The 57064-nt window shown below is 70.7% G+C and carries 46 protein-coding genes and 11 pseudogenes (1 of these 57 cut by a window edge); 33 read left to right on the top strand and 24 right to left on the bottom strand.

Annotated elements, in window-relative coordinates:
* Window positions 1–690: 690 nt before the first annotated feature.
* Window positions 691–1596, bottom strand: a complete 906-nt coding sequence (locus tag ACIF8T_RS24760; protein ID WP_400038271.1) for an oxidoreductase — start codon at window positions 1594–1596, stop codon at window positions 691–693.
* A gap of 131 nt (window positions 1597–1727) precedes the next feature.
* Between ACIF8T_RS24760 and ACIF8T_RS24765 the strand changes: the two genes are divergently transcribed.
* The 4 genes from ACIF8T_RS24765 (at window position 1728) to ACIF8T_RS24780 (ending at window position 6935) form a co-directional block, all read left to right on the top strand.
* Window positions 1728–2627, top strand: coding sequence for a helix-turn-helix transcriptional regulator (locus tag ACIF8T_RS24765; RefSeq protein ID WP_400038272.1), 900 nt, complete (start codon window positions 1728–1730; stop codon window positions 2625–2627).
* A gap of 455 nt (window positions 2628–3082) precedes the next feature.
* The gene (locus ACIF8T_RS24770) at window positions 3083–3724 is read left to right on the top strand and encodes a (2Fe-2S)-binding protein (RefSeq protein ID WP_400038273.1); all 642 of its coding nucleotides are present in this window, start codon (window positions 3083–3085) and stop codon (window positions 3722–3724) included.
* 11 nt (window positions 3725–3735) lie between these two features.
* Entirely contained in the window at window positions 3736–4719 is a 984-nt protein-coding gene (locus ACIF8T_RS24775) for an FAD binding domain-containing protein (RefSeq protein ID WP_400038274.1), read from the top strand.
* On the top strand, window positions 4716–6935 hold the full coding sequence (locus ACIF8T_RS24780; protein ID WP_400038275.1) for a xanthine dehydrogenase family protein molybdopterin-binding subunit: 2220 nt from the start codon (window positions 4716–4718) through the stop codon (window positions 6933–6935). Before ACIF8T_RS24775 ends, ACIF8T_RS24780 begins: the two co-directional genes overlap by 4 nt.
* 299 nt (window positions 6936–7234) lie before the next feature.
* Here the strand turns inward: ACIF8T_RS24780 and ACIF8T_RS24785 are convergent, their stop codons facing one another.
* Complete coding sequence (locus tag ACIF8T_RS24785) at window positions 7235–7825, bottom strand: VanZ family protein (protein WP_400038276.1); 591 nt, start codon at window positions 7823–7825, stop codon at window positions 7235–7237.
* Between the two features lie 166 nt (window positions 7826–7991).
* A pseudogene (locus ACIF8T_RS24790) lies at window positions 7992–8336 on the bottom strand (helix-turn-helix domain-containing protein); the annotation flags it as partial.
* A 202-nt stretch (window positions 8337–8538) separates the two neighbouring features.
* On the opposite strand from ACIF8T_RS24790, the gene ACIF8T_RS24795 reads away from it, so the two are divergent.
* Window positions 8539–8742 carry an IS3 family transposase gene (locus ACIF8T_RS24795; protein WP_400038277.1) on the top strand — a complete coding sequence of 68 codons (204 nt, stop codon included), beginning with the start codon at window positions 8539–8541 and terminating at the stop codon, window positions 8740–8742.
* 146 nt (window positions 8743–8888) lie between these two features.
* Window positions 8889–9869, top strand: coding sequence for an LD-carboxypeptidase (locus tag ACIF8T_RS24800; RefSeq protein ID WP_400038278.1), 981 nt, complete (start codon window positions 8889–8891; stop codon window positions 9867–9869).
* Window positions 9870–9959: 90 nt separating this feature from the next.
* Here the strand turns inward: ACIF8T_RS24800 and ACIF8T_RS24805 are convergent.
* Window positions 9960–10508: pseudogene (locus ACIF8T_RS24805) on the bottom strand (transposase); the annotation flags it as partial.
* Window positions 10509–10586: 78 nt separating this feature from the next.
* Between ACIF8T_RS24805 and ACIF8T_RS24810 the strand changes: the two are divergent.
* Entirely contained in the window at window positions 10587–11306 is a 720-nt protein-coding gene (locus ACIF8T_RS24810; protein ID WP_400038279.1) for an IS6 family transposase, read from the top strand.
* Window positions 11307–11663: 357 nt separating this feature from the next.
* Here the strand turns inward: ACIF8T_RS24810 and ACIF8T_RS24815 are convergent, their stop codons facing one another.
* The 6 genes from ACIF8T_RS24815 to ACIF8T_RS24840 form a co-directional block, all read right to left on the bottom strand.
* A complete protein-coding gene (locus ACIF8T_RS24815; protein WP_400038280.1) occupies window positions 11664–12140 on the bottom strand; it encodes a hypothetical protein in 477 nt (158 codons plus the stop codon).
* Window positions 12141–12148: 8 nt separating this feature from the next.
* The gene (locus tag ACIF8T_RS24820) at window positions 12149–12553 is read right to left on the bottom strand and encodes a hypothetical protein (RefSeq protein WP_400038281.1); all 405 of its coding nucleotides are present in this window, start codon (window positions 12551–12553) and stop codon (window positions 12149–12151) included.
* Complete coding sequence (locus ACIF8T_RS24825; protein ID WP_400038282.1) at window positions 12553–13401, bottom strand: hypothetical protein; 849 nt, start codon at window positions 13399–13401, stop codon at window positions 12553–12555. Before ACIF8T_RS24825 ends, ACIF8T_RS24820 begins: the two co-directional genes overlap by 1 nt.
* Window positions 13298–13582, bottom strand: coding sequence for a transposase (locus ACIF8T_RS24830; protein WP_400038418.1), 285 nt, complete (start codon window positions 13580–13582; stop codon window positions 13298–13300). The genes ACIF8T_RS24825 and ACIF8T_RS24830 overlap by 104 nt, the downstream gene beginning before the upstream one ends.
* A 53-nt stretch (window positions 13583–13635) precedes the next feature.
* On the bottom strand, window positions 13636–14220 hold the full coding sequence (locus ACIF8T_RS24835; protein ID WP_400038283.1) for a DinB family protein: 585 nt from the start codon (window positions 14218–14220) through the stop codon (window positions 13636–13638).
* A gap of 149 nt (window positions 14221–14369) precedes the next feature.
* Window positions 14370–14924, bottom strand: a complete 555-nt coding sequence (locus ACIF8T_RS24840) for an SUKH-4 family immunity protein (RefSeq protein ID WP_400038284.1) — start codon at window positions 14922–14924, stop codon at window positions 14370–14372.
* Between the two features lie 196 nt (window positions 14925–15120).
* On the opposite strand from ACIF8T_RS24840, the gene ACIF8T_RS24845 reads away from it, so the two are divergent.
* Together ACIF8T_RS24845 and ACIF8T_RS24850 are read left to right on the top strand one after the other, a co-directional pair.
* Window positions 15121–15873 (top strand): transposase family protein, encoded by a 753-nt coding sequence (locus tag ACIF8T_RS24845; protein ID WP_400038285.1) that lies wholly within the window; start codon window positions 15121–15123, stop codon window positions 15871–15873.
* Between the two features lie 134 nt (window positions 15874–16007).
* Window positions 16008–16455 (top strand): annotated as a pseudogene (locus tag ACIF8T_RS24850) (IS30 family transposase); the annotation flags it as partial.
* A 102-nt stretch (window positions 16456–16557) separates the two neighbouring features.
* Here the strand turns inward: ACIF8T_RS24850 and ACIF8T_RS24855 are convergent.
* From ACIF8T_RS24855 to ACIF8T_RS24865, 3 genes and pseudogenes are all read right to left on the bottom strand, one after another.
* On the bottom strand, window positions 16558–16950 hold the full coding sequence (locus ACIF8T_RS24855; RefSeq protein ID WP_400038286.1) for a hypothetical protein: 393 nt from the start codon (window positions 16948–16950) through the stop codon (window positions 16558–16560).
* A 687-nt stretch (window positions 16951–17637) separates the two neighbouring features.
* On the bottom strand, window positions 17638–18822 hold the full coding sequence (locus tag ACIF8T_RS24860) for an IS701 family transposase (RefSeq protein ID WP_400038419.1): 1185 nt from the start codon (window positions 18820–18822) through the stop codon (window positions 17638–17640).
* Window positions 18823–18894: 72 nt separating this feature from the next.
* Window positions 18895–19712, bottom strand: a pseudogene (locus ACIF8T_RS24865) (IS5 family transposase).
* Window positions 19713–19979: 267 nt separating this feature from the next.
* Between ACIF8T_RS24865 and ACIF8T_RS24870 the strand changes: the two are divergent.
* The 3 genes and pseudogenes from ACIF8T_RS24870 to ACIF8T_RS24880 all read left to right on the top strand — a co-directional run bounded on the left by ACIF8T_RS24870 (window position 19980) and on the right by ACIF8T_RS24880 (window position 24809).
* Window positions 19980–23102: pseudogene (locus ACIF8T_RS24870) on the top strand (Tn3 family transposase).
* 136 nt (window positions 23103–23238) lie between these two features.
* Entirely contained in the window at window positions 23239–23973 is a 735-nt protein-coding gene (locus ACIF8T_RS24875; protein ID WP_400038287.1) for a MerR family transcriptional regulator, read from the top strand.
* Entirely contained in the window at window positions 23970–24809 is an 840-nt protein-coding gene (locus ACIF8T_RS24880; RefSeq protein ID WP_400038288.1) for a hypothetical protein, read from the top strand. The genes ACIF8T_RS24875 and ACIF8T_RS24880 overlap by 4 nt, the downstream gene beginning before the upstream one ends.
* 222 nt (window positions 24810–25031) lie before the next feature.
* On the opposite strand, the gene ACIF8T_RS24885 is transcribed toward ACIF8T_RS24880, so the two are convergent.
* Together ACIF8T_RS24885 and ACIF8T_RS24890 are read right to left on the bottom strand one after the other, a co-directional pair.
* Window positions 25032–26600, bottom strand: a complete 1569-nt coding sequence (locus ACIF8T_RS24885; protein WP_400038289.1) for a hypothetical protein — start codon at window positions 26598–26600, stop codon at window positions 25032–25034.
* Window positions 26600–27724 carry a hypothetical protein gene (locus ACIF8T_RS24890; RefSeq protein ID WP_400038290.1) on the bottom strand — a complete coding sequence of 375 codons (1125 nt, stop codon included), beginning with the start codon at window positions 27722–27724 and terminating at the stop codon, window positions 26600–26602. The genes ACIF8T_RS24885 and ACIF8T_RS24890 overlap by 1 nt, the downstream gene beginning before the upstream one ends.
* Before the next feature lie 133 nt (window positions 27725–27857).
* Between ACIF8T_RS24890 and ACIF8T_RS24895 the strand changes: the two genes are divergently transcribed.
* From ACIF8T_RS24895 to ACIF8T_RS24925, 7 genes and pseudogenes are all read left to right on the top strand, one after another.
* On the top strand, window positions 27858–28268 hold the full coding sequence (locus ACIF8T_RS24895) for a hypothetical protein (protein WP_400038291.1): 411 nt from the start codon (window positions 27858–27860) through the stop codon (window positions 28266–28268).
* The gene (locus tag ACIF8T_RS24900) at window positions 28265–28615 is read left to right on the top strand and encodes a hypothetical protein (protein ID WP_400038292.1); all 351 of its coding nucleotides are present in this window, start codon (window positions 28265–28267) and stop codon (window positions 28613–28615) included. Before ACIF8T_RS24895 ends, ACIF8T_RS24900 begins: the two co-directional genes overlap by 4 nt.
* Window positions 28612–28761 (top strand): annotated as a pseudogene (locus ACIF8T_RS24905) (ATP/GTP-binding protein); the annotation flags it as partial. The gene ACIF8T_RS24900 and the pseudogene ACIF8T_RS24905, both read left to right, overlap by 4 nt.
* A 212-nt stretch (window positions 28762–28973) precedes the next feature.
* The gene (locus ACIF8T_RS24910; RefSeq protein ID WP_400038293.1) at window positions 28974–29300 is read left to right on the top strand and encodes a PadR family transcriptional regulator; all 327 of its coding nucleotides are present in this window, start codon (window positions 28974–28976) and stop codon (window positions 29298–29300) included.
* The gene (locus ACIF8T_RS24915; protein ID WP_400038294.1) at window positions 29297–29653 is read left to right on the top strand and encodes a DUF1048 domain-containing protein; all 357 of its coding nucleotides are present in this window, start codon (window positions 29297–29299) and stop codon (window positions 29651–29653) included. The genes ACIF8T_RS24910 and ACIF8T_RS24915 overlap by 4 nt, the downstream gene beginning before the upstream one ends.
* 1 nt (window position 29654) lies before the next feature.
* Entirely contained in the window at window positions 29655–29981 is a 327-nt protein-coding gene (locus ACIF8T_RS24920; protein ID WP_400038295.1) for a DUF1048 domain-containing protein, read from the top strand.
* A 90-nt stretch (window positions 29982–30071) separates the two neighbouring features.
* A pseudogene (locus tag ACIF8T_RS24925) lies at window positions 30072–30482 on the top strand (ATP/GTP-binding protein); the annotation flags it as partial.
* A 126-nt stretch (window positions 30483–30608) separates the two neighbouring features.
* Here ACIF8T_RS24925 and ACIF8T_RS24930 read toward each other — a convergent pair.
* Window positions 30609–31295, bottom strand: coding sequence for a response regulator (locus tag ACIF8T_RS24930; RefSeq protein WP_400038296.1), 687 nt, complete (start codon window positions 31293–31295; stop codon window positions 30609–30611).
* Complete coding sequence (locus tag ACIF8T_RS24935) at window positions 31292–32590, bottom strand: sensor histidine kinase (RefSeq protein ID WP_400038297.1); 1299 nt, start codon at window positions 32588–32590, stop codon at window positions 31292–31294. The genes ACIF8T_RS24930 and ACIF8T_RS24935 overlap by 4 nt, the downstream gene beginning before the upstream one ends.
* Window positions 32591–32810: 220 nt before the next feature.
* On the opposite strand from ACIF8T_RS24935, the gene ACIF8T_RS24940 reads away from it, so the two are divergent.
* The 3 genes and pseudogenes from ACIF8T_RS24940 to ACIF8T_RS24950 all read left to right on the top strand — a co-directional run.
* Window positions 32811–33503 (top strand): ABC transporter ATP-binding protein, encoded by a 693-nt coding sequence (locus ACIF8T_RS24940; protein WP_400038298.1) that lies wholly within the window; start codon window positions 32811–32813, stop codon window positions 33501–33503.
* Window positions 33500–35920: an ABC transporter permease gene (locus ACIF8T_RS24945; protein ID WP_400038299.1), complete on the top strand. Its 2421-nt coding sequence runs from the start codon at window positions 33500–33502 to the stop codon at window positions 35918–35920. The genes ACIF8T_RS24940 and ACIF8T_RS24945 overlap by 4 nt, the downstream gene beginning before the upstream one ends.
* Before the next feature lie 101 nt (window positions 35921–36021).
* Window positions 36022–36596, top strand: a pseudogene (locus tag ACIF8T_RS24950) (IS5 family transposase); the annotation flags it as partial.
* A 12-nt stretch (window positions 36597–36608) separates the two neighbouring features.
* Here ACIF8T_RS24950 and ACIF8T_RS24955 read toward each other — a convergent pair.
* Together ACIF8T_RS24955 and ACIF8T_RS24960 are read right to left on the bottom strand one after the other, a co-directional pair.
* On the bottom strand, window positions 36609–37454 hold the full coding sequence (locus tag ACIF8T_RS24955; protein WP_400038420.1) for a PaaX family transcriptional regulator C-terminal domain-containing protein: 846 nt from the start codon (window positions 37452–37454) through the stop codon (window positions 36609–36611).
* A 35-nt stretch (window positions 37455–37489) separates the two neighbouring features.
* Window positions 37490–38125 (bottom strand): GNAT family N-acetyltransferase, encoded by a 636-nt coding sequence (locus ACIF8T_RS24960; protein ID WP_400038300.1) that lies wholly within the window; start codon window positions 38123–38125, stop codon window positions 37490–37492.
* A gap of 116 nt (window positions 38126–38241) precedes the next feature.
* On the opposite strand from ACIF8T_RS24960, the gene ACIF8T_RS24965 reads away from it, so the two are divergent.
* Window positions 38242–39306, top strand: a complete 1065-nt coding sequence (locus ACIF8T_RS24965) for an alpha/beta hydrolase family protein (protein ID WP_400038301.1) — start codon at window positions 38242–38244, stop codon at window positions 39304–39306.
* A 43-nt stretch (window positions 39307–39349) separates the two neighbouring features.
* Here the strand turns inward: ACIF8T_RS24965 and ACIF8T_RS24970 are convergent, their stop codons facing one another.
* The 3 genes and pseudogenes from ACIF8T_RS24970 to ACIF8T_RS24980 form a co-directional block, all read right to left on the bottom strand.
* Window positions 39350–39532 carry a hypothetical protein gene (locus tag ACIF8T_RS24970; protein WP_400038302.1) on the bottom strand — a complete coding sequence of 61 codons (183 nt, stop codon included), beginning with the start codon at window positions 39530–39532 and terminating at the stop codon, window positions 39350–39352.
* Window positions 39533–39685: 153 nt separating this feature from the next.
* A complete protein-coding gene (locus ACIF8T_RS24975; protein WP_400038303.1) occupies window positions 39686–40102 on the bottom strand; it encodes a nuclear transport factor 2 family protein in 417 nt (138 codons plus the stop codon).
* Between the two features lie 104 nt (window positions 40103–40206).
* Window positions 40207–40636, bottom strand: a pseudogene (locus tag ACIF8T_RS24980) (Rrf2 family transcriptional regulator).
* A 581-nt stretch (window positions 40637–41217) separates the two neighbouring features.
* Here ACIF8T_RS24980 and ACIF8T_RS24985 point away from each other — a divergent pair.
* The 5 genes from ACIF8T_RS24985 to ACIF8T_RS25005 all read left to right on the top strand — a co-directional run bounded on the left by ACIF8T_RS24985 (window position 41218) and on the right by ACIF8T_RS25005 (window position 47153).
* A complete protein-coding gene (locus tag ACIF8T_RS24985; protein WP_400038304.1) occupies window positions 41218–41373 on the top strand; it encodes a hypothetical protein in 156 nt (51 codons plus the stop codon).
* Window positions 41374–41914: 541 nt separating this feature from the next.
* Complete coding sequence (locus ACIF8T_RS24990; protein WP_400038305.1) at window positions 41915–43498, top strand: pentapeptide repeat-containing protein; 1584 nt, start codon at window positions 41915–41917, stop codon at window positions 43496–43498.
* Between the two features lie 422 nt (window positions 43499–43920).
* Window positions 43921–45813: an amidohydrolase gene (locus tag ACIF8T_RS24995; RefSeq protein WP_400038421.1), complete on the top strand. Its 1893-nt coding sequence runs from the start codon at window positions 43921–43923 to the stop codon at window positions 45811–45813.
* 70 nt (window positions 45814–45883) lie between these two features.
* Window positions 45884–46390: a DoxX family protein gene (locus tag ACIF8T_RS25000; RefSeq protein ID WP_400038306.1), complete on the top strand. Its 507-nt coding sequence runs from the start codon at window positions 45884–45886 to the stop codon at window positions 46388–46390.
* A 49-nt stretch (window positions 46391–46439) separates the two neighbouring features.
* Entirely contained in the window at window positions 46440–47153 is a 714-nt protein-coding gene (locus tag ACIF8T_RS25005; RefSeq protein ID WP_400038307.1) for a GPR1/FUN34/YaaH family transporter, read from the top strand.
* Window positions 47154–47178: 25 nt separating this feature from the next.
* Here the strand turns inward: ACIF8T_RS25005 and ACIF8T_RS25010 are convergent, their stop codons facing one another.
* The gene (locus ACIF8T_RS25010) at window positions 47179–49932 is read right to left on the bottom strand and encodes an ATP-binding protein (RefSeq protein ID WP_400038308.1); all 2754 of its coding nucleotides are present in this window, start codon (window positions 49930–49932) and stop codon (window positions 47179–47181) included.
* A 125-nt stretch (window positions 49933–50057) separates the two neighbouring features.
* Between ACIF8T_RS25010 and ACIF8T_RS25015 the strand changes: the two are divergent.
* From ACIF8T_RS25015 to ACIF8T_RS25035, 5 genes and pseudogenes are all read left to right on the top strand, one after another.
* Window positions 50058–51074 (top strand): annotated as a pseudogene (locus tag ACIF8T_RS25015) (helix-turn-helix domain-containing protein); the annotation flags it as partial.
* A gap of 153 nt (window positions 51075–51227) precedes the next feature.
* Window positions 51228–52198, top strand: a pseudogene (locus ACIF8T_RS25020) (alpha/beta hydrolase).
* Window positions 52199–52342: 144 nt separating this feature from the next.
* Entirely contained in the window at window positions 52343–53011 is a 669-nt protein-coding gene (locus ACIF8T_RS25025) for a hydrolase (protein WP_400038309.1), read from the top strand.
* Window positions 53012–53250: 239 nt separating this feature from the next.
* On the top strand, window positions 53251–56013 hold the full coding sequence (locus tag ACIF8T_RS25030; RefSeq protein ID WP_400038310.1) for an ATP-binding protein: 2763 nt from the start codon (window positions 53251–53253) through the stop codon (window positions 56011–56013).
* Window positions 56014–56095: 82 nt separating this feature from the next.
* The gene (locus ACIF8T_RS25035; RefSeq protein WP_400038311.1) at window positions 56096–57046 is read left to right on the top strand and encodes a helix-turn-helix transcriptional regulator; all 951 of its coding nucleotides are present in this window, start codon (window positions 56096–56098) and stop codon (window positions 57044–57046) included.
* On the opposite strand, the gene ACIF8T_RS25040 is transcribed toward ACIF8T_RS25035, so the two are convergent.
* A protein-coding gene (locus tag ACIF8T_RS25040) for a helix-turn-helix domain-containing protein (protein WP_400038312.1) crosses the window boundary here: on the bottom strand, window positions 56979–57064 show its end. It continues 874 nt past the right edge of the window; the window shows 86 of its 960 coding nt (coding positions 875–960); the start codon falls outside the window, past its right edge; it ends in the stop codon at window positions 56979–56981. The genes ACIF8T_RS25035 and ACIF8T_RS25040 overlap by 68 nt on opposite strands.

Raw genomic sequence — 57064 nt, forward strand, 5'->3', positions numbered from 1 at the left:
CCGGCCGCCGGGGGGGGGGCGGCCGGCGGGGGCGCCCGCGGGGGGGCGGCCGGGGGGGGCGGCCCCCCCCCCCCCCCCCCCCGCGACCGCACCTAGTACTGCAACGGTGTTTGCCGTGACTGATGGCCAGGTCGGTCGTTGGTGTGGTCATGGGTGAGGACCTTGCTGATGTCAGGTTGTGGGCGGGCGGCCTGACCGTCCTGCGAGCCCACGAGCTGGGTGCCGGGAAAGCAGAAACGGATCCTCCCAGCTCATCCACCTCAGCCTCGCCGAGATACGACGGCTGATCACCCGCCTCACCGACCGCCGACCCACACCCGTCGAGCACATCCTGCACTGGTCACACTGGCGCCGACGACGACAACAGCAGGCCCGCACCAGTCACTACAAACGACGCGGACACAGCCCTTGACCTGGCCATCAGTCACGGCAAACACCGTTGCAGTACTAGTGCACTCACACAGGTGACGCCACGGGCGAACCGCTGCTGCGCGCCGTTGCCCGTCTGCCCGTGGGCAGCAAGTCCTGCGAGGGCTGCAGCCGTGACCGCTTCCGCCACTGGAACGCCGGCGTCGGTCCGGCCGACGGCTGCGGTACCCGCGCCGAGGTCCTCCTGCCGAAGCGGTCGAGCCGCTGTTTCGAAAGCTCCGCCGGGGGCCGTGGGTGACCGGTTCATCGCCTGTTGCGGGGTCACAGACAGGTGACGCCGGTCAGTTCTTCGGCCGCCGCCCAAAGTCGCCTGCCGACGGCCGGATCGGCTGCCTCCCGGCCGAGCCGGGCCTCGGTGACCCGGCCCCGGGTCTCCCAGAGCCCGGACGGCCCGAAGAACTGGCCGCCCTGTGCACCGGGCTCGGTCGCGGCGTGCAACTGAGGCAGCGCGCCCTGCTCCACCGACTGGGTGACCAGCAGACCGAACCGCGCGATCAACCGCCCGAGTCGGCCGCGGTGCTCCCACGCACGCGGTGTCAGGTTGGTGCGGGTGAGACCGGGATGGGCCAGCACACTGACGACCGGCGATCCGACGGCGCGCAGGCGGCGGTCCAGCTCGATGCCGAAGACCGTGGTGGCGAGCTTTGACCGGCCGTAGGCGGAAGCGGCCCGGTAGCCGCGTTCGAACATCAGGTCATCGAAGTCGAGGTGCGCGTTCTTGTGGGTGATCGAGCTGAGACTGACCACGCGGGCCTGCCGCGCCGCGGCCAGGTTGTCCAGCAGCAGGCCGGTCAGCGCGAAGTGGCCCAGCATGTTGGTGACGAGGTGCAGCTCGAAGCCGTCGGCGGAGGTGCGGCGCGGGCCGAGCAGCACCAGGCCGGCGTTGTTGACCAGCAGGTGGATCACCGGGTGGTCGGCGGCCAGCTTCGCGGCGAACGCGCGTACCGAATCGAGGGAGGCCAGGTCCAGCTCGCGCACCTCGGTGTCGCCGCCGATCCGGTGGGCGGCCTCCCGTCCGGCGGCGGTGTCGCGGACGGCGAGCACGACACGGGCGCCGCGGCGGGCCAGTTCGGTGGCGGTGACCAGGCCGAGGCCCGAGTTCGCGCCGGTCACGACGGCGGTCCGGCCATGCTGGTCGGGGATGCGGTCGGCGGTCCATCCGGTCATCTGCTGCTCCTGGAGGTGTCGGTGGGGTGGACCGTCGACGCTAGGGGCAACGCGAGCCGGCTCGGTCGCTCTCGCCTGCCTGGGTCTGCGGGACCTACCTTGGGCACCCGGCCAGGCGGCACACTTGCGGCATGACCCATCCGTACGCCCGTGAACTCGGAGACTTCCTGCGTGCCCGGCGCAGTCGGCTGCACCCCCACGACGTCGGCCTGGAGCCAGGTGGCCGGCGCAAGGTCACCGGGCTGCGGCGCGAGGAACTGGCCCTGCTGGCCGGGCTGAGCACCGACTACTACCAGCGGATGGAGCAGGGCCGGGAGGTACGCCCGTCCGACGACGTCCTAGACGCGCTCGCCGGCGCGCTCGGCCTCAACGACGAGGAACGCCGGCACCTGTTCACCCTGGCCCGCGCCGCCCGCCGGCCTGTGCCGGCCCGTGTGGACCGCGCTCCCGAGAAGGTTCCGGACAGTACGCGCCGGCTGCTGTGGGTGATGGACACCCCGGCGGTCGTGCTCGGCCGCCACCTGGACCTGCTCGCCTGGAACCCGATGGCGGAGGCGCTGCTCGGCAGCCCGGACGCCCACCCGCCCCACCGGCTCAACATGCTCCTGCTGCTGTTCGACGACACGCTGACCGGCGAGCGGAGCTGCCCGGACTGGGAGCGGCAGGCTCTGGACTGCATCGGCATGATGCGCGCCGCCGTCGCCACCGACCCCACCCACCCGCGCGCCACCGCGGTCGTCGGCGAACTGAGCATCCGCAGCGCGGAGTTCCGGCGGCTGTGGGCCCGGCACGACGTACGGGCGTCGGTCAGCGGGACCAAGACCTTCCGGGTCCCCGGAATCGGCGACATCGTCCTGGACTGGGACACCTATCAACTGCCCGGCCAGCCCGGACCCTTCATGCTGGCCTACACCGCCGAACCGGGCAGCGTCGACGCGGACCGGCTGCGGCTCCTGGCATCGTTGCACGAGACCCGCTCGGCGCTCGCCGACGAGCACCTCCCCCAGGAGAACTCCGTCCGGCGACGATGATGGTCACGCGATCGCGGTCTCGGACGAGGCGTACCTGGGCGCTGCCGGTGCCGGCGTGCTCGGCCACATCGTTCAGGGCCTCCCGGACGATGCGGTAGACGGCGAGGCCCACTCCCGGCGGCAGCAGCCCGGCCATGCCCTCCTGGTACACCGACGCCCCCGGACCCGCCCGGTGGAAAGACCGAGGAACGCGGGAAGCCGGGACAGCCCGGGCGCCGGCCGGGCACCGGCACCGGGTCCGCCCGCAGCGAGGAGCGCCCGCAGGAGCCGGCCGCCCGATGACGCACACACACCACCGCCCTCAGGACCACGTCATGAAGGCGGCCCCAGCCGCGGACAACCCCGAACCGCCGGTCGGCTCACCGCCGAGGGGGAACGACGACGCGGACCCGGTCCGCGTGCGCGCCGCCCCGCACAGCCCGCCGTCACCCCACCACCGAGCAGAAGGCACACACATGCCCAACGAACCCACCGGGCCGGCCGCTCCTCTCCCTGCCGAGTCCCCGCCGCCGTCCCGGCGCACGTTCATCGCGACGACCACCGCGGTGGGCGGTGCCGCCGTCGCCGGCGGCCTGGCCGCGGGCACGCCCGCACTCGGTGCCGCACCGGCTGCCGCCGGCGGGCCGCCCGGCGGCCGTGTCTCGCTGACCGTCAACGGCGAGCGGCACGCCATCACGATCGACAACCGGACGTCGCTGCTGGACCTGCTGCGCGAGCGGCTCGGTCTGACCGGATCCAAGAAGGGCTGCGATGCCGGTGCCTGCGGGGCCTGCACGGTCCTGGTCGACGGACGCCGCGTCAACGCGTGTCTGACACTGGCGATACGCCTGGAAGGCGCCGAGGTCACCACCGTCGAGGGTCTGGCCCCGGGCGAGGGCGGCGAACTCCATCCGCTGCAGGAGGCGTTCATCGAGCAGGACGCCTTCCAGTGCGGCTTCTGCACGCCCGGCCAGATCATGTCCGGCATCGGGTGCATCCAGGAAGGCCACAGCGGCTCCGCGGAGGAGATCCGGGAGTGGATGAGCGGCAACATCTGCCGCTGCGGCTGCTACGTCGGGATCGTCAAGGCGGTCCACCGGACCGCACACGGGAAATGAGGTCGGCCACCATGTACCCCTTCTCCTACATCAGGGCCTCCGGCACCCGGGGCGCGCTGGCCGCCGGGCGGCGCGGTGGCCGGTACGTCGCCGGCGGCACCACCCTGGTCGACCTGATGCGCGAGACCGTCGAACGCCCCAGCACCCTGGTCGACATCAGCGGCCTGCCGCTGCGCGGGGTCACCCGCACCGAACGCGGGGGCCTGCGCATCGGCGCCCTGGTGCGGATGGCCGAGGCCGCCGCCCACCCCGAGGTGCGCACCGCCTACCCCGTGCTCTCGCAGGCACTGGAGCTCAGCGCCTCCCCGCAACTGCGGAACATGGCCACCATCGGCGGCAACCTCATGCAGCGCACCCGCTGCGCGTACTTCCGCGACGTGACCGCCGCCTGCAACAAGCGCGACCCGGGCGCGGGATGCGCGGCACGGGGCGGCTTCAACCGCACGCACGCCATCCTCGGCACCTCCGACCACTGCGTGGCCACCCACCCCTCCGACGCCGCTGTGGCCTTCGCGGCCCTGGAGGCAACCGTGCACCTGCTGGCCCCGGACGGGAGCGCACGCGGTGTGCGCCTGGCCGACTTCCTCCTGCGGCCCGGCCGCACCCCCCACCGCGAGCAGGCCCTGAAGCCGGGCGAGCTGATCACGGCAGTGGAGGTCCCGGTCCATCCGCGCCCGTTACGGTCGGGCTATCTGAAGGTGCGTGACCGGCAGTCGTACGAGTTCGCCCTCACCTCCGCGGCCGTCGCGCTGCACGTCCGCGGCGGGGTGATCCGGGAGGCGAGGGTAGCCGCCGGCGGCGTCGGCACCGTTCCGTGGCGGCTCCCCGGGGTCGAACGGCACCTCGTCGGCGAGCGGCCCTCGGACGCCCTGTGGGCCGAGGCCGCCGGGCGGGCGGCCGAGGGAGCCCGTCCGCTGGAGCACAACCGCTTCAAGGTCGACCTGCTCGAACGCACTGTCGAACGCCAGCTCCGCACCGTGGGGGGTGCCGGGTGAGTCCCCAGCCGCAGGCGGCCGTCGGGGCACCGCTCTCCCGGGTGGACGGGCGGCTGAAGGTCACCGGCACGGCCGACTACACCGCCGACCACGACGTCAGGGGCGCGGTCCACGCGGTCGTCGTCGGCAGCCGTATCGCCCTCGGCCGCATCACTGCCGTCGACACCCGTGCCGCCCTGGCCCAGCCCGGCGTCCTGAGGGTGATCAGCCACCTCGACGCGCCCCGGCTGGCGTACCGCGACAACCCCGGGGCGTTCATGGACCCACCGGTCGGCGAACGGCTGCGCGTCTTCCAGGACGACCGGGTCCGCTTCTTCGGGCAGCCCGTCGCCGTGGTCGTGGCCCGGACGCTGGAGGCCGCGCGGCACGCCGCGCACCTGGTGCGCGTCTCGTACCGTGCGGAACGGCCCTCCACAGACCTCACCGCCCCCGACCTCCCGGTCAACGACCCCCTGCCCCCACAGGACTACGAGCGCGGCACCCCGACGGAGGCACTGGCCGCCGCGGAGGTGCGGCTGGAGGCCGTCTACCGGCTCGCCCGCGTCCACCACAACGCCATGGAGCCGCACGCCACCATCGCCCGCTGGGACGGCGACAGGCTCACCGTCTGGGACAAGACCCAGTGGGTGCAGGGGGCGCAGAACGAACTCGCCGCCGTGTTCGGCATCCCGCCGGAGTCGGTGCGCGTCATCTCGCCCTTCGTCGGCGGCGCGTTCGGCAACGCCGCGCGGGTCTGGCCGCACTCCACCGTCGCGGCCCTGGCCGCCCGCGTGACCGGGCGCCCGGTGAAGCTCGTGCTGACCCGCGAGCAGCTCTACCACGGGGTCGGCTACCGGCCCGCCTATACGTACACGCTGCGCCTGGGCAGCGACCGGCGCGGGCGGCTGGCCGGGACGGTCCACGGCATCAGGGCCGAGACGTCCGCGTACGAGCACTTCCTGGAGGGCACGGTGACCCCGGGCCGGATGCTCTACGCCACCCCCCACGTCGGCCAGACGTACCGGACCGTGCCGCTGAACGTGAACACGCCGACCTACATGCGCGGCCCCGGCTACGCGACCGCCGCGTTCGCCATCGAGTCGGCCCTGGACGAACTCGCTCACGAACTGGGCATCGACCCGATCGAGCTGCGGCTGCGCAACGAGACGGCGCAGGACCCCTCCAACGGGCTGCCGTTCTCCACACGGCGGCTGCGCGAGTGCCTGCGGGTGGGCGCCGACGTCTTCCGCTGGGACCGGCGCGACCCCGCGCCGCGCGCCACCCGCGACGGCGACTGGCTGATCGGCACCGGCGTGGCCGTCGGCTGCTACGACACCCTGCGTCTCGGGGCCCAGGCCCGGGTCAGGCTGGACGCCGACGGCACGGCCCTGGTGGAGTCCGCGTCCAGTGACATGGGTCCCGGCACCTACACCTCGATGACCCAGCTCGCCGCGGACGCCCTCGGCCTGAACATACGGAAGGTGACCTTCCGGCTCGGCGACTCCCGCATGCCGGTGTCCCCGCCCCACGCCGGCTCCCTCACCATGGCCAGCGTCGGCTCCGCCGTCCAGGACGGATGCGACAGGCTGCGGCGGCAAGCGATCGGGCTGGCCGTCGGAGACGAGGGCTCCCCCCTGTACGGCGCCGAGGACGACGACGTCGTCGTCCTCGGCGGCCGGCTGCGCGTACGCGACGACCCTGCGCGCACGGAGACCTACGAGCGGCTCCTGGCCCGCAACCACCGCACCCACCTGGAGGTGCTCGGCTCCTTCACGCCGCCCTCGAAGCCGGAGCGGTCGTCGATGTACGCCTTCGGCGCGACGTTCGCCGAGGTCGCCGTCGACGCCCGGCTGGGCATGGTGCGGGTGCGGCGGATGCTCGGCGTGTACGACGCGGGCCGCATCGTCAGCCCCAAGCTCGCCGAGAGCCAGGCGCTGGGCGCCATGGTCGGCGGCATCGGTCAGGCGCTGCTGGAGCACACGGTCACCGACCACCGCGACGGCCGGATCGTCAACGCGAACCTGGCCGACTACCTCGTCCCCGTCAACGCCGACGTCCCCGAGCTGCGGGCGGTCTACCTGGACGGCGGCGCGGACCTCGACGCCGCCCCCATCGGCGTCAAGGGACTGGGCGAGGTCGTAGCCGTCGGCGTGGCACCCGCCGTCGCCAACGCCGTCTTCCACGCCACCGGCCGCCGCATCCGCGACCTGCCCATCACCGTCGAAGCCCTGCTCTGACCCCGGGGCGGCCCTTCACCGGACCGCCCCCGTAGCAGCAACCACAACCCCGCCCTGCACCCGCCACCCGGACATCCACACCACGATCCGCTGACGCCCCACCACTGTCACCCCACCGCCCGCTCACACCTCCGCCTGCTTCCTTCGGTCGGGGGCGTTCTCTGCGTGCGCGGCTCAGGATGAGCGCGGCGAGGTGAGCGGCGAGCACCCGGTCGTGCAGGTGCTCATCCGCAGCACCGGATCCGCCGCCGGAGAGCGCCGCTCCTGGAGAGGCGGACGCGGCCACCGGCGGCGCTCGATCAGGCGGCCGCCGCCGTCACGGCCGGACGGCCCGCGGCGGAGCGGGGCAGCGCGAACCGCCGCAGCAACTCGCGGGCCGGAGGCCTGGCGAGGACGAGGTGCACGAGGAGATAGCCGATCAGCCCGCCCAGGGTATTGGCGAGCAGGTCGTTGACATCGACGAAGCGGCCGTTGTGGAAGAGCACGTATGACAGCAGCTGCGTCGCCTCGATGCACAGGCTCGCCAGTGCGCTCACCCCGGCGGCCGGGGCCGTGCCGCTCACCCGTGTGAGGAGGGGCAGCAGCATGCCGAGCGGCACGAACATCAGGACGTTGGGCACCGCGGTCACGTCGACGGTGACCAGCGGCACGTAGTTGACCTGGTTCCACCACGGCATCTGGTTGGCGTACTCGCCCCACGTCACCCGCAGCGGCAGGACAGTGATAGACAGTACGACCGCGGCGTAAAGGCACGCGGCAGCGCGCAGGACCCCGTGCAGGCCGGTCCAGCCGGGCCGCGCCCGGCGCAGGCGCACGGCCGCCACCACGAGGAAGACGACGACGGCGGGGCCCAGGACGTACGTCGCTTCGATGGTCAGGTTCAGATTCACGTGCCGGTTCCTTCGGGTTTCTCGGGACATCGGCCGCCAGCCTCCCGCGCACCGGCCCTCGCGCGACTCCGGCGAAAGTCGTAGCGGTCTCCCGGAAGACCGCTACGACTTTCGGCAGAGGGCGAGGCGGAGCGGCTGTCCTACGCTTCACCGCATGTCCTCTCGTCGAAGCCCGGTAGCTGAGCTGTCCGCCACGCGTGGCAACGTTGCGCCGGAGTTCCCGTGAGACGGTCGACGGGTCTCTGCCCAGTCGGCGTGCGATCTCGCGTACGCCTTCGCCCTGGGCGTTGAGCAGCGCGGTCTCCTCGCGTTCGGTGAGGGACAGGTACCGGCCCGAGGGCGGGCTGAGCTAGATCGACGACATGCCGTCACGCTCACGGAACCACCGCGAACCACCACCGGGGACACACCGCACGAGACCGCCGCGTCCTCGCTGCCCCTCCCCTCAGCGATCTTCGCCCAGAAAGCCCGCTCCACATCGACGGACCGAAGGTCGGCCCGGCGACCGCATCGCCGGACGCCCCCTCAATCTCGCCGTCCAACCCGGTGGTCTTCCCACGCAACACCTCCGTGATCAAGGTGTTGCGACGACCACTTGAATCCGCCCAGTAGACGTCCATGAAGCTCACCACACGCTCGGTGCGGGCAGGAATCGAGGCATCCATGGGCTCCGTCGGGGACTCGTACGACAACGCCCTCGCGGAGAACCTCTGATGCTCATCAAGACCGAGGGCCTGCGCGGACGCACCTTCGCCACCCGGGCCGAGGCGAACCTCGCGCTCTTCGAATACGTCGACGGGTTCTACAACAGCCGGCGCATCCAGAAGCGCCTCGGCTACCTCAGCCCCGTCGAGTTCGAAGAGCAGCACCACGCCGAGCAGGCAGCGGCCGAACGAGTGAACCTGAAACCCCGCTAACCCGCTCTGACCAGCTGATCAGCTCCTTCCGAGCAACGGGGGAACCTCAAGAGAGGATCCGTAAATATGTAGCATGTCGTTGTTGGCGTCGGGATACTGCCTCGGTGACCCGTGCTGCACTGCCTCAGCCACTTCGACCTCGCGCCTTGACGCCCGGAGACCTCGTCGTCATCGCGTCGCTGTCCGGGCCGCTCGATGTCAGACACGAGCCTGGGCTTGAGCAGGCGGTAGCCGTGCTCGAGCGGATGGGATTCCGCGTGTGTCTCGCGCCGCTACTCGAAGCAGGGCGGCACCATTGGTGGAGCGCGGCTCAGCCGGTAGACATCGCCGAGGAGCTCAACGCTCTTCTGCGTGATCCCGAGGTGCGCGCGATCATCGCGCATGACGGTGGCCACACGGCGCTCGGTTACCTCGACCTGATCGACGTTGAGGCGATCACTGCCGACCCCAAGCCGATCCTCGGCTACAGCGACATCTCGCTGCTGCATCTGGTGCTCTACGCGCGCACGGGCCTAGTCGGATTTCACGCCGATCTGGCCACCCCTGGACTCGGCGGGCACTGGCAGGCTGCACCCGCAGCGCGCCAAGCAGAGCTTGAGGAGCTCTACTCGACGCTGCTGACCGGCCCTGAGGCGATCGGTGCGCTGCCAGCCACCGCGTCGTGGGAATGCTGGCGTGCCGGTCGCGCCGAAGGTCGGCTGATCGGCGGGCTGACCAATCGCATCGTACTGGCGCAGGCGACTCGTTACGCCCTGCCGCTCGAATGGTACGACGGTGCGGTGCTTTTCTGGGAGGAGATGGGCGGCCACGCGTCGCATGTGTGGAGCTACCTACAGGTGCTGCGGCATAGCGGCATCCTCGACCGGATTTCAGGCATGGTCGTGGGAGTTCCGCACGAGATCGACGGGCTCGGAGGGCCTGACGCGTCCCCGACCTTGTCCGAGATCGTCCTCGATGTCCTCGGCGACCGTGACATCCCGGTCCTGGGCAACGTCGAGTTTGGACATGCCGGCCCGAATCTGCCGATGCCGGTCGGTATCCGCGTTGCCCTCGATGCGCAGCAGCGGACGTTGTCGCTGCTCGAACCAGCGGTACGGGCCGCTCATAGTGACGGACCGATCGGCTGAGCAGCGCGTTCTGACCTCGTGGCGCTCGTGGAAGCAAGCTGCGCCGCTACGGCGACCGGTGGGTGTCCCGCAGATACTGACTTCGGCTTGTCAGGGTGAGGTTGGGTCGTCGATGGTCAGGCCGGTGCCGGCTGTGAAGCCGTCGAGGGTGTGGGGCCGGTACTGGAGGCGTTTGAGCCGGTTGCGGACGAGGGCTTCGAGCCGGTCCAAGGCGACCACGGCGAGGTTGGCCAGGCTGCGTTTGACGTGTGCCCATACCCCCTCGACGGGGTTGAGGTCGGGTGCGTAGGCGGGCAGCAGGAACACCGTCAGCCAGTCCCGCTCGGCGATCAGCTCGCGCATGGCGTGGGAGACGTGGGTGTTCAGCCGGTCCCAGACCAGCACGATGGGTGCCTTGAGGAGCTGGTGGACGCCGTCGATCAGTGCGATGAAGTCCCGCTCGCCCATGCTGCGGCGTGCGCTGCTGCCCGCTCGGTGGGTGCGCAGGCGGTGGCACAGCCGGGTGCACGAGCCGGGCCGTATCGCGATCAGTCCGGCCACCGACAGGCGACCCGAGCGGTGCCCGCTGACGGTCACGACCGGGGTGTGCCCTCGCCGACCCCAGGTCCGTCCCCGGGGCGGCTTCCGGGTGAAGCCTGCCTCGTCCTCGAAGGCGCTGTCACGTTGGCTGACCGGGTGGAATCATTTTCTGGTCGGTCGTGCTGGGAGAGGTCGTCCGTGGGCAGCGCACCGCCGTCGTACAAGGGGTACCGGTACCCGGTCGAGGTGATCGCGCACTGTGTGTGGCTGTACTTCCGCTTCCCGCTCAGCTTCCGCGAGGTCGAGGAGCTGAGGCTCGAGCGCGGCGTGATGGTGACCCACGAGACGATCCGCCGCTGGTGCGCGAAGTTCGGGCAGTCCTACGCCAACGGCCTGCGCCGCCGCCAGCCCCGGCCCGGGGACAAGTGGCACCTGGACGAGGTCTTCGTCAGGGTCAACGGCCAGCAGCGGTACCTGTGGCGGGCCGTCGACCAGGACGGCAACGTGCTCGACATCCTGGTCCAGAACCGGCGGGACACCGCTGCGGCCAGGCGCTTCTTCCATAAACCACTCAAGAAGACTTGCTCGGTGCCGCAGGTGGTGGTCACCGACAAGCTCCGTTCCTACGACGCGGCCCACCGCGAGGTCATGCCCTCCGTCGAGCACCGCTCGCACAAGGGCTTGAACAACCGGGCCGAGAACAGTCATCAGCCCACCCGGCAGCGTGAACGCGCCATGAAAGGCTTCCGCAGCGTCGGCGGAGCCCAGCGGTTCCTGGCCGCGTTCAGCGGCATCTCACCCCACTTCCGACCCCGCCGCCACCTGATGAGCGCCCCCGGCCACCGAGCCGAGATGGCCATCCGCTTCGCGATCTGGGATCAGATCACCGGCGCCGCCGACCAGCCCGCCAAGGCTTGAGCACCGGCCCGAAACCCGGCCCTCCCCACACCCCGATACGCGGTCAGAGACCCACGCACCCAATAATGTGACAGCGCCGCGCCCAAGGCAGGCCCGCGACGGCGAGGACGGTGGCGACCGCGGGATAGCTGCCGCACGCGGCCACGCCGAGTCCGGCAGAGGCCACTGCAAGGCAGCGCAAGGCCGGCGGCGGAAAACCGTTGCGGCACAAGCAGAGCATGGACAACGCCGCCCGCGGTGAACACGTTGTCGGCGGATACTCCTATTACTCCGGCCTGTGCCGCACCGCTCCGCTCACTCGGTGGGCTTGCCGTCTGTACCCGCCCGCGTAGTGAATAACGATTCCGTCCACCAGGATCAAAGGGAGGTATGACACTTCTTCAACGGAGTTATCTTCTGTTGCAGATCGCCCGCGGCATTCTTGCGGAATACGACGGAATAGCACCAGTAGGCCCGGGAGTGCTCGGCGCCGAAAATGGTCGCATACTCATAGTCCCCGAAAAAGCGGACGGTCGTGGTCAATTGGCTTTTCGAGCGCCGGTAGGAGGTGAGCGTGCCGTCGTGCTTCTCGGCGATGTTGTGTATGACCTCGGGATTGTCGAGGTACGGCGAGGCTGTCATCACGGCACGTGCATAGGACCGCACCAGCACTTCGGTCCGTTTTGCGGCTTCTGCCTCGTTTCGTTCATTCGTGCGTTCTTGGCGGTGGGCCGCGATCATGAGGATTAGGGCCGCGATCAGTACGGCGACGATGGGCGCCATGAGGGCAATGAGGCAACCGGGGGCCAGCACCGTAACGCGGCGCTGCCGCGCTACGGTGCCGTGGTCAGACATGCTTGTCCTCACTGATCCTCTGATCTGACGGCCGCCGTCGGGGCGGCCGTTATGAATGCCTGTGCGTAGGCGCTCGTGCCTGTCTGGTTCGGGTGGCAGCTCTCCCGGCTGAGGCAGGTGTCTCCGGTGAACCACCAGCAGAGCTGGGTGTTCTTGTCGTCGTGGTGAAAGTCGCCGTCACCGTTCGACCCAACCACGACGCCGTTGATCCCTTCCGGCGAGTCACAGATGCGCTTGCCCTCGAACGCCGGCTGGGGAGATCGGTACTGGACGTTATCTGCGCTCATGGAGAGGGCCAGTTTACGCTGTTGGTCCTCGAAGCACTCGGCCATGTTGTTCAAGATGACGCGCTGGGAGGCACTCACCAAGATCGAGCACGCCTGAGTTCGACTGAAGAGCAGGGGGTACCCCATCAGCGAGATCGTCGCGTTCGGCGCTTGGGCATGAATTTGTTGCAGCACGGTACGTGTTTCGGCCACCGCGGCTCGATGTCGGCCTTCATCGAGGCCTCAGAGGGGCAGCCATGCGTGACACACATTTGGATCTTGTTGTCGAAGCTTGCGTCGTTTCCGCCGATGGTCAGCATGACCGAGGTGGTGTCCGTGCTGAGCGCCCCTGAGTCGATCTGCGTTTTTTCGTAGAAGTTCCCGTCGAACCCCCAGGCGTGAGGATTTCCTTGGGTCATCTGAGCCGTCTCGGCTCCGGAGCATGCGGTGACCTGGAAGCCCAGTGCCGGGTCGAAGCTGTCAGCGAGCGTGCCGATAGTCCTGGTCTGGCCTGGGAGGGTCACCTTGCGGGGCCAGGCGTGAGGGCTTCGTCGGCAGGCGTTCCAGGTGCTCGTCCCGTGGTCCCTGTCGGACTCGGGTGAGTAGGCCCCGGCGCCCTCGCCGGAGGTATAGGAGCCGCCCATGGCGACAACCATGTGCTTCGGTGTGCCCGACAGCGGCTGGAAGGCGACGGCGTCCCAGGCGACGTCCTCGTCCGCGGTGCCGTCGTCAGTGGTGTTGGTCAGTTCCACTCGCGGGGTTCCGGTGAAGCGGTAGACGCCCAGTTCCACCCAGGTGTTCTTGCTGTAGTGGGTGTTGATGTAGCGGTGGCGGTCGCCGCCCGCGACTCCCTTGATCACATAGTGGGCCTGCTGGGTGTGACCAGTCCACTCACCCCTGGCGCCGAGTTCGTCCAGCACCGCCCGGTGCAGTCTGCGCCACAGCCCGGCCTCGGTCCACACGCTGAACCGACGGTGCGCGGTGCGGCGATACACCGAACGACTCCGGTAGATACCGCCACGCACACCCGCTCGTCAGTATGTACGCCACAGCCGTGAACACCGCCCGCTCGTCACGCGGAGCGGTCCCGCCACCTTGCGGTCGAGCCGCGAACGACGGCAGTAGCGGGGCGACCAGCTCCCAGAGCCCATGGAACCAGACGCTTCGACAGATCAGCCCTCACGGCCGCCATCATGCCGCTCGAACCTCAAGTCACATGGCACAGCCCTCTATGCTCTGGCCGATGCGGCCGATCTGGCGGCCCGCTCGATCTTCGCGTAGTAGGCGGCGCGGGCTTCCTCATCGACCTGCATCTCATGTTCGGGGCGCATCCCGGTTCGGCCGTCGACGCCTTCGCGCAGGATGTCGGCGTGCCCGGCATGCCGGTTGGTCTCGCCGAGGACGTGGACCATGACGGCGAACAGGTTCGTGTTGGAATGAGGATCCGGCCACCAGGGCACGTGGCCGGGGGCATCGAGGGAAAGCTCGTTGATCGTCGCGTCCGAGTGTTCCCACGTGCGCCGGTAGAACTCGATGATCTGATCGCGGGTCTCGCCCTCAGTCGCCCACAGATCGCTGCCGTCGTGGTCCTGCCACCGGGGCAGCGGTTCCGGGAAAGGGCGGTCGAAGACCTCGCCAAAGTACCTGGCCTCGACGCTGGCTACGTGTTTGACCAGACCGAGGAGGTTGCTCCCGGTCACTGTCAACGGTCGGCGGGCGTCGTATTCGGACAAGCCGTCGAGCTTCCAGAGCAGCGCCTCACGGTCCCGCCGCAGTCTCCCGTGCAGGTTGTCTTTCGCGAATTCATCGATCATGCGGCATGAGCCTGCCATGAGCTACTCGCGGCCTCAAGATCCCGTGCGTGGACCGCAACGACCGGAAGAGCCGAAGTCTGTCCATGGCCAGTGCTCTGAGCTGCCACAAGAAGCCGAGGAACTTGCCACGCGAGACAACGTCTTAGGGCTTACCAAATACCTTCGATGACCTCGTCGGGGATGAGGTTCCATTGGGATTGGTCATCTCCGAAAGGAGTCGCGTCGAAGTCGTGCATGCGTGCACGCAGGTGTTCTACTTGTTCGTCGATGTCGGCCTGGTCGTCGCGTTCATGTTCGTCGAATTTTTTGAGCAGGTTCAGGGCGTGGACGAAGCTTTCGACATCTCGATGCAGTTGGGTGTAGGAATTCAGGGGTTCACCTTCGCCGAATGCGTACACTTTCCTGATGGCGGGGTCAAGTGCAATGATGGAGGTTACGAAGTAGCCGAGGACGAGCCATGAGTGACATTCCTCGGGCAGGGTTCCGCCCTCAGGGGTGTACCAGTCGGCCAGGAGGATCGACTCTTCCTGACCAATACTCGCCTTGGATTTGAAGGTTTCATCGTGCGGGAGGCCGACTTGGCTGAGGAATTCCGCAGTGCGTGTGTCGAGTTGATTGTCCGGGGATTCGTAGTGAGGGAAGTACACGACTCCGGATAGGCCGAAGGCGTTGAGAGGTGCGGCTGGCGTGAGGGCGAAGCTCATGCGGGAACCCTTTGTGCGTTGCACTGCTTGAGTAGTGATTGCATGTTAGCGGCCGTGCGCTTTACGGAGCTCTTCCATATATTGGGCCGTTTCCAACCTGACGGGTGGTTGGACGGCAGTCCCGGCGGCGGGCATGACGAAAGCTCCTGGTAGACGGGTTCACGACCAAGATCACCAGTCCGCCAGGAGCTTTCGCGTGCTTGTCCACCCGTCCGGCATCGTTCTGTCCAGCCGCACCCTGCAACACCTCTCCGGTCTCCTCGCAGTTCACCGCCGTCGCATCGGCTCCCGGTGGCGTCGCCTCACCTGCGGCCGGCAGGCCCTGCTCGTCCTGGCACACCTGCGCTGCGGCGACACCTATGCCCGCCTCGCCGCAGGCTTCCGCATCGGGATCGCCACGGCCTACCGCTACATACGCGAGGCCGTCGACCTCCTGGCCGCCCTCGCGCCCAGGCTGGAACAGGCCATGACGACTGTCCGGAAAAAGGCGTACGTGATCCTCGACGGCACTGTGCTGCCGATCGACCGCATCGCCGCAGACCGGCCGTACTACTCCGGGAAGAAGAAGTACCACGGGATGAACGTGCACGTCTTCGCCGATCCCACCGGACACCTGATCTGGGTCTCGGACGCACTGCCGGGAGCCACACACGACCTGACCGCGGCGCGGGCCCACGGTATCCCCGCCGCCCTCGCCGCGGAGGACATCAAGTGCTGGGCCGACAAGGCATACCAGGGCGCCGGCCCTGCGATCCGCGTCCCGATCCGTGGCAAGCACCTACGCGGCCGGCGCCGACGTCACCATCGGGACCACACGAAGATCCGCAGCCTCGGTGAACGCGCCATGGCGATCCTCAAGTCCTGGCAGCTCCTGCGGAAGCTCCGCTGTAGCACCACCCGGATCACAGCCGCCGGCCGAGCCGTCGTCGCCCTCGAACTCGCCACCTGATCAAGATGGAAAAGGTTCACTGGAACCACGTCAACGCCCCCTCCCCTGAGACCACTCACGCGGGCGCCAGCGCCTACACACATCTCATTCAACAATTCATCAAACCCCAGAGCGCCACCACATAGGACACGGTGTTAATCATCGGCAGGCACAGCAAGTCCGCCATCGGCACGCTGGTCGAATGCTCCACCCGCTACCTGATGCTCGTGCACTTGCCCGTCGGCCATACCGCCATCGCCACCCGCGACGCGCTCGCCGGGACCGTCCGGACCCTCCAACGGCACCTTTGGCGCTCCCTGACCTGGGACCAGTGCTCGTAAATGGCCGCCCACTGGGCGTTCACCGTCGCCACCGACATCCCGGTCTACTCCTGCGACCCGACCAGTACCTGGCAGCGAGGCTCCAACGAGGACACGAACGGTCTGTTGCGGCAGCATTTCCCCAAGGGCACCGACCTGGCCGCTCACACTCCCGAGGACCTGGCGGCCGTCGCCGCCGAGTTGAACAGCCGATCACGCAAAAACGCTCGGCTGGGAAACCCCAGCCGAGCGTCTCGCTAAGCTCCTGGCTACAGCCAGTTGACCTTTGTGTTGCAACGACCCCTGAAATTCGCCGAGTACGCGGGGACTCCCCTGCGTGGCAGGTCGATGGTCGCTGGCCGCCCCGCTCGCCGTACTGCCGAGGTCAGCCGTTCCAGATCTTGATGTAGGTCACGGCGTCGTTCAACGTGTCGCCAACGTAGGGGACGTGGCCGTTGAAGGAGCCGTTGCCCCGAGGGCCGCTCAGGTACGAGCGATTGCAACCGGCGAAGACCTGGAACGAGGAGAGCCGCTGCTGCCACCAGGTGCTGGGGGTGAAGGCGTAACCGGCGGAGTCGCACGGTCCGTCGTAGCCGTAGATCCGGTCGTAGATTCCGCCGTAGTTCGAGTGCTCAGACCAGATCATGAGCTGGGTCTCCGCGGCCGCGGCAGGAACGGCGCCATCCGCGCGCTCCGCGGCGCCCGGGCCGCTGAAGCACTCCCGGGACATGACCTCGGAGGTCTTCTCGCCCGGCTCCAGTCCGTCGATGACGGTCACGCAGTGGGTGTCTCCGGAGCCTTGGCCGGCTGCCACGGCCGGCGAGCCGATGAAAGTCAAGGCCCCGGTTGCCGCAAGGGCGCCGAGTACGTGGGCGGTTCTGGAGAAGGACGAACGGTCACGTAGTGCCGAAAAGATGGGCATGGTGTATCCCTTTCCTGTCGTCAGTCGACTGGTGCAGACCACATTGGCCGGTACGGCCCCCGTGCACGCGTCTACGCCGCGGCTACCGTACGGCCGGGCAACCCAGCAGGTGTCCCTGACAGATGTCAGGGCGCGGGGCCCAGCACGATCGCTGCGCATGCGTCTCGCCCGCCCGGTCCCGTCTCGTGCCTGTCAGCCCAGCCACCGCCACTGCCCAGCGAGGCCGCTCGCCCAGCCCGTGCCGAGCCCCGGCTCGCGCCACCGGGCCCCGGCCGCTGTCGGTTCGCCATGTCGTGCCCGCGCCGTCGTCCCTGGGGTCCCGGCCCGGTCCGCCGTCCGGACGGTCCGCCGCCCCGGCCCCGCAGACCCCGGCCGCCCGCTAGTATTGCAACGGTGCTTGTGCTGATTGCTGACCAGTTCAGGGACTGTGTCCGCGTCGCTTGTAGTGACTGACGCGGGCCTGGTGCTGGCGTCGTCGTCGCCATGTCGACCAGTGCAGGATGTGGTCGACCGGGGCGGGGCGGCGGTCGGTGAGTCGGGTGATCAGGCGTCTGATCTCGGCGAGGCTGAGGTCGATGAGCTGGGAGGATCCGTTTCTGCTTTGTCCGTGTCCAGCTGGCGGGCCCGCAGGACGGTGAGGCAGGCGTGGGCGGCCAAGGCCAGGGTCATGTGGCGGTGCCAGCCGGGATAGCGGCGGACCTGGTAGTCGTCCAGGCCACATTCCTGCTTCGCGGTCTGAAAGCATTCCTCGACCGCCCACCTGCTGCCCGCGACGCGGATCAGCTCGTCCAGGGTGGTGCCGGCGGGGCAGTAGGCGATGTAGTAGGAGATCTCCTCGGGCCTGCTCACGCTGCGGCGGGCCAGCGCCCAGTGCTGGCGGTCCTCGCGATGCCAGGGCCGGACCTCGACGCGGGCCCAGTCATAGATCCGCCGGCCGTGGGCCCCTTCACCGCACGAGCGGCGTTTCCACTTCTGCCGCGGCAGGCCGGGGAACAGGTCGTGGACGGGGTGATCGATCGCCCAGCGGGTGACGACGGTGTCGTGCCGGGTGGTGGCCATCACGTGAAAGACGTCCGCCTGCTCGAGCTCGGACCGCCAGCCCTTGGAAAAGCCGTAGGCGGCGTCCGCCGTCACCCAGCCGAACGGGATCTTCTTCGTGATGGCCCGGCGGACCATCGCCCTGGCCATTGCCACCTTCGTCTCGAAAGCGACGCTGTCGTCGATGCCGGCTCGGCGGCACCGTTCCCGGTCGTCCGTCCAGGACGTGGGCAGATACAACCTGCGGTCGATCAGCGTGCGTCCGCGGCCGGTCGCGTAGGCGAGGAAGACCCCGATCTGGGAGTTCTCGGTGCGCCCGGCGGTCCCGGAGTACTGCCGCTGCACGCCGGCTGAACGGACGCCCTTCTTCAAAAAGCCGGTGTCATCGACGATCAGGACGGCATCTGGGTCTGCGAGGTGTTCCACGACGTAGTCACGCACGTCGTCCAGGACCTCGTCGGCGTCCCACTCGATCCGGTTCAGCAGCCGCTGAATGCGGTCGGGACCCGCATGCCCGGCCTCTTCCGCAAGCGTCCAGCCGTTCTTCCGCTGCAGCGGCGCGATCAGCCCTCGCATGTACGCCAGAGCGGATTGCCGTGGCTCCTCCCGGTTGAACCGGTGCACGAACCGCTCATGCAGAGCGCTCAGTTCACCCGCCCACAGCCTGACATCAGCAAGGTCCCCACCCATGACCACACCAACGACCGACCTGGCCAACAGTCACGGCAAACACTGTTGCAGTACTAGGTAGCGTCTTGTCGATCACGTGTCGAGCCAGATGAGTGTGCTGGCCAGAGTGATGGCGGCAAGGTAGCGGCCGGGCTGTTTGTCGTAGCGGGTGGCGATGCCGCGCCATTGCTTGAGGCGGTGGAAGCAGCGTTCGACGACGTTGCGGCGGCGGTAGACGGCCCTGTCGAAGCCGCAGGGGCGCTCGCGGCGCCGGCGTCGGCCCGCGAGCTGGTCGATGCGCTCAGGAATGGTCGCTTTGATGCCGCGTCTGCGCAGGTAGGCGCGGAAGGAGCGGGCCGAGTAGCCCTTGTCGGCCACGACCCGCTCGGGCCGGACGCGGGGCCGTCCCGGTCCGGACTGCGTGACACGGATCTTGTCGATGACCGTCTCGGCCTGGGTGCAGTCGTTTCGCGTGCCGGCCGTGACCGTGAAGGACAGCGGCCGGCCCCGCCCGTCGCAAGCCAGGTGGATCTTGCTGGTCAGTCCGCCGCGGGAGCGTCCGAGCCCACGCTCATCGAGCCCCCTTTGGCCGCCGTGTGCTGATGGGCCCTGACGATCGTGGAGTCCAGCGCGACCAGCCAGTCCACCTCTGCCCGCTGCCGGGCTGCGGCCAGGAGCCGGTCGAAGGTTCCGTCGGCGGCCCAGCGGGCGAAGCGACCGTGCACGGTCTGCCAGGGTCCAAACCGCTCCGGCAGATCCCTCCAGGGCACCCCGGTGCGGAACTTGAACACGATGCCCTCCAGGACCTGGCGATGATCCCGCCACCGTCCACGGGCCCGGCCCACGGGCGGCAACAACGGCTCGAGCACCGCCCAGGCAGCGTCGGTTATCTCCTCGTCCCTCACGACCAGTCCAACGATCGGATGATCGGAAAGACACTGCCTAGGGCAGCTATGGACTGGCCCTCCAGGTAGGCGGTGCGTACGTCGGCGATCGTCTCGCCTGTGAGGGCGGGGCGTCGTCCGCCCTTGCTGCCCTTGACCTCCGGCCTTGGGGAACATCGGTACAGCCGTTGGCGCTGAGAACGATCATGATCGGCTAGCACAGCGATCATCCCCAGAACTGGGGTTCGCCGAAAGATCGTCGATCACGGGTGGGGCCTGGCTACGGTCCGCGTCATGCCGGTGGAGTTCTTGACTGATGATCAGGCCGAGGCGTACGGGAAGTTCGCCGAGGAGCCGACGAGACCCGAGTTGGAGCGGTTCTTCTTCCTGGACGATGTCGACCGGAATCTGATCGCGCTGCGGCGTACGAAGCATCATCAGCTGGGCTTCGCTCTCCAGATGTGCACGGTCCGCTACGTGGGGCTGTTTCTGGAGGACCCTCTCGTGGTGCCGTGACCGGTGGTCGAGCACCTGGCCGTACAGCTCGGCATTCAGGACCCGTCGTGCGTGAAGCGATACACCGAGCGGCTGAAGACGGCGTACGAGCACGCGTGGGAGATCCGGGACGCCTACGGCTACCACCCGTACGAAGATGCGGTGTGGGGGCGGAAGTTCCGGACGTTCCTGCACGGCCGGGCGTGGACCCATGCGGAGGGGCCGGTCGCGCTGTTCAACCGGGCGGTGGGTTGGCTGCGGCGGAACCGGGTGCTGCTGCCGGGTGTCTCGGTGCTGGCCCGGCAGGTGTCGGAGGTTCGCACGATCGCGGAGAAGCGGCTGCACGCCACCGTGGCCAGGGCGGCTCACCGCGCGGGCCCTGCGCTGCCGGCGGATCTGGTGGCCACGCTGGCGACGCCGGAGGGCGGCCGGTACTCGGAGTTGGAGCGGCTGCGCCGGCCGCCGACGTGTACGACGGGCACGGCGTTCGCGCGGTCGCTGGAGCGGGTCGACGAGATCGGTGCGTTCCAGCTGGGGCGGTTGAAGCTGTCGCAGATCCCGCCGAACCGGCTCGCGGCGCTGGTCCGTTACGGGCTGGGGTCGAAGGCTGCGAGCCTGGAGCGGGCCGCAGAGCCCAAGCGCACGGCGATGCTCACCGCGGTGATGCGCCACCTTGAGGCCAAAGCGATCGATGAGGCCCTGGACCTGTTCTCGGTGCTGATGGCGACGAGGCTGATCAGCACGGCGAAGCGGGCGACGGACAAGGAGCGGCTCCCGACGCTGCCGCAGCTGGAGAAGGCGTCGCGGACCCTGGCGCGGGCGGCGAAGGTGCTGTTCGAGGAGCTGGAGCTGGTCGAGGCGCACGGCACGGATCTGGATGCGGCGGCACTGTGGCGGGCGGTGGAGGAGGTCGCGCCCCGGGCCGCGGTGATGAGTGCGGCCGTGCTGGTGGTCTCGCTGGTGCCGGAGGACGAGGACTCGGCGGCCGTCGCGATGCGGGCGGCGCTGGCCACCCGGTACAACACGGTGGGGCCGTTCCTGTCGCTGCTGGGCGAGTCGAAGGCGCTGGACGCGGCGACCGGCGGGAAGCGGGTGCTGGCCGGGGTGAAGCGGCTGCCCGCTCTGGCGCGGCGGCGGGTGAAGGACAAGCCACTGCTGCCGCGCGAGGTCGATGACAAGTTGGTGCCGGCCGCGTGGCGCAAGGCGGTGTATGCCAACGCCGAGCTGCCGCCGGGGGCCGTGGACCGGGACGCATACGTGGTGTGCGTGCTGGAGCAGCTGCACCGCGCGCTTCAGCGGCGGGACGTGTTCGCTTCTCCCTCGCACCACTGGTCCGACCCGCGCGCCCGGCTGCTGGACGGCACGGAGTGGGAGGCCGTTCGGGAGGACGTTCTGGCGGGTCTGAGCCTGGATATGCCGGTCGAGGAGCACCTGGCCGCGCTGGTAACGGCGCTGGATGCGGCGTGGAAGCAGATGGCGGAGCGGCTGGAGACGGCTGGGCAGGACACGAAGGTCACCGTCGAGGTCCCGCCGGGCGGCCGGGCGAAGCTGAACGTGTCCAAGCTCGGCGCGCTGGGCGAGCCAAAGTCCCTGACGTGGCTGCGGAGGCGGGTGGAGAAGATGCTCCCGAAGATCGACCTGCCGGAGCTGTTGTTCGAGGTGCACGGCTGGACCGGGTTCCTGGACGCCTTCGTACATCTGGGCGACGGCACAACCCCCATGAAGGACCTGACCACCTCACTGGTGGCCCTCCTGGTCTCGGAGGCGTGCAACATCGGCCTGACCCCGGTCATCAACCCCGCGCATGAGGCGCTTCACCGTTCCCGGCTGGTGCACGTCGACCAGTTCTACCTGCGGGCAGACACCATCGCCGCGGCGAACGCCGCACTGATCGAGGCGCAGGGCCAGATGCCGATCGTGCGGTACTGGGGAGACGGGCTGCTGGCCTCGGTCGACGGATTGCGGTTCGTCGTTCCCGTCCGCACCATCAACGCTGCCCCGTCGCCGAAGTACTTCGGGTTCAAGCGCGGCATCACCTGGCTCAACGCCGTCAACGACCAGGTCGTGGGCATCGGGCAGATGGTGGTGCCGGGCACGCCGCGCGACTCCCTGCACATCCTGGACGCCCTGCTGAACCTCGACGGCGGGGTGAAGCCGGAGATGGTCGCCACCGACAACGCCTCGTACAGCGACATCGTGTTCGGCATCTTCCGCGTCCTGGGCTGCAACTTCAGCCCCCGGTTCAAAGACCTGGACGACCAACGGTTCTGGCGCGCGTCCTTTCCCGGCGTAGAGACCGGCACGTACGGGCCGCTGGAGCCGCTGGCCCGCAACCGGGTCAACCTGAACAAGGTGATCACTCACTGGCCGGACATGCTCCGGGTCGCCGGTTCCCTGGTCACCAACCAGGTTCCCGCCTACGACCTACTGCGGATGTTCGGACGCGAAGGCCACCCGACCCCGCTGGGGCAGGCATTCGCCGAGTACGGCCGGATCGCCAAGACCGAGCACCTGCTCCGCGTCGTCGACCCGGTCGACGACACCTACCGGCGCCAGATGAACCGCCAGCTCACCGTGCAGGAGTCCCGGCACAAGCTGGCCCGCGACGTGTGCCACGGCAAGCGCGGCACCATTCACCAGGCGTACCGGGACGGGATGGAGGACCAGCTCGGCTCACTGGGCCTGGTCCTCAACGCGATGGTGCTCTGGACCACCCGGTACATCGACGCCGCCGTCGCCCAGCTCCGTGCCGAGGGCCACGAGATCCGGGACGAGGACATCGCCCGCCTGTCCCCGCTCAAGCACCGCAACCTCAACGTCCTGGGCCGTTACAGCTTCACCGCCTCCACCCCGGCTGGTGGCGCCCTACGCCCGCTTCGCAACCCGGACACAGTGGAACTCGACGAGGACGACGAGGGGTAGCGGGAGGGAGGCTGGCCAGATACGTGCGCTGGCGAGGCCGAACCACGCCGGTGTGTAGACGCGCTTGAACCGTTTTGCGCCCGACGATGCTTTCGCCGCTTGACCTTGACGCAACGGCAGGGTTTGTACTGGCGGCATGCGAATCGGAGAGATCGCCGCGCTCGTGGGGCTCACCACCCGGGCGATCCGGCACTACCACCATGTCGGGCTGCTTCCGGAGCCGGAGCGGCGCCCCAACGGCTACCGGGCCTACAGCGTCCGCGACGCCGTCCTGCTCGCCCGGGTGCGCCGGCTCACCGAACTCGGCCTCAGCCTCGATGAAGTGCGCGACGCCCTCGCCGACGATGCGGGGCGCGAACTGAGAGAGATATTGGAAGAACTCGACGCCGACCTGGCCCGTCAGGAAGCCGACATCAGGGAGCGCCGCTGCCGGCTCGGCGCCCTGCTCGCCGAGCCGCCCGGCGCGACCGGGCCCGTCTCACCCGCCCTCGCCGCACTGCTGGCACAGGCCCCCCGAACAGACTCGCCGAGCGCGGCCAAGGACCACGAGTACCTCACGCTGCTGGACGCCACCGGCACCGGTAACCAAAAGATTTTCGCGCTGCTCGGGACGCTGGTCGCCGATCTCGCGGTTGTCGAACTGTATGAGCGCCTTGACGCGCTCGCCGATGCCACCACCGACGATCCGAGGATCGCACCCCTGGCAGCTGACCTGATGGCAGCCGTCCCCGAGGAGCTGTTCGCCGCGATCCCCGAGGACGGGGTGGTCGTGACCGGGTTGAAGGAGGCGCTGCTCGCCGAGTACACCCCAGCGCAGGCGGAAGTCGTGGGCCGGCTCATGGAGGCTTTCGTGGAAAGGGGCCGGGGATGAGCGGCCGGGCAAGGGGCGTACGGGCGGCGCGGGTCGCGGTAGCCGCCGTACTGCCGGGGGAACTGGCACTGGCGGCCTGCCTGGTGGCCGGGGTCCGGCCGCCCGGGTGGGCCCTGGCGGGCGCCGAGGCGCTGGTGCTCGCAGTGCTGCTGCTGGAAGCCTGGGTGCTGCGCTCTCTGTACGTCGCCGCGCGCGCCCTCGGCGCGGATCGCCGGGCAGCGCGGCGAGCCGCCGTACGGGAGGCGGTGCCGGTGACGGTCCGCCGCCTGGTCCTCCACGAACTGCGCGCCCTCGCCTCCCTGGGGCGGTGGATCCGGCGCGGTACGCACGGGGTGCGCCCCGGGGACCTCGCTGCCGCGTACACCGGGCCCCAGACCGCGATGATGTACGGGCTGCTCTTCGTGATGGTGATCGAGACGGTGGGCCTGGCCTTCCTCATCCCTTGGCCGGTGGTCCACCGGGTGATCCTGGTACTCGACCTGTACGGCGTCGTCCTCGTACTGGCACTGCACGCCGCCTGCGTCACCCGACCGCACGTCGTGCGCCCCGACGGTTCTCTGCGGATCCGCTACGGAGCCCTCTTCGACCTCGCCGTACCGCCGGACGCGGTCGCCTCGGTCCGGGTCGACCGGCGCTATCCCGAGGGCGGTCTGATCGCCCTCTCCGAGGACGGGGTCCTCGACCTGATCGTGGGCAGCCAGACCTCGGTGACCCTGGAGCTGAACCGGCCACTCCCCTTCACCCGCCCGCTCGGCGCAACGGAAGAGGCCCACACCATCCGCTTCCATGCCGACGACCCGCGCGCACTGGTCAGCGCACTCCGTCAGCCCGCCTGAGCACACAGTTCGGTCCTCGCCACGACGTGGCGCCGGGCAAGGCGCGTCGATCGGTTGCACGTTCGACTTCTCGGCATTCTCACAAATGAACATCTGTGAGAGATCTGCGAGAGGCCCGGAGTGATCACGTCTCCGCAGGTCACCGTTCGCAAAAGTCCTTCCGAAACCGGCGTGTTGTGCGAGGCACTTCTGAGAGGCTGCCGCCATGGATCTCACGCCCGATCAGACAGCGGCGAAGTGCTCGCGCGGCATCTGGCGGAACTGCCGCGCGAAGAAGGCTTTCAGCCGCAGCAGATTCGGCAGGTGACGCGGGGCGAACAGCGCCAGCGGGCAGAGCAGGCAGACCCATGGCCGGGCCGGAGACGGCTGCCCCTTCGGTCCGTGCAGGCCGGCGAAGTGGTCGGCGCAGGCCCCGCTGAACACGTCCCGCTCACCCGACAGCAACTCAGTCAAGGCGCCCTCGGCCAGGCCCAGGCGGCGTACTTCCTCAGGCAGCCCGACGGCGCTGGCCGCCTCGTCGACGACCAGCGGGGCACTCGCGCGCCGCAGTAGATCGCCCTGCGCGTCCCGGGCGATCTCCTCGACCACCGCCTTCTGCGCCGGGGTCGAGGCCGACATGTAGTGATCACCCTCGACCTGAGGCGAGTGGTTCGGATCGACCGTCGTCCGCAAGGACCACTGCCGCTGACCCCGCTGCGCGATGAACGTCGTCCGCAGGCGCCGGCGGTCGATGCGCAACAGACCGCCGTCATCACCGCGTAGATCACGGGCCTTGACCCACCCGCGCATCATGTACTCCTCGAAGGCCGCGCGGGCCAGCCTGCCTTGCCGCGTCACCAGCCACACGTGCTCGGCCAGCTCGGCCGGGGCATGCCTGCGCAGCAGGGCGCTGTGCTGCAGCCACTGCTCCAGCAGCCGCGACGCCCGTGGCGACAACACCAAGCTCTCGTCCGCCGTGCGGCCCTTGGTGTAGGACAGCAGCGTCGCCTGCCTCCCGGTCCAACGGATCCCGGACACCTCCAGCCCGGTCAGCCCGTCCGGGACGATGCCGGTCCAGGCCGCCAGCAGCAGCATGAAGGGAATCGCGTCCTTGTGGGACGGGAACAGCGCCGCCCTGGCTCGCTCGATGCCCCGGTGCCGCCCGGTGAACGTCCTCGGTGTCAAGCCCAGGCGAGCGGCGACCTCCGTCCGCGTCACCGGCACCATCCGCAGTATCAGCCAGGCCCCGTTCACCTCGCTCCAGCCACCGACTGCCGGATCCTGCCCGCTCTCGGCCAGTGCGACCATCGCCCGCTGTGCCTCCCCCAGGCGGCGCACCTCCCGCTTACAGAGGTCGATCAGCCGGTCCCATTCGGCCGGCGCGTAGGGCGGAAGCGGTCCGTTGAGGGTGGGGCGCGTGTAGTTCTTGCCGAACACCATCTGCCGCACCGGTTCCGGCAGCACCTGATGCCGGGTGTCCAAGGCGCGCAGGATCGTGCGGGTGCGGTATTCGATCAGGTAGTGCGAGCGCAACCAGAACGCCCCGAGCACGGCTCTGGTCAGCTCGGCCGCAGAACCGGTGAAGCCGTCCTCGGCGAGTTCCCGGACCATCCGGCGCAGGGTGTAGCTGAAGCTCTTCACCGTGGTCAGCTTGGCGAGCGGCCCGTGGGGATGGATCGAGGCGGCAAGGCCCTCGGTCAGATCTGCCGCCAGCTTCGGGTTGGGCAGGTCACCGATGACGATCACTGTCGACGTCCCGCCAGGCAGGGACAGCTTCAGCGCGAGCGGATCGCGCAGGGCTTCGGCCGGCATCAGACCTCCTCGGCGAACTCGGCGTCGGCCTCGGCGAACGCGGCCGCATCGATGACCGCGCGGGTCCTTTCCCAGGCCGCGCGGTAGATCCGGTGCACATCCAGGCGCTTGAGGTAAACCTCCGTGGTGACCACGCTGGAGTGCCCCAGCGGGTCCCGCAGGATCAGCAGCGGATCGGCTTTCAGCAGGTAGAGCGCCAACCCGGAGGCATCTCCGGTCGCCGCGGCGAGCTGGGCGGCCTGCCGGTAGTGGCCCTCCGCTAGCTTCTCCAGGGTGGCCATGGCGAAGGTGTGCCGGCATCGGTGCGGCGCGACGTCGGGAAACCGCGGCTCGAAGCGCTCACGGATGCGGCGGGCCGTGCGACGAAACGGCGTCCCCCAGTCCACGAACGGCCGCCCGTCGTAGCTCAGCGCCAGCAGCAGCGAGCCTCCCTCCGGGCCGACCAGCCGCAGCCGTTCCTCCGGCCGAAGCGCCGCCCAGCGTGTGCGCCAGCCGTTGACCCGGCCGCCGTGAAGTCCGCCTCCTCCACCACCAGCGGCCTCTCCGGCCGCCACGACCCTTGCGACATCTCCCTGTCCAGGGCGATGTAGGCGTGCACCGCCGCCAGCGAGGCGTAGTCGATCCACGTCGTGCGGAACTTCCGCCCCTTGGCCGCCAGCTCCGGGACCACCCACGGGATCGGCACCTCGATCGGCTCGGCGGGCAGCGGCCAGGCCCTCCCCCTCGGCCCAGTCGTAGAAGCGGCTCAACGCCGTGACCTGCAACTCCCACGACGAGAACTCCAGCCGCTCGTCCAACGGCCCCGACAGTCGACGGTCCGGGTACGTACCGAGCGCGGCCACCAGCTCCTGCCGCGTACCGAACACCGATACACGGTGCCGCCGCAGATGCATCAGCCAGTCCCGGGCCGCCAGCGCGTACGCCCGCCACGAAGTCGGCGACGGCGCCCCGCTCGACGGCAGCGTACGAAGCCAGGCATTCACCGCCCGCGTCGCCCTGGGGCCGCCCTCGTCCTCGAACAGGAAGTCGTCGTCGAACAGCACCGGCATCCGCTCAGGGATCAACGGCTCGCCATCGAGCCCACAGGACTGCCAGCCCTCGGCAGAGAAGAAGTGCACCAACACGCGGCGGGACGGTACGTCCGCGACACGACCCTCATCAACTGCTAACCCCACGTCCGATCAACGGGAGTTGAGGAATGTGAGACACGCCAAGAAAGCAGCGACAATTTGGGTCCAGTCGGATTTCTGTGCCCGCGTGAAGGGCGCCTCCGACGACCATCCGGTCACCTACCAGGACCCGGTCACCGGGCAGGAGACCACCCACGGCACGGCTGATGGCCGCAAGGCGTGCCTGCTCCACTGCCTGACCTACACGGCCACGCAGGCGCTCGTGGCCGGGGCCGGCGCCCGCGTGCTCGGCATCAGGGTCCACCCGGGAGCCGCCGCGGCCGCGCTCGCGGTGTCGTTCAGCACCCACTACGCCGCGGACCGTCGGGTGCCGGGCAAGGGCCTGCTGGAGAAGATCGCCACCAAGACCGGTAAGACCAACTTCTACAAGCTCGCCGACTTCGGCATGAACGGCGCCTTCCACCCGGACTCCGCCTGGCACCACGGCTGGGAGACGGTCGCCGCCCTGATCGCCACGACCAAGGCGACCACCAGGTGACCGGCCGTTCCCGCACCCGTCTGGACCGCGTGCGTGCCTTGCTCGGCATCGCCCAGCTCGCCTTGCAGCAGATCCAGGACGACCTGACTGCCGACGACATGAACGGCGTCGAGCTCGCCGCGATCCTGCGCGAGCTCCACGAGGACACCGACGTGCCCGGCGGCTTCTTACCCGTGCTCGCGCAGCTGGTCGGCGCCGCCGCCCGCCGGGCGGAGCAGCTCGAGCCCGACCGCGACGGCGACGCCTCCTGCCCCCTGCATGAGGCCGCCGCCCTGCTCACCGACGACGCCGGGCAGCGCCTGCTCTGGGCCGCCCGCGCCCTTCACCCGCAAGGAGATTCCGTATGACCTCGCTGACCCATCCGCAGTTACCGCAGAGCGCGCTGATCGTGCTGATCGGCGCCTCCGGCGCGGGCAAGTCCACCCTGGCCCGCACGTGGCCGGCCTCGCAGGTCCTCTCCCTCGATTCGCTGTGCGGCTGGGTGAGCGACGACTTCTCTGTCAAGTTCAGCTTGTTGAGTTGAGACGGCCCGCCCCTCAGCTCAACCGATGACCGGGCGTCAGCGTTCGACGGAACCAGGTCCCTCGCCCAGCGATCGGTTCCGTGGTTGCGTCCACCGGAGACCTTGCCGTTCCACTACTCGGTGATACCGTATAGCGGTACTCGGTAGCACGTAGTACCCACAGTGGCTGAAGGGCACCCGCGATGGACGACCTGACGGAGATGTTGAAGGGCACGCTCGAAGGGTGCGTGCTCGAAATCATCGACAGGGAGGAAACCTACGGGTACGCCATCACCCGCCAGCTGAACGAGCTCGGCTTCACCGACGTCATCGAGGGGACCGTGTACACCATCTTGCTGCGGCTGGAGAGGAACGGGCTCGTTCAGGTGACGAAACGACCCTCCGGGGTCGGTCCGCCGCGCAAGTTCTATGCGCTCAACGACGCCGGACGCAAGGAACTCGCGAAGTTCTGGACGAAATGGCAGTACCTCTCATCACGCATCGACAGCCTCAAGGAGGGCGGGGGATGAACTTCTGGGAGAAGGTCACAGGCAGCGATCTCACCAGGGAATGGAAGGCGTTCGAAGTCCGGGCCGAGGCCCTGCCGGACGACTACCGGGCGGCGTGGGGCCAGATCATCGCCCACCTCTTCCCCTACGGGGATTTCACCGGCCGCAACCTCATTCCGATCCTCGACGCCGCTCTGGGGCTGCTCGAAGTAGCAGCGGCGGACGGGCAGAGCGTCCATGAGGTGCTCGGCGACGACGTCCAAGGCTTCTGCACCGCGCTTGCCGGCGGAGAAGGGGCCCGGACTTATCGCGACCGGTGGCGCGAGCAGTTGAACAGGAGCGTCGCGAGGAAACTTAGCCGGCTGGGAGGCTGACGTGAGCATCAAGGACATCATCGAAGGCAAGAAACAGTGGCGGGCGCACGTGGCCCGGGTCAAGGCCCTCCCGCCGGACTACCAAATCGTTTACAAGGAGATGCAGAAGTACCTGTTCAAGGTCGGACCGGTCAGCCTGTCCGACGGGTCCCTCCTCACTGGAATCGTCGACTTCTTCGAGGAGGGCGTCGCCGCAGGCAAGGGAGTTGTGGAACTCATCGGTACCGACGTCGCCGCGTTCTGCGACGGTTTGATCAAGGACTCTCCCACCTACGCGGATGCCTACCAGGAATCCATTCGCGGGGAGCCCGGCGCGACCGGGAAGTGACAGCCATCGGATCGGTTCGCGACACTGCCGGTTCCAACACGGTGGGGTTTATGGCGTCGTCTGCGTCGGCAGCACGCGCACACTCGCATGGGCCTGGGCGACCTGCTGCTCGTACGCCGCGTCTTCGGCCCGGAGATCCTGCCGCTGTGGCGGTGGAAGCCCGGCTCCGACGTTGCCGGCGGCGACCGGGTCGGCGAGATCCGCCTCGGCCAGCAGCACCTCACCCTCGCCCTGCGCACCAACGTCGACGGCGAGGGCGACATCGGATTCGACGTGATGGTGCCCTGCCCGCACGACGACGAATGCCCCGGCTACGCCTGGGCGCCCGCCTACAGCGTCACCTGCCTGTTCCGGGCGCTGGACGGCGACCTGGACGACAGCGAGGACATCATCTGCACCGTCCACGGCCCCAACACCGACGACGATCCGGACGACGACCTCAACGACCCGCAGAACACCGCCGACCACGAGGTGCACGAGCCGGAGGTGATCGGGGGATGACCGCCGAGGGCATTGTCACGTTGTCGGGCATGTGGGTATCTGACGTGGTGCCAGGGTGTGGCTGGCCCAGGGCGCTGTCACTACCGACGACGGTCCGCCGACGAACCCACTGGATAGATCACAAAGCTAGGCGCCCCCGCCCGGGGCGATCAGCCCCGTCTCGTAGGCGAAGACGACGGCCTGGACGCGGTCGCGCAGGTCCAGCTTCGACAGGATGCGGCCGACGTGGCTCTTGACCGTAGTCGGGCTGAGGAACAGCCGGGAGGCGAGTTCGGCATTACTGAGGCCCGTCGCGAGCAGGCAGAGCACCTCGAGCTCGCGCGGGGTCAGGCCGGACAGATCGCGGTGCGGGGCGATGGTCTGCGGCTCGTCGTGACGGGCGAAGCGCTCGATCAGCCGACGAGTGATCGTGGGCGCGAGGAGAGCATCGCCGGTCTGCACCAGGCGCAAGGCGGAGACCAGATGTTCGGGGGTGACGTCCTTGAGCAGGAAGCCGCTGGCGCCGGCCGTGAGCGCGGCGTAGACGTAGTGGTCGAGGTCGTATGTGGTGAGGATGATGACCCGCGTTTTGGCCGGGCCGGCGTCGCCGATGATGCGCCTGGTGGCCTCGATGCCGTCCATCTCCGGCATCCGGATGTCCATGAGGACGACGTCGGGCCGCGTACGGCGAACCGCTGCGACAGCCTCGGCCCCGTCGGCGGCCTCGGCCGCCACTTCGATGCCGTCCGCGGCCAAGATCATCTTGAAACCGGTGCGTACGAGGGCTTGATCGTCGGCGATGACGGCGCGCAGAGGTGGCCGGTCCGCGGTCATGCCGCGCTCCGCGGGATGCGGGCCGTCACCCGGTAGCCGCCGGTCGGCGTCGGTCCGGTCGTCAGCTCGCCCTTGTAGACGGCCAACCGCTCGCGTAGCCCCATGTGGCCACGGCCGTTGCTCTGCACCGGCGGGGAGTCCTTGGCGCCACCGGTGTCCGTGATTTCGATCTCCAGACAGGCGTCGGTGTAGTCGATGGCGACGGACGCCTGCGCGCCGCGCGCATGTTTGATCGTGTTGGTCAGCGCCTCCTGTACGACGCGATACGCCGCGAGGTCCACCCCCGGTGGCAGCGGATCCGGCGGCAGCGACACCCCGACGCTCACGGGCGTGCCGGCGGCGCGTACTCGTGCGACGAGCGCGTCGAGCTGTGCGAGCCCCGGCTGGGGCTCCAGGCCGTCGGGCTTCTCGTGGTCCGGGGCGGCCAGCAGGCCCATCACGTGGCGGAGCTCGGCCATGGCGGCCCGACCGCCCGCCTCGACGGCCAGCAGTGCCTCCTTCGACTGCTCGGGCGCCATGTCCATCACTTTGCGGGCCGCGCCGGCCTGGATCACCATCACGCTCACATTGTGGGTCACAACATCGTGCAGTTCGGCGGCAATGCGGGCACGCTCTTCCTCGACGGCGCGGCGCGTGGCCTCCTCCTGAGCGGCCTGCAGTTCTGTCACCCGGTCCCGGCTGGACGCCAGCCGCAGTTGCAGAAAGCGGACGAGGCTGGCCAGCATCCCTGCCACCAGGAGCACGAATCCCGGGCTGGACCATCCCGGGAGCACGGGTTCCGCGTTGCGGAAGGCGAAACCGGACAGCGCGGCGGCGATCACCAGGACGGCAATCGCCACTGTCCGGTAACGGCTGTATACGACGGCGCTGTAGGCGCCGATGACGCAGGCCAGGACGGTGATCCAGGAGGCGGAGCTGCCGATGGCCAGTGCTGCGCCCAGCACCACCACGAACAAGGTCAGCGGATACCGGCGCCGGGCTGCCAGCGGCAGCGTCGACAGGACGATCAAGGCCCAGGGCACGGAGGAGGGTTCTTCCTCCACGGGCACCTGACCAGGGTCGGGCGGCGAGGGCGGGGCCGGGACCCCGGTTCCGACGTCCACCGTAGGGGGGTTGATGTTCACCGGCCCGTCGCCGGGATAGCGCACCGCCACGAACAGGGCAATGACGGTCAGTACGAACGCCAGCACCACATCGGCGTGCACCGCTCGCCGGGACAGCGGAGCGGCCTTCGCCTCCGGGCGTAGCGCGTCGATGAGTTGCTGAGGCCAGCTACGGCGGTCTTCCGTCTCCATCCGTGCATTGTGCTGCGCTCTGCGCCCGGCCTGCGTCCGCCTGTCCGGCCAGGGCATTGCCCCGGAGGTCTACTTCTCAGGGATGACGCCGCGGCCGAATCCTCCGCGGGGAGGACCTGCTGTTGGTTCCGCGGCCGACGCGCCCCATACGCGGCACCTCTAGGTTCGCAGGACCGGCAACGGCATGTGCCTCTCAGGACCGCAAGGACGGACAACTCGTATGCATCAAGTGATCGAACTGGAGGGTGTGGCGAAGCGCTACGACAGCGCCGGCGCGCCGGCGCTCGGACCGCTCACGCTCAGCGTCGCCAAGGGTGAGGCCCTCGCCGTGACGGGCCCTTCCGGCAGCGGCAAGTCCACGCTGCTGAACCTTGTCGCCGGCCTGGACAAGCCGACCGATGGCGCTGTGATCGTGGCCGGCCGACGGATCGACCAGTTGAGCGAGCATGCCCTCGCCAAGTTCCGTCGCGAGCGCATCGGCATGGTCTTCCAGTTCTTCAATCTTCTCGACGACCTCGCCGTTACCGACAACATTCAGCTCCCGGCCCAGCTGACCGGGACCAGTCGGCGCAAGGCCGCGGCCCGCGCGGGTGAGCTCATGGAGATGCTGGGCATCCAGAAGCATGCCCGCGCCTACCCGGGTCGGCTGTCCGGAGGTGAACGCCAGCGGGTCGCGGTCGCCCGGGCGTTGGTCAACCGGCCCGCGCTGCTGCTCGCCGACGAGCCCACCGGTGCGCTGGACACCGCATCGGGCCACGACGTCCGCAATCTGCTGATGGATCTGCACCGCGCCGGACAGACCATCGTGTTGGTGACGCATGACCTGACGCTGGCGGAGGCGTGCGCGAGCCGCACGATCCACCTGGTCGACGGTCACCTCGCCTTCGACACGTACTCGCAGGCCGTCCGATGAGCCTGTTCGGTACCGGCGCGCTGGGCCGGGTCGTACGTTCCGGCGTCGGTCGGCGGCGGATGCAGACCGTGGTGATCGCCGTGGCCACGATGATGGCCGTGGCCTCGGCCGTGGTCGCCGGGTCGCTGATGGTCGCCGCGGCCGCGCCCTTCGACAAGGCCTTCAAGAAGCAGCAGGGCTCGCACATCACCGCGCAGTTCGATCCGGCCAAGGCGAGTGCGGCGCAGCTGGCGAGGACCGGGAAGCTGCCCGGCGTCGCCGCGAGCGCGGGACCGTACCCGTCCACGGCGGTCCGCCCGGTGGACCGGTCGGGCTTCCGTCTGCCGACGCTGACCCTGGTAGGGCGGTCCGGTCCTGGCGGCGCGGTGGACCGGGTGGATCTCAAGTCGGGCCGGTGGGCGCAGAAGCCCGGCGAGATCGTGCTCGACGCGTCGTTCGAGGGACCCGCCATCGGGATCGGCACCCCCATGAAGGCGTCGAACGCCAAGGACGCCCCGACCCTCTCGATCGTCGGCTTCGCCGTGTCGGCCAGCAAGACCGCCGACGCCTGGGCGGACCCCGCGCAGGTCGACGCGCTGGGATCGACGGGCAACCCGGTCTCGAGTCAGATGCTCTACCGCTTCGACTCCGCGAGCACGAAGCAGCAGATCCTCGCCGGCCGAGGGAAGCTCGCCGCCTCCGTGGGGTCCGGAGCGCTCCTTGGGACCCAGTCCTGGCTGGACACCAAGCGCGCCGCTGATCAGGGTGCGGCGGCGACCGTCCCGTTCGTGATGGCTTTCGGCGCGCTCGGCATCGTAATGTCGGTGATCATTGTCAGCAGCGTGATCAGTGGCGCGGTCGGCACCAGCCTGCGCAGGATCGGCATCCTCAAGGCCATCGGCTTCACTCCGCGCGAGGTCGTACGCGCCTACGTGGCCCAGGCGCTGATCCCGGCCGTCGCCGGCATCGCCCTGGGTGTAGTCCTGGGCAACCTCCTGGCAGTGCCGCTGCTGTCCGACACCGAGTCGGTGTACGGCGGCGTCTCGCTCTCGGTGGCCTGGTGGGTGGACGTCGTCGTGCCGGCCGCCGCCCTGGTCGTCGTGGGGCTCGCGGCGCTGATTCCCGCGCTGCGGGCCAGTAGGCTGCGCACGGTCGAGGCCATTGCGGTCGGCCGGGCGCCGCGCACGGGGCGCGGCCAGTGGGCGCACCGGGCGATGGGGATGCTGCCGCTGCCGCGGCCGGTGACCTACGGTCTCGCCACCCCCTTCACACATCCGGTACGTACCCTCGCGATGCTGCTCGCGGTGGCGTTCGGCACCGTCGCGACGACGTTCGCGGTGGGGCTGACCTCATCCCTGAACGCGATCGGCACCTCGCAGGACCCCGAGAACCGTGCCGCGGTCACGGTCACGACGACCAAGGCGATCGAAGTCGCTCCCTCGCCGCCGCCTCCTGTGGGGGGCGACGCGGGAGATCCGCCTCCCGTGGAGAACAGCGATGCGAGCACGTCCAAGAAGCCCAAGGCCGCCGACCCGGCTACGGTGCGGTCCGCCATCACGTCGCAGCCGGGCACGGAGTCGTACTACGGCAAGGCCCAGACCGAGGTCGCCGTGGCCGGGGTCTCAGGATCGGTCCAGGTCAGCCTCTACGAGGGCGATTCGCGCGTCGGCAGCTACGAGCTGCTCTCCGGGCACTGGATCACCGGCAAGGGACAGGTCGTGGTGCCCTCGCGCTTCCTGGAAAGGACCAGCACCAAGCTCGGTGACACGGTGCGGGTGGCCTCCGAGAAGGAGACCGCGAACCTGCGGATCGTGGGCGAGTCCTTCGACACGTCGGGCAGCCAGTTGGAGATCCACGCGGACATGGCCGACTTCAAGTTGGCCGAGCCCAGCACCTTCCTCGTCGAGACGAAGCCCGGCGTCTCCGCCGACGAGTACGCCCAGAAGGTCGCCGCGGTTGTACAGCCGCTGGGAGGCGACGCCACGACTGGCTCCGAGTCCGGGCAGGACGGCGTCATCCTCATCATGGCCGCGATGGCGGTGCTGCTCACCCTCATGCTGGTCATCGTGGCCGGTCTCGGCGTGCTCAACTCCGTGGTCCTCGACACCCGGGAACGCATCCACGACCTGGGTGTCTGCAAGGCGATCGGCATGTCGCCGCGGCAGACCCTGAGCCTCGTGCTCGCCTCGGTGGCCGTGATCGGCGTGTTCGGTGGGCTGCTCGGCGTGCCCGCGGGGTACGCGCTGCACCACGTCGTCATGCCGATGATGGGGCGTGCCGTGGGCACCAGCCTGCCGTCGCTTGTCCTCGATGTGTACGGGCCATCCCGGCTGCTTCTGCTGGGGCTCGGCGGCGTCGTGATCGCGATGCTGGGCGCGCTGATCCCGGCGGGCTGGGCCGCCGGGGCACGTACGGCCACGGCGCTGCGCACCGAGTAGCGCCCGGTGGAGCGCGAGCTGTTCGGGCGGATCCGCCAGGCCCGCGGGCTCGGGCTGCCCGCGCAGGCACAGGCGACGATGCCCCGTCTAAGGGCTGTCCGATGGGTCGTGTGACGCCCCTGCTGGGAACTCGTTCCGTGGGGCATGGGAGGGGAGATCTTTCGGATGAGGAGTGGGCTCGGCTGGAGCCGCACTTGCCGGTGAATCGCGGGCGGGGTGGTCGCTGGCAGTGCCACCGGCGGGTGATCAACGGGATTTGTTCCGGCAGCGGACCGGTCTCCCCTGGCGGGACCTGCCTCCCTGCTTCGGTAGTTGGAAGACGGCCCACGACCGTCATCGCAGGTGGTCGGCGGACGGCACGTGGGAGAGATTCCTGCGGGCCGTCCAGGCCGACGCCGAGGGCCGGATCGACTGGAGCATGGTCAGCGTCGATTCCACGACCTGCCGCGCTCATCAGCACGCAGCTGGCGCCTCCACCCGCGCACCGAAGATCCCAGGTCTGCGCAAGAGTCCGGCGCGTCACCGTCCCGATGAGGCACTGGGACGCTCGCGAGGCGGGCTCACAAGCAAGATCCACCTCGCCGGGGAAGGCGGGTGCCGCCCGCTCGGGTTCGTCATCACGCCCGGCCAGTGGGGAGACCCACCGCAGATGATCCCCGTCCTGGAAGAGATCCGGCCTCACCCTTTTTCAGTGCCCGGCACGGTCTGCTACTTCTCGGGTGATGTCGGCGTAGAGGCGGAAGAGGGCCGGGCGGGCTTCGCCGTGTTCTCGGTGATGCAGGGCGGTCCAGCACCGGGCGATGAGCTCCCGGGCCTGGGTGGCGGGCCATGGCTGGGGCAGGAGTTGAGGCGGCAGGAGTGGGTCGGGTTCCATGGCGCGAGTGAGTTCGGCGGCTAGTTCGACCGCGATGGTGAGGAGTGCGGAGGGGGAGAGCCGGTCGGAGCCGGTGAGCCGGGCGAGGCGGGGCTGGGCGAGGCGGCTGAGGCGGTGGTAGCGCTCGGCGATCTCCTGCAGGGGCCACAGCTGGCGGGCGAGTTCGGCGGGCTCCTGGGTGGCGCCCCTTCGCAGGTCCGTCGTGGTGAGGAGGGTGAGCGCGCCATGGGCGCCGAGGCGGTGGGCCGTTTCTTCGACGTACGGTTCCCAGGCGTTGGCGCAGACGTACAGTCCGCCCTGGAGCGGGGCGCCCCCGAGGTGGACGAGCGTCTCGCGCAGGGAGTCCCGGGCCGTGCGGGCCGATTCGGGCACGGCGAAGGCGGCCAGGTGCCAGACACCGTCCCAGGGCGCGAGCCCGGCGTCCTGCTGAAACGCGTGCCGGAGGAAGTCGGCGTTCGGGGCGAGGGTACGCGTGGTGTCTTCGGTGGCGTGCAGTTTCGCCTTGCGGCCTCGGCCCTCATGGGTGAACCGGCCTTCGGCCACGAGGCGTTTGATGCACAGCCGTACCTGCTGGTCGCTCATGCCGAGGGTGTTGGCAACGGTGTACAGCTCGTCCGCGCCGACGGTGCCGTCCTCGCGGATCAGCGCGTGGACGAGCATGCGGGTGGGGACCTCGATGTGGTCCGTCTCGGCGCTCACGGCCTTGTCGTTCCTCTCGTTCCGACGGGGCGGTGCATGGTGGTCACCGCACCGAAGCCCATCAGCCCGCGCAGGTACGGCGTGTGCTGGGTCCGTACGGCCGTGAAACCGCGCCGCTCGTACAGGGCTCTGGCGCGCGGGTTGGTGTCGATCACGTCCAGTCTGACCTCCCGGCAGTCCTGCTCCACCGCGACGGCGGCCACTTCCTCGATGAGCAGGCTCCCGACGCCGCAGCCGCGTATGCCTGGGTCCACGGCAATCCCGTCCATGACGAGCTGCCCGGGGGTCGGCTTGCGTTCGAACAGGGCGAGGGGTAGGAGTCGGTGCAGCCCCCGCAGGTGTCCGTACGCGCGCAGTACGGCGGCGGCCGAGCCGCCGGTGAGAGCCCGGCCGCCGAGCTGGTAGCCGGCGAGGCCGACGAGCTGCCCGTCGAGGAGCGCGCAGACCGCGCGGTCGGCGTTCAGGTGGGCGGTGAGGAAGGGCACCGCCTTGTCCGGCGGGTTCAGGGCGGGGCCGAGTTTGCGGCCGAAGGCGTCCCAGTACAGCTCCGCCGCCCGCTGCTCGGCTCCCGCTGGAACGCCCCGCCGTACCGTCACGGGCCCAGTGCCGGCACCCGTCGCGTCCAGTCCCATGTCCGTGTCCCCACTTCTTCGTCCAGCCTCACACGAAAACTATCACTTCTTCCACGTCCGTGCTTGCGGTGATAGTTTCGGTGCCGCATAACCCCGAACAGAGGCGGTCAGCTCTGATGTGCCCGAAGATCCAGCCCCGAAGGCGCGGGCTCCGCGCCGCCGTGTGGTCACTCGCCACCGCCCTGGTCGTGGCCGCCGGCCTCACCGGTGTGGTGCTGAGGCAGAACTCCTACGACATGGACGTGCGGCGGGTCTCGATACGCCACGGCGGCCACACCCTCAACGGAGTACTGGCCACCCCCAAGAACGGCCGCGAGCGCCATGGCCTGGTCGTGTACGTCCACGGCGACGGCCCCATCGGCGCCACCCACGACGACGGCTACAAGCCCATGTGGGAAGCGAACGCCAAGGCCGGATACGCCTCCCTCTCCTGGGACAAGCCCGGCGTCGCGGGCGCACCCGGCGACTGGCTGGACCAGTCCATGGACGACCGGGCCGACGAGGCAGCCGCGGCCATCGCCTGGGCACGCGCCCGCCCGGACATCGATGGCGACCGGATCGGGCTCTGGGGCGCCAGTCAGGCGGGCTGGGTCGTGCCGAAGATCGCCGCCAAGACGCCCGTGAGCTTCGTCATCGCCGTCTCACCCGCGATCAACTGGCTCCAGCAGGGCCGCTACAACCTTCTCGCCGAGCTGCGCGCCGACGGCGCGTCGGCGACCCGCACCAAGGCCGAAATCACCAGGAGCGAGACGACCCGGCGGCTGCTGGAACGCGACGCGACCTTCGAGGAGTACGTCAGGGCGATGGGCGGGGACACGGACGGCATGACCGCCGATCGCTGGGGTTTCATCTCCAAGAACTACACTGCGGACGCCACGCAGGATCTCCGCGCTCTGCGCGGCGTACCCGTATTACTGACCCTCGCAGGCCACGACATCAACGTGGACACCGCCGACACCGAGCGCGGCTACCGCAAGGCGCTGGACGGAGGCGGTGCATTGACGGTCAAGCGATACCCGGACGCGGCCCATTCACTGCTCAAACGGTCCATCGAGCAGTCGGACCTCAAGACCACGCTCACCGCGCTCTTCTCCCCCCGTTCGCTCTTCGCGGACGGATTCCTGGACGACCAACGGCAGTTCCTTAAGGATCTCGGCCGAGGCGGCAATGCCACTCCATGACACTCCCGCAAGGCCGGCCATGGCGCGTGGTGCACGTTCGCGTCTACCACCCGGTGCACTTTGAAGCGAACGCCGACAGCAGCACCTCTTCCAAGGAGGCCGCCGTCACCGGACGCGAGTCCTGCCCCCGGACCTCAACCTGTCGCGCTGCCCAGCCTTCGTCATCGGCCTCGAAATACAGCCACAGATCTTCGTCCTCGTAGCAGGTACGGAACCAGGTCGTCATGCCGCCATCCTGACCCACGACCTTGACCAAAGAGACAGGGGCACCCCCCAGCGGCGGGCCGGGGCGGTCGCGGCGGTACCTCACCACCGAGCACAGAAAGGAGCCGGCCGTCCTTCCATGGAATTAGGTCGACGTCCCCTGAGTGCCCTCCACTCAGCCAGCGTTGAACGCCTCGGCGACGGTCAGTGTGTCCTCGTACAGGTGCAGGCGAACGATCCGGCCACCCTCGACCGCCAGGTGCATGGCGACCGGTGTGGTGAACTCCGTGCCGGTGGCCACGGCGGTGTGCGTGAAGACCGCCAGCAGCACCACGTCACCACCGTCGACGAGGAAGCGCTCCAGCACGACCCTGCTCTGGCCGTGCGCGAAGTGCTGCCACATCGTGGTGAAGTACGGCGCGACCTCCTCCCGGCGGGTACGGCGCCCGGTCCAGGGCAGTGCGTCACTGCCGGGGACGTGCCAGTCGATCGTCTCGGAGAACAGTTCCTGGATGCCGTCGGCGTCCTGCCTGCCGAGGCGCTCCAGGAACGTCTCGGCCACGGTCCGCGAGGTCTGAGTATCTGTTGTCATCGTCCTTGTCCTTATCTTCCATCTCTCGCCGGTGTAACTGTTTTGATTACACCACTGGGCGTGGAATGCGACTCCCCTCGATCGGGGAAGTCGACGGTCCGAGGTCAGGCGGCTTTCAAGACGTCCCGCAGCACGTCTTCCAGCCTGGTCTTGGCCAGCTCCCTGCACAGGGCGGCCTCCACCGCGCCGTACACGGCGGCCATCGCCGGCCCGATGCCGCGCCCCACGACGCACCCGGGGTCCGGTGTCGCGCGATGCAGGGCGAAGATCGGCCCCGGTTCGATCGCCTGATAGACGTCGAGCAGAGCGATCGCCGCCGGGTCCCGCGCGAGCATCCAGCCCGCCCCCGCACCTCGCCGCGAATCGGCCAGGCCGGCCTTGCGCAGCTCACCCAGCAGGCGACGGATCACCACGGGGTTGGTATTGACGCTCGTCGCGATCTGCTCGGAGGTGGCGACCTCGTGACCGCGCCGCCGATACAACCCGATCCACGAGGGCGTGCGCCGCGACGGTCAGCCTGCTGTTGGCACTCACGTCAGACTCCACCTCCCGCACCCCTCGGTTCTAGTTGTAACTAGAATTGTTACATCTACATGCGGCAAGCCCTGCGGAATCAGCTGGACCCGCCTCGTCAAGGAGCACGCCACCCACAGGACCCCAAGATCACCAGGTGGCGGGTTCCTGACATATCTGGGTCATGCCCGACCGTCAGCCGTGCTTACGCCGCCAACCGGGCCACCCGGGGCTGACGACGGGCCGCCCCAGCCGACTGTCTCGCCATTCACACCAGACCCGTGACCTGCGACTTCACGATGCACACCGCTCAGTGGAAGCAACAACTCGCAATGAGCGAGAGAACCGGCCGCCGGCACAGGGCCAGCGCACTGACCGAGCTGCTTGCCCAAGCACTCCAGGCGCATGGCCGTGCGGTCGAGGTCGAGCACCTCCACGTCCGCTTGCCGCGGGTACAGCGCACCCCTGCCCACGGCCACAGCGCCCCTCCCGCCACGGGCTGACCGTCCCGCCCGTATCCGGTGCCCCGCGCCGACGGATTACCAAGCAGCACCTGTGCGGGCGGCACCACCGGTGCCGCCCGCTCTCACGAAGGGATCTTCATGCAGCACCAGACCAGCGAGGCCGTCTCCCGTCCGACGATCGTCGCCCTGTGCGGATCGACCAGGTACTGGGAGCAGCTCGCCGAAGCCAACCTCTACGAGACCGCGGCCGGGCGCATCGTCCTGGCGACGCATCTGGCCCACCACCCCGGCTAACCCCGACCACGACGCCCACCAAGCATGGATGCAGGCGTACGGACACAGCCTGCTCGCCGTCTCCAGCCACAACAGGTAGACAACGGACGCAGAAGCCCCGTTCTCCGAATACCACCGGAGAATGGGGCTTTTTGTGTTTTTCGGGGCACACATGCCGTTCCACGTGGGCTATGGACGGCCGTATGACGAAGCAGCTCCCTGAGCGGCTGGAGAGCGGAGACCTGAGCCGGCCGCCGTCTGCCGCACTCACCACCTGGGGGGAGGAGCGTATTCCGACGGAATATTCCACAGCCGAGGCCGATACCGGACTGCACCGAAGCTTTCAGCAGCGCACCACAGCTCAGTCATCTGCCCCATTGCGACCTGGTCCGGCAACTGCCTGACGCCACTGCTACGTCCTTGAGACGTGACCACTGCTACGCCCCAACCACCGTCCAGCACGCCGCCGGCCTGGCCGCACTGCGGCCACGGCACAACCCCGGCCGATCCAGTCGGCTGCCGCGGAATCCATGTCGGTGGCCGCACCGCCTGCCTGGCCCACTTGAACGACGCCGACCGCGCCGCCTACCTCGCGGCCCTGTCACCCGGCACCAACATCGACCACCGCGGCACCCCCTTCACTACGGAACTGCTGGACCAGTTACTCGACGCCCTACACGACCCCACCACCGACACCCCTCGCATCGGCGTTGCTCAGTTCAGCGAAGCGTCCTTCTCCGGCACCGCCTGGTTCAAGCAGGCGTCCTTCTCTGGCGGCGCCCGGTTCGACGAGGCGTCCTTCTCCGGCCCCGCCGAATTCGACGGGGCGTCCTTCTCCGGCACCGCCGAGTTCAGCGGCACGTCCTTCTCCGACCAGGCCGGTTTCGACGAGGCGTCCTTCTCCAGCATCGCCCGGTTCGACGAAGCGTCCTTCTCCAGCACCGCCCAGTTCAGCTGGGCATCCTTCTCCAGCACCGCCCAGTTCGGTGGAGCGCACTTTGAGGGGGCGTCGCATCTGGGGCCGCTGGTCTGCGATGAGCGGGTGATCTTGGATGGTGCTGTGTTCCAGCAGCCGGTGACGGTGGAGATTGCCGCCCGCCAGGTGAGCTGTGCGCGCACGCGGTGGGTATCAACCGCCACGCTGCAGCTGCGCTACGCCGAGCTGGACTTGAGGGATGCGATCTTCGAGTACCCGGTGCTGGTCGCTGCCCGCCCCACTCCTTTTCCCCTGCCCGCAGGGATTCCTGCGTCCGCACATGCTGGCTTGCTGTTGTTTGAGGCAGAGCTGTCCGGTCTGGAGCCCGGCGTGCGCCTGAGCACCATAGGCGGAGTGGATGCCGCGCACCTGGCGCTGCACGACATCGACCTGAGCAGGTGCCGGTTCGCCGGCGCCGTCCACCTCGATCAGCTGAGGGTCGACGGCTGGTGCGCCTTCGCCACCACCCCCACCGGCTGGAGCCGCCGTCTCCCCTGGCGGTGGAGCCGGCGCACCACGCTGACCGAGGAGCACCACTGGCGGGTGCGCGCCGCCCGCCGTCCCGACCGGGCCACGGCCCTGGGCTGGGCCGGCCCGCAGCAGGACGCTCCCGATCTGAAGCCGGCGGCGGTGGCGGCGCTGTACCGGCAGCTGCGCAAGTCGCTGGAGGACGGCAAGAACGAGCCGGACGCCGCCGACTTCTACTACGGCGAGTGCGAGATGCGCCGCCACGACACCGCCCGGCCCCGGGGCGAGCGCGCGCTGCTGACCGTCTACTGGGCCCTGTCCGGGTACGGGCTGCGCGCCACCCGCGCCCTGGCCTGGCTGGGGGCGGCGATGGCCGTCACGGTCGCGGTGATGATGCTGTGGGGCCTGCCCGTCGACGATCCCGAGCCGACCCTCACCGGCCGCCAGGTCTCCGTCGGGCAGCAAGTCGTCCTCACCACGGACACCCCCGACCCGGTCAACCCCACCGGCCCGCTGACCCGACGCGTGACCACCGAACGGTTCGAGAAGAGTCTGCGCGTGGTGATCAACTCGGTGGCCTTCCGTTCCTCCGGCCAGGACCTGACCACTGCCGGCACCTACACCGAGATGACCTCCCGCCTCGCCGAACCCGTCCTCCTGGGCCTGGCCGTCCTCGCCGTCCGCGGCCGTGTCAAACGCTGATCCCGACCCATCGCAGTCATCGCCGTCCTGGGGCGCCGGTCGCGTGCCGGCGGGCCCTGCGGGAGGTCGGGTCGACACCGGTCACGCCCCCGTCGCCCCGGCCGGCCGGATCGGCGTCGGCCCGGAGCGCCTGCGGGCTCCGGTCCCAAGGGCCGTCCGCCGACCAGCGGCGATACCGTTCGTGGACGGTTTCCCGGGAGCCGCGGCGCTCCGACGGCCCGTGGGTGGGCGGTGTCCGGTCCGGGTGCCGCCCGCACGCGCTGTGGCGGGCCGGCCGGCGAGCCGTGCTCCCCGCGGCAACCCGTGTGCGCTGCGGGAGAACACCGCACGCCCGCGCCCTCCTACGGTTCCGGCAACCCAGGAAACCGACCGGGCGCACTCCACGCCCGACGACCCCGTCGGAGGTGAGCCACGTGACCAGCATGCCGGTCATGGGCGTGGTGCCGAGGTCCGATGACCACGAGCCCGCCGAGCCCGCCGAACTGCTCGTGCGCAACGCCAAGGTGTACACCGGGGACCCGGCCCGGCCGCATGCCCGTGGTGTCGCGATCAGGGACGGGCAGGTGGTGGCGCTCGGGGACGACCACGCGCTGGCCGGGCTGGTGGGGCCGGCGACCAGGGTCGTCGACGCGCTCGGCCGGCGGGTGATCCCGGGCCTCAACGACTCCCACCTCCACGTGATCCGCGGCGGTCTCACCTACGTCCTGGAACTGCGCTGGGACGGCGTGCCCTCGCTGCGGCAGGCACTGGCGATGCTGAGGGAACAGGCGGGGCGCACGCCGAAAGGGCAGTGGGTCCGGGTTGTCGGCGGCTGGACGGCCGACCAGTTCGCCGAGCGCCGGATGCCGACGGTGGCCGAGCTGAACGAGGCCGCCCCGGACACGCCGGTGTTCGTGCTGCACCTCTACCAGTCGGCGCTGATGAACCGGGCCGCCGTTCGGGCCGCGGGCTTCACCGCCGCGACGCCCGACCCGCCGGGCGGGCAGATCGTCCGCGGCCGGGACGGCCGCCCGACCGGTGTGCTGCTGGCCGCGCCGAGCGCGCTGGTCCTCTACTCGACGCTGGCCAAGGCGCCTTCGCTGGAGCCGGACGAACAGCGCCTCTCCACGAGGCACTTCCTGCGCGAGCTGAACCGGTTCGGGCTGACCTCCGCGATCGACGCGGCGGGCGGGTTCCAGAACTTCCCCGACAACTACCGCACGGTGATCGAGCTGGCCCGCGCCGGAGACCTGACCCTGCGCATCGCCTATCACCTCTTCCCGCAGACCGGCGGGCAGGAGATCGCGGACCTCAGCCGGTGGATCGAGACGGTCCGCCCGCAGGACGGCGACTCCTGGCTGCGGCTCAACGGCGCCGGGGAGAACCTCACCTGGGCCGCCGCCGACTTCGAGAACTTCGCCGAGCCCCGCCCCGAACTCGCCGCGGGCTATGAGGAGGAGTTCGAGAAGGCGGTGCGGTTGCTGATGGAGAACGGCTGGGGCTTCCGGCTCCACGCCACCTATGACGAGACCATCCGCCGCGACCTCGGCGTCTTCGAACGGCTCGCCGCGGAGGGCCTGTTCCCGGCGGGCAACCGCTGGCTCTTCGACCACGCGGAGACCGTCAGCGACGCCAGTCTGGAACGGATCGCCGCGCTCGGTGGAGCGGTCTCGGTACAGAACCGGATGTCCTTCCAGGGCCGGGTGTTCGCCGACCGCTACGGCACCGAGGCCGCGGCCCGCACGCCGCCCGTGCGGCGCATGCTCGACCAAGGCCTGGTCGTGGGCGCCGGTACCGACGCCACCCGGGTCTCCTCCTACAACCCCTGGGTCGCCCTGCACTGGCTCGTCACCGGCCGGACCGTCGGCGGGTTCGCCCTCTGCCCGCCGGACGACCGCCTCAGCCGCGAGACGGCCCTGGAGCTGTACACCCGGGGCGGGGCGCGCCTGACGGGCGAGGAGGACGTCAAGGGCATGCTCCGGGAAGGCTGCTTCGGTGACCTCGCCGTCCTCTCCGAGGACTACTTCGCCGTACCGGCCGGGGACATCCCGCACATCGAGTCCGTCCTCACCGTCGTCGGCGGCCGGATCGTCCACGCGGCGGCCGAGTACGAAGGGCTCGAGGAGGAGATCGACCCGCTCGGCCCCGCCTGGAGTCCCGTCGCCCGGTTCGGGGGTTACCAGGCGACACCGCGGACCGGCCCGACGGGCGCCCGGCAGGCCGATCTGCTCGCCGAGGCCGTCGCCGAGTCCGCACGGCATCGCCAGTGGCGTGTCACCCGGGGGCACGCGCCGGAGGCGCGCACCGAGGTCTTCGACCCCTGCTTCGTGCTCTGACCATTCCCGTCCCCTTCCCTCGGCCGCCCGGCGGACGGCCGCCCTCACGAACCGCCCAGGAGTGCTCACCATGACCACCGGACTGCTCCTCCTGCGGGTGATCGTCGGACTCCTGATCGCGGGGCACGGCGTCCAGAAGCTCAGCCACCGGCTCGGCGGCCGCGGACTGCGGGCCGGTGTCCGGGAGTTCCGCGACGACGGCTTCCGCGGGGGCGTCCTCACGGCGCTCGCCGCCGGCGGCGGCCGGATCGGCTCCGGCCTCCTCCTGGCCCTGGGCCTGCTGACGCCGCCGGCGGCGACCGCGGCCGTGGGCGTGATGACGGTGGCGCTCACCGTCAAGTGGCGGCACGGGCCGTGGGTGCGGAACGACGGGTACGAGTACCCGCTCGTCCTCATCGTGGTGCCGGCCGCGCTCGCGGTGTCGGGCCCCGGCACGTGGTCGCTCGACGCGGCGCCGGGGCTGCTGCCCTGGCCCGCGTGGACCGGTTCGCTCGCCGTGGCGGCCGGGGTCGGCAGCGGTCTGCTGGCCCGCGCCGTCCTGCACCGGCCGGCCCGGCGGACCGCCGCCGGCGGATGACGGCGGATGACGGCGGCGACACCACGTACCCCCGGACACGAGGAGTCACATGAACACCCAAGAGCCGCCCGCCGAGCGGGCCGAGCCGGGAGGCCGGCACTTCGAGCCGGATCTGCGCTCCATGACGCGGATCACTCTGCGCCCCATCGCCTCCCCGATGCCGGTGGGCTTCTTCGCGGTGGCGATCGCCTCCGTCGTCGTCGGCAGCATGCAACTGCGCCTGCTCGGCGACGACGCCGGACGCGCCGTGGCGCTGACCATCCTGCCGGCGTTCCTGCTCCAACTCATCGTCAGCGTCCTCGCGTTCGGGGCGCGGGACGTGCTCGCCGCCACGCTCATGGCGTGCTTCTCCGGGACCTGGCTGGCCAGCGCGCTGGTCCTGGCGCTCGATCCGCCGTCCGGCACCCGGGTGCTCGGCGTGCTCAACCTGGTCTTCGCGTTCTTCGCCCTGCTCATGGCGACCGTCGCGCACCGCAAGCGCGCGATGTGGTCGGTGCTGTGCGTCGCGGTGCCCCGGTTCACGGTCGCCGCGCTGTTCAACCTCACCGGCGCCGCCTGGCTGGGCCCGGTGTCCGGGGCCTTCGGCCTGCTCCTGGCCGGCGTCGCCATGTACGCCGCGTTCGCGCTCATGCTGGAGGACATGCGGAGCGAGGAGGTGCTGCCCATCGGGCGGCGCGGCCCGGCCCGTGACGCCGTGGAGGGGAACCTCGCCGTCCAGCTGCGCGACCTGGAGCGTCAGGCGGGCGTACGGCGCACGCTGTGAAACGGTCCGTTCCGGCCCGGCCGGGTCACGAGGACGCCGGTGGCCCGAGCCGCTCCCGCAGCTGGCCGCGGGAGGTGATCCCCAGCTTCGGGTAGATCCGGTACAGGTGCGCCCCGATGGTGCGGGGAGAGAGGTAGAGCTGCTGTCCGATCTCCCGGTTGGACAGCCCCTCCGCGGCCAGCTGGGCGATCTGCAGTTCCTGGGGCGTCAGCAGGTCCCAGCGTGCGGCGGTGCGCTGGGTGCCCGACTCGCCGGCCGACCGCAGTTCCTGCCTCGCCCGCTCGTGCCACGGCTCGGCGCCCAGGGCGGCGAAGGACTCCCTGGCGATCCGCAGCGGGGTACGGGACTCCATGACCCGGCGCCTGCGCCGCAGCCAGGTGCCGTGGGCGAGCAGCAGGCGGGCCCGCGTGAACGGATCCTTCGACAGGTCCAGCCGGAGCGCCGTACGGAACCGTGCCTCGGCGTCCTCGTCGTCGGCCAGCAGGGCGTGCGCGTAGGCCAGTCCGGCTCTGATCAGCCCCGCGTGCGTGGCGGCCGCGGACCTGTCCAGCCGACGGAGCGCGGCGCGGGCCGATGCGCGGTGTTCCTCGGTCACGGCCGCCTCCGCGAGCACCGGGATCGCGATGGTCCGGAGATACGGGTGGTGCGCGGGGTCGGCGGGATCGAACACCCGCCACACGCAGCCGAACGCCTCTTCCTGGCGGCCCGCGGCCAGTCCGATCAGGCCGCGCGTGATCTGCACGAAGGCGAGGTTGGATGGGTTGGCCACGGACAGGCCGTGCCGTTCGGCGTCGTTGATCGCTGACCGGGCCGTCTCCAGGTCCCCGAGCACGGCCGCGAACTGGGCCCGCGCGATGCGCGCGCCGGTGAGCCAGCGGGGCAGGGCGTTCTCCTCCGCCAGCCGCATGGCCTCGGCGACGCTGGGCAGGCCCGACTCCCAGTCGACGACGTGGGCGGCGGTGAACGACAGGGAGACCAGCACCTGGGACAGCAGCCCCAGCCGGCCCTGGGCGCGCAGCCCGGCGGCCGCGTGGCGCAGGAAGGCCGGGGCGAGGTCGTAGGCGCCGGCCATGGTGGCGGCCGTGCCGAGTGTGGCGGCGGCTGCGGCGTCGTAGCCGCCGTCGCATTGCAGGCGTTCCAGCCGCTCGATCACCGTGTCGCCCCGCTCCAGCGGAGCCGCGCCGGCGAGGACGTAGACGAGTTCGGGGTGCAGGTCGGGTACCGGCAGCCGCTCCGCGGCGGCCACCAGGCGCTCCCGCAGCTCCCGTCCGGGGTCGGACCACCAGCAACGGCGGGCGGCCGCCCGCAGGATCCGCAGGGCGAGGCCGTGATCCCGCTCCCGGGCCACCGCCTCGGCCGTGGCGATGAGCAGGCGCAGGCGCGGGACGTTCCGGGACACGTCCTCTTCGAGCCCTTCCCTCAGCAGCACCGTGCGGGCCCGCTCCAGCACGCCGAGTTCCAGGGGTGCCGCGTCCTGCAGGAGCGTCGCGGCTCGCCGGGTCATGCCGAGTTCGAGGGACAGCTCCGCCGCCTTCAGCAGCCGGTGTGCCGTGGCGGGGCCGCCCTCGCCGAGCGTGACGGCCCGCTCCACGGCGGTCAGCGCCACGGCCGGAGCGCCGCGCGTCTCGGCCCGGGCCGCCGTCCGGTCCAGTTCCCGGGCGACGGCCTCGTCGCGGCGGCCGCTGGCCGCGGCCCGGTGCCAGGTACGGCGGTCGGAGTCCGCGTCGAGGACGGCGGCGAGCGCGCGGTGGGCGGCGAGGCGTTCCGCGAGCGGGGCCGCCTGCAGGACGGCCGAGCGCACCAGCGGGTGGCAGAACCGGATGTGCCGCTCGTCGGCCGTGACCAGGCCGTGCCGGACGGCGGGATCCAGGACCGCCGGTGAGAGAGCGGAACCGGAGAGCCGGGACGCCGCGGCGAAGACCTCGCTCAGCGTGCCCTCGTCGTCGGAGGCCGCCACGAGCAGCACGCTGCGCGTGCCGGCGGGCAGGGCGGGCAGCCGGGAGGCGAAGGCCTGCTCCAGTCGTGCCGTGAGCGGTACGGCCGGGGACGTCAGGATGTCGGTGGTCACCCGGGCGCGCAGGGCGGTGGGCAGCTCGATCAGCGCCAGCGGGTTGCCCGAGGCGGCGTCCAGGACTCGCCGCCGCACCGCGGGGTCCAGCCGCGGCTCCACGGCGTCCAGCAGGCCCGCCGCGTCGGGCTGTGGCAGCGGGCCCAGCCGGAGTTCCGGCAGGGCCAGGGCGTCCAGCGGGGTGGTGTGCCCGGTGCGGACGCCGGCCAGCAGCCCCAGCGGCTCGGCCCCCAGGCGCCGGGCGAGGAAGGCGAGGACGTCCGCGGTCGGCGTGTCGAGCCACTGCGTGTCGTCGACGACCAGCAGCACGGGGGTCTCGCCCGCCGCTTCGCCGAGCAGGCTGAGCGTCGCCAGCGCGATCATGAAGAAGGCGGGGGCCTCGTCCGCGGCGTACGCCTCGGACATGCCGAAGGCGGCCCGCAGTGCCTCCGACTGCGCCGGCGGCAGGCGCGGGACCCGGTCCAGCAGGGTCCGCGTCAGCTGGTGGAGTCCGGCGAACGGCAGGTGGGTCTCGGCCTCCACCCCGGACACCGACACGACCGTGCAGCCCGACCGCTCCGCCCGGTGCGCGGCCCGGGACAGCAGCGCCGACTTGCCGATGCCGGGGTCGCCCCGGAGCACGAGCGCCCCGCCCTCCTTGGGCAGCTCGTCCACGAACGCGTCGAGCACGCCGAGTTCCCTCGCCCTGCCGACCAGGCCGTTGCCGGACACCCGATGCCCCCCACCACCAGCGCATGTGTGCGAAAGAAGCATTTTATGTGCGCCCGGGGAGCAGGAGCGGTGCGCCGAGGGAACAGCGGCGCTCCCCCGGCAGTCACTTCGCAGTCATCGTGCCGATGCCCCGGGCCCCGGCCGGGGACGAGGCTGGCCGCAGACGGGCGGCCGGCGGCGGCCGACCGGTGGGTCTGGGCCGGTGGGAGGGCGCGTTGACGAAGGTGATCGACACGGCCGGGCACCCGGCGCGCGGCACGCGGCCCGCGCGCCGGCGGACGGCTGTTCCCGGGGATGCTCCCGCGGCGACCGTCGTGGTGCGGGGGACACCGGCCCGCGAGGACTCCACGGTCCCGCAGCCCCTGGGGCACCTGCTGTTCGTCACCGCCGGTGAGGAGGCCCCGCGCCGCCGGGGCGCCGCCCGTGCGGCGGGCGGGGCCGCCGCGCACCTGGCGGTGGCCGTCGCCGGCCCCGCCGGGGGGTCGCTGAGCCAGGCGGGACGGACGGTGTCCTTCCGCGGCGGCGACGTCGTCGTGTGGAACGCCGCACGCCCGTACGCGCTCGGCCTCCCGCCCGGCGTACGGCTCACGGCGTGCCTCGTGCCGTGCTCCGCTCTCGGTCCGTGGGCCGAGAGCGCCGAGCGGGCCATCCTGTTCACGGCCGCTCCCGACGGTCCCACGGGGACCGTCCTCACAGCGCTCCTGGGCGCACTGGCCGACCGCACGGGCCGCTGCCCCGAGCCCGTCGCCCGGCACCTCGCCCGGGGCATCACCGGCCTGGTCGTCTCCCTGCTCGCGGAACACGCGCGCGCGGCCACGCACACGGCCGCCGACCGGCGCCCGCTCGTCGAGAAGATCCGCACCTACGTCGACCGGCACCTCGCCGACCCGGGCCTGAGCCCCGCGTCCATCGCCGCCGCCCACCACATGTCCGTGCGCTCCCTGCACAAGCTCTTCGAGCACGAGGACGTCACGGTGGGCCGCCTCATCCAGCGGCGGCGCCTGGAGGAGTGCGCCGAGGACCTGCGGCGCGAGGGCAGCGCCCGGCTCACCATCGCCCACGTGGCCCGCGGCTGGGGGTTCGCCGACGCCGCGCACTTCAGCCGCCTGTTCCGCACCGTGTACGGCATGCCGCCCAGCAGCTGGCGGGAGCAGGCCGCGTCCGCACGGGTCCCGCACCGGCCGTGCCCGGCGGGACAACTCGTGTGCACGCCGGGCAAACAAGCCGATTCCCGCGACTCCTACGGTGAGCCCACACCCGAGAACGCAGAGCGCGTGCGAGGAAGGCAGAGCGAGATGTCCGTCGAGCACAGCAGCACCCGGCCGGTCCTGGAGACGGCCGCGGCCGAGTTCACCGCGGCGACGGCGGATCCCCCGTTCCCGTACCGGTTCCCCGTCGAGGACGGTCGCAAGGCGGTGGACGAGGTGCGGTCCGGGACGGTCGTCAAGCCCGACGTGGACGAGGAGGGGGTGACGGTCGACGGCGGCCCCACCGGTTCCGTCCCGGTCCGGCTGGTCCGGCCGGCCGGGCACGAGGGCCCGCTGCCCGTCATCCTCTACCTCCACGGCGCCGGCCGGGTGTCCGGCAACGCCCGCGCCCACGACCGCCTGGTGCGGGAACCGGCCGTCGGCGCGCGGGCGGCGGCCGTCTTCCCCGAGTACGGCCGCTCGCCCGAGGTGCGCTGCCCCGTCGCCATCGGGCAGAACCACAGGTCGCCCGGTGGGTCGTGCGGGACGGCGCCTCCCACGGCCTGGACGCCGCTCGCCCCGCGGTGGCCGGCGACCCGGTCGGCGGCCGCATGTCCGCCGCGCTGACGCCGACGGCGAGGGAGCGCGGCGACCTCGGCCTCGCTCTTCAGGTCCTCTTCCACCCGGTCACGGACGCGGCCTTCGGCACCGGCTCCTACCACCGGTTCGCGGAAGGCCACTTCCTGCGCCGGGACGCGATGAAGTGGTTCCGGGACCAGTACACCACCGACGAGACGGAGCGGGCCCGGATCACCGCCTCCCCGCTGCGTTCGACCCGCGAGCAGCTCACCGGGCTGCCGCCGGCCCCGGTGATCACCGCGGAGGCCGACGTCCTGCGGGACGAGGGCGAGGCCTGCGCCAACAAGCTGCGCGCCGCCGGCGTGCCCGTCACCGCGGTCCGGGTCCAGGGCGTCGTCCACGACTTCGTCATGCTCGACGCCCTGCGGGAGACCGGGGGCGCCGAAGCGGCGATCGCCCTCGCCGTGACCGCCCTGGGCAAGGCGCTCCACAGCGCCTGAGCCCGCGTCAGAACCCGGCGTCGGCAGCCGGCTTCCGCGCACGGCCACGGCCAAGGCCACGGCCTCGCGGTGCGCGGTGCGCGGTGCGCGCGGCCGCCGGTGCCGTCCGGCCCTTTACCCACCCACGTCCTTCCAGGAGCGCCCATGCCCGAGTTCCGCCTCGACGACGTCACCGCCGTGCCGAGCCCCGACCTGCTCACCCCGGACAATTCCGTGTTCCTGTTCGTCGACCACCAGCCGCAGATGTTCTTCGGCACGGGCAGCGGCGACCGCGGCGCGATCATCAACAACACCGTCGGTCTCGCCAAGGCGGCCCGGCTGTTCGACGTACCGGCCGTCATCACCACGGTGGCCGCCGAGTCGTTCTCGGGCCCGGCCCTGCCGCAACTCGTCGACGTCTTCCCGGATCACAAGCTCATCGACCGCACCACCATGAACGCCTGGGAGGACCAGAACCTCGTCGACGCGGTCCGCGCCACCGGCCGCAGGAAAATCGTCATATCCGGCCTGTGGACCGAGGTGTGCCTGGTCCTGCCCGTGCTGTCGGCCCTCAGCCAGGGCTACGAGGTCTACGTCGTCGCCGACGCCTCCGGCGGCGTCACCCCGGCGGCCCACGAGCACGCCCTGGAGCGCATGAGCCGCGCCGGGGCGGTCACCGTGACCTGGGTCCAGGTCCTGCTGGAGCTGCAGCGCGACTGGGCACGCGCCCGGACGTACGACGGTGTGATGGCCATCGTCAAGGAGCACGCCGGCGCCTACGGTCTGGGCGTCGTGTACGCCAAGCACTTCCTCGGGCCCGGCGCGGCCGGCTGAGCCCTCTCCCCCGCACCGGACCGCGACCGTCGGCGCCCCGTGCCCGGCGGTCCTCCCCCGGTCCACCCGGCCGTCGGCCGCGGCGGCGCCCCGTGCTCGTGCCCAGAGGCTTGACCTGCAACGACGAGGGCATGCCTCAGCGCGCACGACCGGCCGTTCCGCGGCCGTCGGCCGTCCGGGAGCACCCAGGATGTCCGTACTGCCGCCGGCCGGGCGGGCAGGTGCGGAAGGGGGCTCTCGTGGTGGAGGGGACGGGTGCGGCGCCGGACCGGTTGGACCCGGAGGCGCTCGGGCGGGGCGCGCAGTGGAAACTGCTGCGCGAGGCGATCGAGACGGTGCACGGCGCCGGGCGGGCCGTCTGGCTGTGCGGGGAGGCCGGGGCCGGCAAGACGGTCCTGCTGGAACAGGCCGGCGAACTCGCCGCGCACCGCGGGCTGCGGCTGCTGCGGATCCATGGTGCCGAAGGCGAGCGGAACCTGCCGTTCGCCGCCCTGCACCAGTGGGTGTGGCCGCTGTCGGAGGAGGTGCGGGAGCTGCCGCGCGGTGCCCGGGCGGCACTGGAACGGGCGCTGGGCACCGGCTCCGGCGAGGCGGCCGGCCCCTACACGGTCGCCGCGGCCACGCTGGACCTGCTGGGCGTGGTCGCGCGGCGCCGGCCCGCGGCACTGCTCATCGACGACCTCCACTGGATCGACGCCTCCAGCGCCGAGGTCCTGCACTTCGTGCAGCGCCGGCTCGCCGCCCTGCCGGTCGTCCTGCTCGCGACCGTACGGCAGGAGGCGCTCGCCGCGACGGACACCACCGGAGTCCGCGTCCTCGGCATCGGGCCGCTCGGCGACGAACCGGCACGGGCCCTGCTGCGCCGGCTCCACCCCGGGCTCTCGGACCCCGCACGCCACCGCATCCTGCAGGAGTCGGCCGGCAATCCCCTCGCCCTCGCCGAGCTGCCCGCCCAGCTCCGCGCGGAGGAACGCTCGGGACGGCTGCCGCTGCCGGAGCGGCTGCCCCTCGGCGAGCGTCTGGGCCGTATGTTCACCCGGCGGGTCACGGCCCTCCCGGCCTCCGCGCGGTTCCTCCTGCTGCTGTGCGCGCTGGCCGGCCGGGACGGACAGGCACTGTCCCTCGTCGTGGCGGCCGCCGAAGCCGCCGGTGCCGGCACGGTGGCGGAGGACCTGGCGGCCGCCGAAGACAGCGGACTCCTCGTCGTCGACGCCCGCACCCGGCACGTCCGGTTCCGGCACCCCCTGGTGCGGTCCTCGCTCGTGGAGTCCGCGAGGGGCACGGAACTGCGGCGGGCGCACGCGGCCCTGGCGGAGGTGCTGCCGGAAGGCGAGCTGCGCCGCCTCACCCACCGGGCAGCGGCCACCGTGGCGGCCGACGAGACGCTCGCGGCCGCCCTCGACGAGGCGGCCGCGCGGACGCAGGCACGCGGCGGCGCCACCGAAGCGGCCCTCCTCTACGCCCGCGCCGCCGGGCTCAGCGCGGATGCCGACAGCCGTGGGCGCCGGCTCGTGGCGGCCGCCTGCGCGTCGTCGACCAGCGGTCACCTCGACCGGGCGTCCCGGCTGCTCGACCAGACCCTCGCCCACGGTGTGCCGCAGGACAGCCGTCACCTGCTCCACTTCACCCGTGCCCTGGTCCGCCTGCACGCGGACGGCGACATGGCACCCGCCGTGGAACTGCTGCCCGCCGTGCTCGACCGCCTCCCCGGCGCGGCAGGCGCGGCCCTGCGGCTGCCGAGCCTGTTCATGCTCTACCTCGCCGCCGGGTACACCGCCGACTCCCGGGTCTGGGAGGCGATCGCCGTCCGCCTGGACGGCACGGGCACGTTCGCGCGGCTGGCCCACGACGTCTGGAGCGATCCGGTGCGGCGCGCCCACGGCGCCCAGGAGCGCTTCGACGCCGCGCTGGAGACCTTCTCCGAGGACGCCGAGGCCGGCGAGTTCTGGCTGCTGCTGTGGGCCGCCGCCGGGCTCGACGGCCTCGACGACGAGGCACCGCTGTTCCGGCGACTGGCGCACCGCCACTCGTACTCCACGCAGGCCTTCCTCGGCAACGTCTGCGCGTACGGCGACTACCTGCGCGGCCGCTGGGACCGGTGCGTCGAACGGGCCCGTGAGGGAGCCACCGCGGCACGGGTCAGGGCGTTCGGCCTCAACGAGGCGGTCCTGCGCTACACCGAGGGCTACGTCCTCGCGGCCCGCGGGCAGCGGCAGGCCGTCGAGGACCTCGTCACCTCCCTGCGCCCCTGGGCCGCGGCCCGGGGGCTGACCTTCGTCCTCCAGCGCCTGCGCGCCATGCAGGCCCTGTGCGCGCTGGCCCTCGGCGACCACGAGACCGCGTACGGCCACACCTCCTCGATCACTCCGCCCGGTACCTTCCCGCCCGGTGTCACCAAGCTCAACATGGTCTTCCTCGACCTCGTCGAGTCCGCCGTCCACACCGGACGCCGCCAGGAGGCCCTCCGGCACGTGGTGGCGGGCCGGGCCGCCGGTCTGGGCCGGATCTCGGCGCACCACGCGTTCGTCCTGCGCGCGGCGGAGGCGATGGTCGCCGACGACGTCGACGCGGGCTGCACGGCGGTGTACGCCTCCCCCGGGGCCGCGCACTGGCCGTTCGAACTGGCCCGGGTCCGCCTCCACCACGGGGCCTGGCTGCGCCGCCAGGGGCGCCGTGTCGAGGCCCGGCAGCACCTCGACACGGCCCGCCGCGCCTTCGCCGGTCTCGCCGCGGGCCCGTGGGCGGACCGCGCCGGGCAGGAACTGCAAGTCTGTGACGAGCCCGCGCCGACGGCGGCGGCCCGCCCCGTGGGGGACCTGACCGCGCAGGAGCGCCGCATCGCCGACCTCGTCGCCCGGGGGCTGACCAACCGGGAGATCGGCGCCCGCCTGCAGCTGTCCCCGAGAACCGTCGCCGGGCACCTGTACCGCATCTATCCCAAGCTCGGGATCACCAGCCGGGCGGGGGTGGCCCGCGCCCTGGGCGGGCACGAGCCGCCGTGAGGGCGCCGTGCCCGGGAGCGCGGCCCGGACACCCGTCATTCGACCTGACCGGACGCCCGGCACCCGCCGCAGGCTGGACCGCATGAGACAGCCGAGCGAGATCATGGACGGACCCGCCCCGCACGCCCTGGGGGCCGTGCGGGTCGTCACCCGTGAGGGCCCCGGACCCGACGTCCTGCGGATGACGCTCCCACCACGGGCCGGCGACGCCCCGCTGCTGGCCGTCGGCACCCAGTCGTGCGGCCGCGCCGTCCTGTCGCACCGCGGTCTCCTCGAGCCGTTCGCGCCGGGCGACGTCTTCGTGGTGGACCCGGCACAGCCCTGGGAGCTGCGCGAACCGGACGTCTTCCGGCTGCATCTGCATCTCCTGCCCAGGGACTGGGCCGGCCTCCCCGAGCGGGACCTCACCCGCCTGTGGGGGGTGAGCACGCAGTCCGGCACCGGTGTCGCGGGGCTGCTCGCCCCCGTGCTGACCACCGTCGCGGCACGCGCACCGTCCTACGACCGGGTCCTCGCGCACCGCATCGCCGGCAGCCTGGCCGACCTGCTGGGCACCCTGGCCGTGGAGCGCACGGCAGCGGACGAGGGGCGAGCCGGGCCGGACGACCGGGCGGTGATGGCGCGGACGATCCGCCGCTTCGTCAACGAGAACCTGTCCGACCGTGCCCTGGGTCCCGAGCGCGTCGCCGCACGGCACGGTGTGTCCGTGCGGTACGTGCACAAGGTGTTCGCCGGTCAGGGAACCACCCTCGGCCGGTGGATCCGCGAACGCCGTCTGCAGGAGTGCCGACGGGAACTCGCCCGGCCGGACGGCGTCGGGACCCTCTCCTTCGCCGCGGTCGCACGGCGCTGGGGCTTCGCCGACGCCGCCCACTTCAGCCGCAGTTTCCGCGCCGCGTACGGCATGTCACCGAGCGAGTGGCGCCGGATCCGCGCCGCCGCGGCCGACGGCCGGGCGGGGGAGGTCACGGGGCCGGCACCTGGGTCCCCGCGGCACGCCAGTCGCGCGGGGGATGGCCGTACACCGCCTTGAACGAGCGGCTGAAGTGCG

The organism is Streptomyces sp. NPDC085946 (genome assembly GCF_044540485.1).
Classification (GTDB): domain Bacteria; phylum Actinomycetota; class Actinomycetes; order Streptomycetales; family Streptomycetaceae; genus Streptomyces.

Excerpts from the sequence above, each read along its gene's own strand:
- ACIF8T_RS24835 (WP_400038283.1), bottom strand. The coding sequence starts at position 14,220 with ATGATCGATGAATTCGCGAAAGACAACCTGCACGGGAGACTGCGGCGG.
- ACIF8T_RS24860 (WP_400038419.1), bottom strand. The coding sequence starts at position 18,822 with ATGGGTGGGGACCTTGCTGATGTCAGGCTGTGGGCGGGTGAACTGAGC.
- ACIF8T_RS24820 (WP_400038281.1), bottom strand. The coding sequence starts at position 12,553 with ATGGGGTACCCCCTGCTCTTCAGTCGAACTCAGGCGTGCTCGATCTTG.
- ACIF8T_RS24910 (WP_400038293.1), top strand. The coding sequence starts at position 28,974 with ATGGACGACCTGACGGAGATGTTGAAGGGCACGCTCGAAGGGTGCGTG.
- ACIF8T_RS24995 (WP_400038421.1), top strand. The coding sequence starts at position 43,921 with ATGCCGGTCATGGGCGTGGTGCCGAGGTCCGATGACCACGAGCCCGCC.
- ACIF8T_RS24915 (WP_400038294.1), top strand. The coding sequence starts at position 29,297 with ATGAACTTCTGGGAGAAGGTCACAGGCAGCGATCTCACCAGGGAATGG.
- ACIF8T_RS24955 (WP_400038420.1), bottom strand. The coding sequence starts at position 37,454 with ATGCTCGTCCACGCGCTGATCCGCGAGGACGGCACCGTCGGCGCGGAC.
- ACIF8T_RS24815 (WP_400038280.1), bottom strand. The coding sequence starts at position 12,140 with ATGTCTGACCACGGCACCGTAGCGCGGCAGCGCCGCGTTACGGTGCTG.
- ACIF8T_RS24760 (WP_400038271.1), bottom strand. The coding sequence starts at position 1,596 with ATGACCGGATGGACCGCCGACCGCATCCCCGACCAGCATGGCCGGACC.
- ACIF8T_RS24770 (WP_400038273.1), top strand. The coding sequence starts at position 3,083 with ATGCCCAACGAACCCACCGGGCCGGCCGCTCCTCTCCCTGCCGAGTCC.
- ACIF8T_RS24880 (WP_400038288.1), top strand. The coding sequence starts at position 23,970 with ATGAGCGGCCGGGCAAGGGGCGTACGGGCGGCGCGGGTCGCGGTAGCC.
- ACIF8T_RS24840 (WP_400038284.1), bottom strand. The coding sequence starts at position 14,924 with ATGAGCTTCGCCCTCACGCCAGCCGCACCTCTCAACGCCTTCGGCCTA.
- ACIF8T_RS24985 (WP_400038304.1), top strand. The coding sequence starts at position 41,218 with ATGCAGCACCAGACCAGCGAGGCCGTCTCCCGTCCGACGATCGTCGCC.
- ACIF8T_RS24885 (WP_400038289.1), bottom strand. The coding sequence starts at position 26,600 with ATGCCGGCCGAAGCCCTGCGCGATCCGCTCGCGCTGAAGCTGTCCCTG.
- ACIF8T_RS24940 (WP_400038298.1), top strand. The coding sequence starts at position 32,811 with ATGCATCAAGTGATCGAACTGGAGGGTGTGGCGAAGCGCTACGACAGC.
- ACIF8T_RS25035 (WP_400038311.1), top strand. The coding sequence starts at position 56,096 with ATGAGACAGCCGAGCGAGATCATGGACGGACCCGCCCCGCACGCCCTG.
- ACIF8T_RS25025 (WP_400038309.1), top strand. The coding sequence starts at position 52,343 with ATGCCCGAGTTCCGCCTCGACGACGTCACCGCCGTGCCGAGCCCCGAC.
- ACIF8T_RS24965 (WP_400038301.1), top strand. The coding sequence starts at position 38,242 with ATGTGCCCGAAGATCCAGCCCCGAAGGCGCGGGCTCCGCGCCGCCGTG.
- ACIF8T_RS24975 (WP_400038303.1), bottom strand. The coding sequence starts at position 40,102 with ATGACAACAGATACTCAGACCTCGCGGACCGTGGCCGAGACGTTCCTG.
- ACIF8T_RS24795 (WP_400038277.1), top strand. The coding sequence starts at position 8,539 with ATGCTCATCAAGACCGAGGGCCTGCGCGGACGCACCTTCGCCACCCGG.
- ACIF8T_RS25000 (WP_400038306.1), top strand. The coding sequence starts at position 45,884 with ATGACCACCGGACTGCTCCTCCTGCGGGTGATCGTCGGACTCCTGATC.
- ACIF8T_RS24970 (WP_400038302.1), bottom strand. The coding sequence starts at position 39,532 with ATGACGACCTGGTTCCGTACCTGCTACGAGGACGAAGATCTGTGGCTG.
- ACIF8T_RS24930 (WP_400038296.1), bottom strand. The coding sequence starts at position 31,295 with ATGACCGCGGACCGGCCACCTCTGCGCGCCGTCATCGCCGACGATCAA.
- ACIF8T_RS24765 (WP_400038272.1), top strand. The coding sequence starts at position 1,728 with ATGACCCATCCGTACGCCCGTGAACTCGGAGACTTCCTGCGTGCCCGG.
- ACIF8T_RS24875 (WP_400038287.1), top strand. The coding sequence starts at position 23,239 with ATGCGAATCGGAGAGATCGCCGCGCTCGTGGGGCTCACCACCCGGGCG.
- ACIF8T_RS24935 (WP_400038297.1), bottom strand. The coding sequence starts at position 32,590 with ATGGAGACGGAAGACCGCCGTAGCTGGCCTCAGCAACTCATCGACGCG.
- ACIF8T_RS25005 (WP_400038307.1), top strand. The coding sequence starts at position 46,440 with ATGAACACCCAAGAGCCGCCCGCCGAGCGGGCCGAGCCGGGAGGCCGG.
- ACIF8T_RS24775 (WP_400038274.1), top strand. The coding sequence starts at position 3,736 with ATGTACCCCTTCTCCTACATCAGGGCCTCCGGCACCCGGGGCGCGCTG.
- ACIF8T_RS24960 (WP_400038300.1), bottom strand. The coding sequence starts at position 38,125 with ATGGGACTGGACGCGACGGGTGCCGGCACTGGGCCCGTGACGGTACGG.
- ACIF8T_RS24945 (WP_400038299.1), top strand. The coding sequence starts at position 33,500 with ATGAGCCTGTTCGGTACCGGCGCGCTGGGCCGGGTCGTACGTTCCGGC.